Source organism: Brevibacterium sp. Marseille-P9724 (genome assembly GCF_902500275.1).
GTDB lineage: Bacteria > Actinomycetota > Actinomycetes > Actinomycetales > Brevibacteriaceae > Brevibacterium.
Genome location: NZ_LR722996.1, coordinates 56,520 through 112,162, shown reverse-complemented (window position 1 = coordinate 112,162; position 55,643 = coordinate 56,520). Strand labels below are relative to the sequence as shown.

The window sequence follows — 55,643 nt, the reverse complement described above, 5'->3', positions numbered from 1 at the left end:
CGGGGCGACCGCCAGGGCGGGGTCGGCGTAGTTCTGCTCTTTCAGAAGAGCGTATTCGCGGCCGATGCCGCGCATCGACATCTGATATCCGCGGTCGGGCGTGATGTTGACGTCGAGGACTTCGTGGTTCAGACCCAGCAGTTCCGCGGCGTCTTGGCCTGCGGTCAGATCGGCAAAGCCGAACTCGGTGAGCACGATGATGCCGTCGTGATCATCACCCAAGCCCAGTTCGCGCGCCGAGCAGATCATGCCGTCAGAGATGTGGCCGTAGGTTTTGCGTGCCGCAATCGCGAAATCACCGGGCAGAACAGCACCGGGCAGCGCTGCGACAACGTAGTCGCCGACGCCGAAGTTGTGTGCACCGCACACAATGCCCTGCGGTTCTTCGCGGCCGACGTCGACGGTGCACCAGTTGATGGTTTTGCCGTTGGAGTGCTTTTCGGGTTCGCAGGTCAGGACTCGGCCGACCACCAGCGGGCCGGTGACTGCCGGACCGATGTAGTCCTCTTCTTCCAAGCCGATGCCAGCAAGTTCAGCAGCGAGTTCGTGAGCGTCGAGGTTCTTAGGCAGGTCGACGTATTCGGCCAGCCATTCCAAGGGTACGAGCATCAGTTCATCACTCCGAAAGCCTTCGAGAAGCGGATATCGCCTTCCACCATGTCGTGCATGTCGTTGATTCCCTCACCCAGCATGAGCGTGCGTTCGATGCCCATGCCGAAGGCAAAGCCCTGGTAGACATCCGGGTCAATGCCGGATGCGCGCAGCACGTTGGGGTGGACCATGCCGCAGCCACCCCATTCGATCCAGCCGGGGCCGCCTTTCTTCTGGGGGAACCAGAAGTCGATTTCGGCACTCGGCTCGGTGAACGGGAAGAAGCTGGGGCGCAGGCGCGTGTATGCTTCCGGACCGAACATGGCGCAGGCAAAAGCATCGAGCGTGCCCTTCAGGTGTGCCATTGTCAGGCCCTTGTCAATGGCGATGCCCTCAACCTGATGGAACACCGGGGTGTGCGTGGCATCGAGTTCGTCAGTGCGGAAGGTCTTGCCGGGGCAGACCACGTAGAGAGGAACACCGCGGTTCAGCAGCGAACGCGACTGCACCGGCGAAGTGTGGGTGCGCATGACCAGGTGGGCCGATGCGGGCTCGACGAAGAACGTGTCCTGCATCTGGCGGGCCGGATGGTCGGGACCGAAGTTGAGCGAATCGAAGTTGAGCCATTCGTGTTCGACTTCGGGGCCTTCCGCAACTTCCCAGCCGTGGCCGACGAAGTGGTCGGCAATCTTCTCCTGCAGCAGCTGCAGCGGGTGGCGGGCGCCGACCGGCCGACGGGTGGAGGGTCCGGTGACGTCAATGGCCTCGGCGACGAGCACGCGGGCGTCGCGTTCGGCTTCGAGTTCTTCCTGGCGGGCTTTAAAGGCCTGGGCGATCCGTCCGCGTGATGTGCCCACAAGCTTTCCGGCCTGGGCCTTCTGGGATTTGTCGAGCTTTCCGATTTCGCGGTTGGCAAGGGCCAGCGGGGCTTTATCACCCATGTGCGCAATGCGAACCGTCTTGAGTTCGTCGAGGTCGTCGGCTGCGGCAAAAGCCGTCAGCGCTTCCTCCATTGCAGCGGTGACGGCAGCCTCGTCAAGCGGGTCAATGACGGACATCTGCCTTCTTTCTCAGATGGTTGGACAACGTTCTGCAGTCTAGCGAACCGTCAGATCATGCGGACGTGCTTGGCGGATTCATAGACGGCAATCGAGGCGGCGGTGGCCAGATTGAGGCTTTCTGCTTTTCCGTAGATGGGGATGGCCACGGCGGCGTCGGCCTGCGCTCGATCAGCTTCTGGAAGTCCCCAGGCTTCGTTGCCGAACACCCACGCGGTTGGACGGGCGAGGTCAAGGCCGGTATCCCACGGAACGTGAAGGTCGTGAGCCGGCGGATGGCCGTCAGCGGCGAGGATCTGCAGGCCGCGGGCGCGCGCCAGTTCGGTGACTTCTGGAAGGCCGACCCCGGTCACCACCGGCAGGTGAAAGATCGATCCGGCGGTCGATCGCACGGCCTTCGGGTTGTAGACGTCAACACTCGAGGAGGTGATGATGACACCGTCGGCACCGGCGGCATCCGCTGCGCGCAGGACGGTTCCGGCGTTGCCGGGATCCCGCACTTGGCTGAGCACGACAAGGAGCTTTGCCTCCTTGGTCACCACCGAGGTCAAGTCAGCGTGAAGCTGTTCGACGACGGCGATCATTCCCTGGCTGTTGACAGTCTCAGCCACCGAAGCCAGCGCTTCCGGAGCCGTCTGCTTGATTTTAATGCCGGCTTTGCGTGCGGCCTCGATGATGTCGGGGTTGCGCTCGGCCGCTTCGACGGTCGCCCACACATCGAGGACGGCCCCTGTCCCCCGCGGTGCCGCCTGACCGGGCTCAACGTGCAGCGTCACGGCCTTGGGGCGGTTTTCGGCCTGGTGGCGTAAGGCCTCGCGGATGCCCTGCGGACCTTCTACGAGGAATCTTCCCGACTTGGCCCGACCCTGTTTGCGGTCGAGCTTCGCGGCTTCGCGCAGTCGGCGGGATTTCGGGGACGTCACTTCCGGCCCGTGCAGACCGGGATGGATGTCGCTTTCCATAACCTCACTCAGTTCTTCTGGACGGTATGCGCAGCCTCAGCTGTCGGGAAACGAAAACGCGGGGGCCAAACAGCCCCCGCGTTTTCACAGCTGCACTCAGGCAGCAGGCGTCTTCGGCGCGTTCACGTCTGACGGAAGTGCGTTCTTGGCGACTTCCACAAGCTTGGTGAACACGGCTGCGTCGTTGACGGCCAGTTCGGCGAGCATACGACGGTCGACTTCAACACCAGCGGCTTTGAGACCCTGGATGAAGCGGTTGTAGGTCATGCCGTTGGCGCGGGCGCCAGCGTTGATGCGCTGGATCCAGAGGCGACGGAAATCGCCCTTGCGCTTGCGGCGGTCGCGGTAGTTGTAGACCAGCGAGTGGATGACCTGTTCTTTGGCCTTGCGGTACAGGCGCGAACGCTGTCCGCGGTAGCCGCTCGCCCGGTCGAGGATGACCCGGCGCTTTTTGTGGGCATTGAGAGCCCTCTTGACACGTGCCACGTGTACTCCTTCAGATGAATGTCACAGCGGTAGGGCTGTGGTGCGCTTTGGTCAGGCCTTGCCCAGCAGCTTGCGGGCCTTGGCGGCGTCGCCGCCGGTCATGACTTTGTCGGTGCCGCTGATGCGGCGCTTACGGCGCGAGCTCTTGACTTCTGCGAGGTGGCGGTTGCCGACACCTTCGCGCATGAGCTTGCCGCTGCCGGTGACGCGGATGCGCTTCTTCGTACCGCTGTGGGTCTTCTGCTTCGGCATTGTGCCGTTCTCCTTCAGTCGGCCCTCGGAAACCCGTCCCGAGGGTAGTGGCTCTGGGGCGCTGGGCGCTCCTGAACCGATGTCAGTTCTGGTTTCGCTGCTCGGCCTTGGCCTGAGCAGCGCGGTCGCGACGCGACTTGACTTCGGTGTATGTGCCCTTGGCACCCGCGGTCTCCCTGCGCGATTCTGCGCGGGCGTCTGACTTCGAACGCGTCGGTGCGAGCACCATGACCATGTTGCGTCCATCAAGCCGAGGTGAGGATTCAACGGTGCCGTATTCGGCAACCTCCTCGGCCAGCTTCTCAAGCAGCCGCATGCCCATTTCCGGGCGGGACTGTTCGCGTCCGCGGAACATGATCATGACCTTGACCTTGTCTCCGCCGTTGAGGAAGCGGACGACGTGGCCCTTCTTGGTTTCGTAGTCGTGGTCGTCGATCTTGAGTCGGAACCGGATTTCCTTCAGGGCCGTGTTGGCCTGATTCTTCCGTGCTTCGCGTGCCTTCTGGGCAGTTTCGTACTTGAACTTGCCGTAGTCCATGAGTTTGACCACCGGAGGCTTCGCCTTGGGCGCAACCTCGACGAGGTCAAGATCGGCTTCGCGTGCCAGGTCGAGTGCCTTGCGGATGGCGACGATCCCGACCTGCTCTCCGTTGGGCCCGACCAGACGGACCTCAGGTACTCGAATCCGATCGTTGATGCGCGGCTCGCTGATGTGCATGCTCCTTAACTCAGATGGTGATCACGGTGTTCAAGGGAACAGAAAAGCTCCCTTTGAACACGCAAAGGGAGCTTGAAACGCTGCCGGTGAACATTCTTCACCTCAGTGCCCAACAGCCGGAAAGCAGATCCTGAAGCCCGCTTGTGCCAGCTGTTTTCGCTGACCCGATTGCCCTTGGCAATCCAGGTGGGAGTCAATCTCCACTTTGCACGCCCTCCAGCTTACACGACACTCAGGCGTTTTTCACACTCGGATGTGGGAAGCTTGGGGACATGACAGAAAACCGCCACACTTTTTCCGATGATCACACTGCCGCCGACCACGCGCGCGCAGAGCAGCAGGCGCTGCGAGATATTGCCGACGTACCTGCTGTCGAGGTCATTTCATCTGCGGCCATCCACCTGATGAGTGCCGCTGCCGTGAAGTGCGGACTGGCCGAAGACACTGAAGAGTCCAATGGCAAAGACCTACAGGACCTCGATGAGGCGCGCAAGCTCATCAACGCACTGGCGGGTCTTGTCACCTCGTCCGCAGTCGACCTCGGCGACCAGCACGCCCGGCCCCTGCGAGACGGCCTGCGCAGCCTGCAGCTGGCCTTCCGCGAAGCCTCCCCCTTCCCCGACGTTCCCGGTTCAGGCCCGGGCGAAAAGTACACCGGCCCCGTTTCCTGAGCTCCCCCGCACGGCCCGACACTTCCAAACGAAGCACGCATTCCCAGCCGGCACCTCGTGGTGCCGAGCGGCCTTTTGGCGAGTTAGGCTCCCCTTTCTTGGACTCATTCCAGAAAACGCCTACGGTTGAGTTGTGACCACGAGTGCTGCCGACACGATCAGAGCCGCCGGACTGCGCGTGACTGCGCCCCGTCTGGCGGTCTATGACGTGTTGGAACACGACCACACCCACGCAGACGCCGACAAGGTCTTCCGCGCAGTGCGCGAAAAACTCGGCACGGTGTCAGTGCAGACGGTGTACGACGTGCTCAGCGCGTTCGCGCGCACACAGCTTGTCAGGGTCATCGATCCGGCCGGCTTCGCGTCGGCCAGATACGAAATCAACCGCAACGACAATCACCATCACCTCGTGTGCCGAACATGCGGTGACATCCGCGATGTCGCCTGCGCACCCGGCAGTGCTCCGTGCCTGAGCCCCGCCGAGGACTTCGGCTTCACAATCGACGAAGCCGAAGTCGTCTACTGGGGGCAGTGCCCCCAGTGCGAGCTCAGGAACTCTCTGTAACTCCGACAACCCAGGAGGACTCATGGCAACCAACCGCACAACCGACAACTTCGGCATCCCAGTCGGCAGCGACGTTCACTCGCTGACGCTCGGCGCTGACGGCCCCACGCTTCTGCAGGACTACTACCTGGTTGAGAAGCTCGCACAGTTTGACCGCGAACGCGTTCCCGAGCGCGTCGTCCACGCCAAGGGCGGCGGAGCTTTCGGCACGTTCACCGTCACCGGCGATGTTTCCAAGTACACCAAGGCCAAGGTCTTCCAGCCCGGTGCCGAAACCGAAATGCTCGCCCGCTTCTCGACCGTCGCCGGCGAACAGGGCTCGCCCGACACCTGGCGCGACCCCCGCGGCTTCGCACTGAAGTTCTACACCGAAGAGGGCAACCTCGACATCGTGGGCAATAACACCCCGATCTTCTTCATCCGCGACGCCATCCAGTTCCCCGACTTCATCCACTCGCAGAAGCGCAGCTCGCAGACCGGCCTGCGCGATCACAACATGCAGTGGGACTTCTGGGTCAACGAACCCGCATCGGCCCACCAGGTCACCTACCTCATGGGCGACCGCGGCATCCCGCGCTCGTGGCGTGAAATGAACGGCTACGCATCCCACACCTTCCAGTGGATCAACGAAGCCGGCGAACGCTTCTGGGTCAAGTACCACTTCCACTCGGACCAGAAGCAGGAATTCATCGACAAGTACGGCCACGAAGGCTTCTCCGCTGATGACGCCGACGAAATGGCCGGCATCGACGCTGACTTCCACCGCCGCGACCTGTTCGAAGCCATCAAGGAAGGCAACTTCCCCACGTGGACCCTGTCCGTTCAGGTCATCCCCTACGAAGAGGGCTTCACCTACGGCACCAACATCTTCGACGTCACCAAGACGGTGTCCCACAAGGACTACCCACTGATCGAGGTCGGCAAGATGGAGCTCAACCGCAACCCGGAAGACTTCTTCGCACAGATCGAGCAGGCCGCATTCAACCCGGCTTCGCTCGTTCCGGGCACCGGACTGTCGCCTGACAAGATGCTCATGGGCCGCCTGTTCTCCTACCCGGACACCCACCGTCACCGCATCGGGCCGAACTACGCCCAGCTGCCGGTGAACCGTCCGAAGTCGCCCAAGCACAACTACAGCCGCGACGGCCAGATGCGGTACGAACTGTACCCGGCCGACCAGCCTGAGTACGCACCGAACTCGTACGACGGCCCGCATGCGGATGAGTCCGCCGCTACCGACGTCAACCTGGTTGACGTTCCGCAGTCGGACGTCGTTCGCTCCGCTCAGACGCTGCGCGAAAACGACGGTGATTTCAACCAGGCCGGCGAGCTTGTGCGCAACGTGCTCGACGACGCTGCTCGCGACCGCCTGGTTCACAACATCTCCGGTCACGTCATGGGCGTATGGGACAAGGAGCTGTTGCCCAAGGTCTTCCAGTACTGGAAGAACGTCGACGAAGAGCTCGGCAACCGCATCGAAACTGTTGTCACCGAAGCTAAGAAGAAGCAGGAACAGGCCTGATCTTCTTCAGCTGCGTTAGCTGCGCTGCGCGTTATGCGTTAGCTTGGCGCGGCTTTGGCTGAAAACACGGGCGCCCCGGCAGATTCTCTGTCGGGGCGTTCGTGTTTTTGCGTTTGGGTGTTGTTTTGGTGGGCGGGGGCGTTGCAGCGCTTGCGGTTTCTCGCACATGCCCTTCTGGCGAGTTCAGACCGTACGGAAGCACCCCTTAGCCGGAATCTACGCTTTAGCCGCACACAAACTCCCCTTAGCTGCGGATCCACCCGAAAACAGCAACTGCTAACGGGAGTTTCTGTTGCTAAAGCGTGGGCGCAGGTGGAGCCTGGGTGCCCAAGTCAAGCTGGGTGCCGAGGTGGAGGGCGGTTGTGCGGCACCCGCGGCTATCCGCCTGTACTGCTTATGGCCCTTCAGGTCAGGTGCGCGTGCGGCTTAAAGCCTTTGGAGTCAGGTGCGGCTTGCAGCCCCGGGGTTCGGACGTGGCTAATGGCCTTGGGGCAAAGGGTGTGGGCTATGGCCTTTGAGCTCAGCGGACGGTGATGGTCAGAGAATCGACGCGGTCGACGATGACGGGGTGCTCTGCCAGGCGGGCATGGAAGGCACTGAAATCTGGTTCACCCTCCAGTGTGAGGATGATTGCCAGTTCGGGACCTCCCGTCACTATCCTTCTGCTGCCTGGTCCTGCGCCGACCGATGCGATCCATGGAAACTGCGCCGCGGCTTCTCCAATGGCCTGCGCGACTTCCCGGTCGGCCCACGATGGCGTCCAGGCGTGCCCTTGCACAAAAGCCCACAGTGCCGGCCTGCGCAGCAGAAATGCGTGATCACTGCCAGGGTCGATGATGACCAGTTGGGAGCCTTCGTCAACTGCACCCAGGCCCAGGCGCTCGGCCTCGATCGGCACGGGCCTGGCCTGAGTCCCCCACTGGGTGAGAAGCGGAATGGCGGTGAAGCACGGTGTGGCCTCGCGCCCGTCTTCGGATGACAGACGCACCATGGCCATATCCGAGCTGTTGTCGACCATGAGCCCGTGTTCCCCCACGGACTTGCTGAGCGCTTCCGGAAGAATGGGGGCGTAAACACGCGAGTCTTTGAGCGCCTCGACTACGCCGATGTGGGCCGTCGGGTCAAAAGGATTTGCCGTTGCATTGTTGAGGGCCGCGGTCACCTGCGGGTCGGCTTCGCCGGTGTCACCGGCGAAGGGATTCGGCTTGAGTTCACGACCCTTCCACGCGGTACCCGCGGAGTCAGCCTGATGGCCCTTGCCCGCAGAGTCAAAGTCAGTCTGACCGTCAGGCGATGCAAAACCATCTGACCTCACGGCACCTCCGAACACAGCTTTCAGGTGTTCGGGCAGCTGAGGCTCGTCTGGCGTGCTGTCTGTCATGGACGCCCGGCGACTTCGAGTGCTTCGCTCATGGTGAATCGACCGGCGTAGAGAGCCTTGCCGATGATTGCGGAGTCCACGCCCGCTGGAACGAGCTTGCGCAGGGCAGCAAGGTCATCGAGTGACGAGATGCCGCCGGATGCGGTGATCGGCGTGCCCGTGGTGGTTGCGATCTTCTGCAGAAGCTCCGTGTTGGGGCCGTTGAGGGTGCCGTCAGTGTTGATGTCGGTGACGACGTAGCGCGAACAGCCCGCGGCTTCGAGTTCTTCGAGGACGTCCCACAGGCTTCGGCCTTCTTTCGTCCAGCCGCGGCCGGCGAGCACATCACCGCGCACGTCGAGTCCAACCGCAACGGCGTCGCCATGTTGGCGGATGACGTCGGCAGTCCATGTGGGGTTTTCAATTGCGGCGGTGCCGATGTTGACGCGAGCTGCACCGATTTCCAGAGCGGCTTCGAGTGCCGCTGAATCGCGAATTCCGCCGGAGAGTTCGACCTTGAGATCAACCGAGGCGATGAGCTCCTTGATGAGCTCGCGGTTGTCACCGCGACCGAAAGCAGCGTCGAGGTCGACCAGATGGAGCCATTCCGCTCCGGCCTCCTGAAACTTCACAGCGTTTTCCAACGGCTGCCCGTAGTCGGTTTCGGTGCCGGCCTCGCCCTGGTGCAGGCGAACGGCCTTGCCGCCGACAATGTCGACTGCGGGAAAGAGCACAAGGCGGTCTGCTTCGGTCACTGTTTCTCCTAGGTGTGGGAATCGTCGAGGCTGGCGATCCAGTTGGCAAGAAGCTTCAGCCCTGCCGAACCAGATTTTTCCGGATGGAACTGCACAGCGCTCAGAGGGCCGTCCTCAACCGCGGCAATGAACTTTTCGCCGTGCTCTGCGTACGTTGCCTCCCCTGTGCTGGGCGCGGTGTGCGCGGCGTAGGAATGGACGAAGTAGAAGTGTTCGTCGGTGATTCCGTTGAACAGCAGCGAACCTTGCGGTGGCCGCACCGTGGTCCAGCCCATGTGAGGCACAACGCGGGCTGAAAGCTTTGTCACAGACCCATTCCACAAGCCGAGCCCTTCGGCAGTCAGACCGTGTTCGGTGCCCTGCTCGAACATGACCTGCAGGCCCACGCAGATGCCCAAGACCGGCATCCCGCGTTCAGTCCTTTCGCGGATAATGGCGGGCGCGCCAACGGCTCGCAGTTCGTTCATGACGGATGCGAAGGCCCCGACGCCCGGCACTACGAGCCCGTCGGCCGCCAGCAGGTACTGCGGCTGGGCGGTCAGCTGGACCTCGGCGCCGGCGGCTTCAAGCGCCCGCACGGCAGAGCGCACATTGCCCGACCCGGCATCGAGAACCGCCACCGTAGTCATTGTCTGCGCCCCAGCAGCTTGTTGATGCGGAAGAGGCTGAATCCGAACACACCCGCGGCCAGTGCCGTGGCAATCCACATGTACCAGGGGCCGCTGAGGGCGACAACGGCGCCGATGACCAGCGCGATGAACGCAGCCGCGGCCACGATCATCCAGACGATTGCGGTGCGCGCAATTGCAGCGCGGGCACCTGTCATGGTCAGTGCGCTTGCCTGCATTTTGCTGATGTCGGCTGTGTGCTGGGCACCTTCGATGTCGGCAGGCTCAGCTTGTCCCAGCAGCAGGCGTTCAACGTCCTCGGGCAGATTCTGCAGGGCCAGACCCGCGGGAACTTCCGATTGCCGTTTGCCTGCGCGGTAATGCCCGGACGCTATGGCGTCGTCTTCGCGGACGAGCAGCAGGACTTCGTAGCGGCCTGCCATTTTCGACAGCTTCTGGGTGACTTCCGTGGCGTGTTCGCGGCTGGCGTTGTCAAGAACAATGGCCGAGAAGCCGCCGACGGGCACGACGGAGCCGCGAATGTCGCTGAGCACGCAAGCCGCAGCGAGCTGCTTGGGATCGCCGAAGGGTGTGACTACGAGCGCCGTGTTCACAGGGCCCCCTTAGTGGAGGGGATGGCCCCACCGGTGCGCGGGTCGGCTTCAAGTGCCATGCGAAGGGCACGAGCGAAGGCTTTGAATTCTGCTTCCGCTATGTGGTGGGGGTCCCGGCCTGCGACGAGCGCGAGGTGGACGGTCAGGCCCGCGTTGATGGACAGAGATTCCAGAGCGTGGCTGACCATAGAGCCGGTGAAGTGACCGCCGATCATGGCGTACTGGAAGCCCTCGGGTTCACCGGTGTGGACGAAATACGGGCGGCCGCTGATGTCGACAACGGCCTGTGCGAGGGCTTCGTCAAGGGGAACGGCGGCGTCGCCGTAGCGTCGAATGCCCGCTTTGTCTCCGACCGCGTCTTTCAGCGCCCAACCGATGGTGATGGCGCTGTCTTCGACAGTGTGGTGGACGTCGATATCGATGTCGCCTTCGGCCTTGACCGTCAGGTCGCACAGAGAGTGGCGGGCCAGAGCGTCAAGCATGTGGTCGTAGAAAGGCACGCCCGTGGAGATCTCGGACTTCCCTGTTCCGTCAAGATCAATTGTGACATCGACCTTTGATTCGCTGGTATGACGTGACGCCGTCCCGATCCTCTGGGGCATCAATCCTCGTTTCCGTTCGGCTGCGACCGACCGCGCGGCGCGGTCGCCCCAATCCTATCGGGAGGGCACGAGAATACGCTGACCAGGGTGAACCGTCGATGAGTCAAGCCCGTTCATGTCGACGATGACGGTAAGGACGTCGCGAACATCTTCCGAGCCGGCTGCTTCGCGGGCGATTTCCCACAGTGATTGGCCCTCTTCTACGACGACCACCCGGGTGTCATCAGCAAAAGCCGGTTCCGCATTCGAGGCCGAAGCCTCCGGCCGGATGAGGAGGACAGCACACAGAGCAACCACTGCAATGACGGCGAGAGCCACCATGCGGCGCACCCAAAAGATCCGGCCTTCCCTTACCGAACGGTGCGATGCGCGAGCGAGCGTGTGCATTCTTCCTCCTAACACAGCCGAAGCCTTCGACCCCGACAATGCGATGGCGCGGACGGCCGCTTGCCCCACGGCCATTCGCATTATTCGAACTGATGTTCTAAGACACACATTAGAACAGAATCCGCTGTTTGTCGAACATCTATGTGAAAATAGATTCGAACACTGCATCCGATTCCCACGCTTCAGAGCCTCCCACGAGGCACTGACATAACCTGCTCCACACTTCTGACCGGCAGAAACGTCAGGGTTTGGGCTGAGAGGACAGAGTCATGACTCAGTCGCGTCGAACTCGCGGCCGCCCGCGCGACACCGATGTGGCCAAGGAGGTCAGCACGTTCCGCAGGCACCGTGACAGCGAGTCTTCCCTGCCGGTCGCTTCAGCTGCCGCGGACGACCGTTCACTGTCTGCCCGTCAGCGGCAGGTGCTGGAGACCATTGAAGCGTCAGTGCACAGCAACGGCTATCCGCCGAGCATGCGCGAGATCGGAAAGTCGGTGGGGCTGGCCTCACTGTCGTCTGTTGCACACCAGCTCAATCAGCTCGAGAAGCTCGGCTATCTGCGGCGCGACCCCAAGCGTCCGCGGGCGATCGAGGTTGTCAACCCCGCTGAGGTCGCCGAAGCCCCAGCGGTGGAGAGCTCCTCGAACGCGGCCGCCGTACCAGTGGTCGGCCGCATTGCCGCCGGCGGTCCCATTACGGCAGAGCAGAACGTGGACGACGTGTTCGTGCTGCCGCGCCAGCTAGTCGGCGCCGGGGACAATCTGTTCCTGCTCAACGTCGTCGGAGACTCGATGATCGATGCGGCCATCTGCCACGGCGACTGGGTTGTGGTGCGCAGCCAGCCGACCGCCGAGAACGGTGAAATAGTCGCCGCCCTTCTGGATGACGAAGCCACGGTCAAGACGCTCAAGCGCAAGGACGGCAAACAATGGCTGCTGCCGCAGAACCCTGACTACGCCCCCATTGACGGCACCTTTGCCACCATCATGGGTGTTGTGACCGCGGTCATCCGGCGCATCTAGTCTTCCGGTTTGAGCCTTTCGAGAGCCCCGCGGACCACCGCGGGGCTCTCTGTTCTCCACATGGGCGGCAGTGTTGCCATGAGGAAGTTCGCGTAGCGAGCCGTTCGCAAGCGCGAATCAAGCACCGCGACGACACCCCGATCCGATGTTGAGCGGATGAGTCTGCCGGCCCCCTGTGCCAGCTTGAGAGCAGCGTGAGTTGCAGAGACGGCCATGAAGCCGTTGGCACCTCGGCGGGTGGCAGCTTCCGTGCGGGCGGTGGAGAGAGGATCGTCCGGGCGGGGAAAGGGAATCCGGTCGATCAGGACCAGGCGGCAGACATCACCGGGAACGTCGACTCCCTGCCACAGGGAGATGGTGCCGAACAGGCTGGAGTCGGCATCGGAGCTGAAGGACCGCACCAGGCTGCCCAGGCCGTCTTCGCCCTGCAGCAGAATCGGCAGATCGGTGTGCTCGCGCATGTATTCGGCTGCCTGCTCGGCCGCGGCTTTCGATGAGAACAGTCCCAGCGCTCCCCCGCGGGAGGATTCTATGAGTTCGCGCAGCTCTTCGAGCTGTTCGACGTTGAGGCCTCCGCGGCCGGGTTTGGGCAGATGGCCGGCAACGTAGAGGATGCCCTGTTTGGGGTAGTCAAACGGTGAGCCCACGTCGAGGCTGTCATAGCGCGGACTGTCAGGGCCCTCCAGACCGAGTGACGCTGCGACCGGTTCGAATCGGCCGCCCAGCGCCAGGGTTGCAGATGTTGCGACAACGGTTGCTTCTTCAAACAGGCCGCGGCGCATGGTGCCGGCAACCGACAGCGGAGCGATCACGAGGCTGACGGTCTCCGTACCCCGAAACGAACTGCGGCTGACCCAGACGACGTCGTTGGCGCTGCCGTCGGTCATTCTCTCCGCAAGATCGAAGACCTCCTGAATGCGAGCGCGCGCAACCGTCAAGCCCGAATCGGCCTCTTTGCCCCGCTCGGCCTCACCGCAGGCGCTCAGCAGTGTGCGAGCACTGTCACGCAGAGCCACGACCGCGTCCTGCAGGGGCTCGGGCCACATCCGCAGCAGACCCGCTTCCGCCTGCGCCAGCGCATCAGACAGCGACGTGCGGGCAGTGTCGAAATCGCTGAGCGCCGCCGGTGTTGCCCCCGAGTGCTTCCTTGCCGCCGAGTGGGCCGCTGAGAGCATCGTGTCGGTCAGACTGCCGGTGAGGGCCGATGTCACGCGGTCGCGCAGTTCGTGGGCTTCGTCAATAATGACTGCCGAATGGGACGGCAGCACTGAATTTTCGCCGAAGGCATCAATTGCCAGCAGGGCGTGATTGGTGACTACGACGTCAGCACCAGAGGCTTTTGTGCGTGCAAGTTCAGCCCAGCATTCTTCGACCATGGGACACTTTTGGCCCAGGCAGTCGTAGGCGTTGACGGACACATGGGACCACGTGCGGTCGGAGACTCCGGGCGCCAAATCGTCGCGGTCGCCCGTATCTGTGGACTGTTCCCACGAGCGGATGCGGGCGATCTCAGATTCCAGGGCGCTCATGGATCCGCCCCGGTGTGCCGCATCGTCAGCTCCCGTGTCGAACAGGAGCCCCGCCTCGTCATCCGGGTATCCGCCGGCGAGTTTGTGTTTGCACAGGTAATTGCGGCGTCCCTTGAGTACGGCCGCACTCGGTCGGCGTCCGAGGTCGTCGCGCAGGGCTTTTGCCAGCCGCGGGATGTCCCGGTCGACGATCTGTGCCTGCAGCGCCAGCGTTGCGGTGGAGACGATCACCCGCTCGCCGGAGCCGACGGCATAGCGCACCGCGGGCACGAGGTAGCCCAAGGACTTTCCCGTGCCTGTCCCGGCCTGCACCAGCAGGTGCGTTTCGGTTTCGAGCGCCGAGTTCACAGCCTCGGCCATCTGCTGTTGGCCTTCGCGGGGACTGCCGTGCAGTGCGGCGACGGCTTTCTCCAGCAGCTCGGCAGCGTCCTTCACGCGCGCTCCCCCGCGGGTTCATCATGCGAGGTGGGATCGGGTGTGACGGGCTCGGGCGAGGTAGGCGCGGCTGTGGGAATCGGCAGCTCGTGCGAGCTGGGGTCAGATGAAGCGCCCGCGAACATGTCGGGCCGCCGGAAAGGTTCGAGCTGGGCGGCGAGTTCGCCGTTGACGAATGCGTGAACGACAGTGCCTTCGTCAATGTGCTCGATCCGCTCGATTTCGCCGTCTTCGTGAACTGCGGACAGCAGATCGCCGCGATTGTAGGGAATGAGGGCGGTGAGCTCGCATTCGGGGTGCGGCAGCGCATCGGCGATTGTCGTGCGCAGAATGTCCAGGCCCTCACCGGTGTGCGCGGAGACCGCCACGGCCCCTGGGTGGCGGCGCATAAGCCGTGCAACCGCATCGGGCTTGGCGATATCGGCCTTGTTGATGACAATGAGTTCCGGCACGGAAGGCTCGACGACATCGGCGAGGACATCGTGGACGGCCGCGATCTGTCCCTCCGGGTCGGGGTGCGAACCGTCGACCACGTGGAGAAGCACATCCGCCTGCCCGGCCTCTTCCAGGCTGGAGCGGAACGCTTCGACCAGCTGGTGGGGCAGATTGCGCACGAAGCCGACCGTGTCGGTCAGCGTGTAGGTGCGTCCGTCTTCCGCCTCGGCTGCCCGGACGGTGGGGTCGAGGGTGGCGAACAGGACGTTCTGCACCATGACCCCGGCATCGGTCAGCCGGTTGAGCAGGCTCGACTTGCCCGCGTTGGTGTAGCCGACGATCGCGACCGACGGGATGCGATTGCGTTTGCGCGAAGACCGTTTGACTTCGCGGGCAGGCGTCATTTTGGCAATATCGCGGCGCAGTTTGGCCATCCGCTTGCGGATGCGCCGCCGGTCGAGTTCGATCTGGGTCTCACCGGGACCGCGCGAACCGATTCCCGCGCCGCCGGCCACCTGTCCACCGGCCTGCCGCGACATGGATTCACCCCAGCCGCGCAGACGCGGCAGCAGGTACTCCAGCTGTGCGAGTTCGACCTGTGCCTTGCCTTCGCGGCTCTTGGCGTGCTGGGCGAAGATGTCGAGGATGAGCGCCACACGGTCGACGACTTTGACCTTGACGACGTCTTCGAGGGCACGACGCTGGGAAGGGGCGAGTTCGGAGTCGAAGATGACGGTGTCAGCACCCACGGCACCTACGATTTCAGCAAGTTCACTGGCTTTGCCGCGGCCCAAGTAGGTGGCCGGGTCCGGAGTGTCGCGCCGCTGAATCACACCGTCGAGGACAGTCGATCCAGCTGTTTCGGCAAGGGCGGCAAGTTCCCGCAGGGAGTCTTCAGCAGCTTCGGCCGTACCGTCGGTGTACACGCCTGCGAGCACCACGTTTTCCAGGCGGACGTCACGGTATTCGACTTCCGTGACATCTTCGAGTTCCGTCGACAGCCCGGCCACACGGCGCAGTGCGGCACGCTCCTGGACATCGAAGTTGGTGTCGTCGTCAGCGGCGAGCTCCGCTGCGGTCAGCGATGAGTCCGCCCGCGACAGTACACGGTTGATGATGTCGTCTTCGCGGCTGGACTCGCCTGTTGAGGTGCCGGAGCGGGTTTCGTCGGGGGCTTCACCCGAGCTGCCGGGGGTGCTGTCTTCAGCACTCGAGGCACCGGGGGCTGAAAGTTTGTCTTCTTCTCGCATTGCGGCCCATTGTCCCACAGGGCGCGGTTGTCGGTGCCGCGAGCGCGTAGGCTTGAGGGCTGTGAGCGAGCACTATTTTTCTTCCACCCCGAACGCACAGTCACGACCACGGTCGCTGCAGGTGTGCCTGGCCGGTCACGACCTGACAGTCACGACTGACTCCGGCGTGTTCTCCCCCGGCCGCGTTGACAAAGGCACCGCCGTTCTGCTCGACCACCTGCCCGAGGTTCCCTGCGGCAATGTGCTGGACCTTGGGTGCGGTTGGGGCCCGATAGCGCTGCACGCCGGTCTCAGCGCCCGCGATGCCGGGACGTCCACGCGCGTCTGGGCACTCGATGTCAACGAACGCTCACTTCAGCTGACAAAGAAGAATGCCGCCGAGGCGGGACTTAACTCAATCCGCCCCGTCACCGCCGAACAGATTCCAGACGATGTGCGCTTTGACGCGATCTGGTCCAACCCGCCGATCCGCGTGGGCAAAGACGTGCTGCACGAACTTCTGCTGACCTGGCTGCCCCGACTGAAGCCCGGCGGGCAAGCACTCCTCGCAGTAGCCAAAAACCTCGGTTCAGACTCGCTGCAGATATGGATGCAGGAAAACCTGCCGGAAGGCTTCACCGTTTCCCGCGCCGCATCGTCCAAGGGGTTTCGGGTCCTTTCAGCTGTCGCGCCGAAGTGACGACCGCCTATACCGGCAGCGTGACAGCGCCACGGCGGCGGCGCTCATAGAAGGGCCGCTTCTGCTGTAAGAACAGCGGGACCGGACAGAATCGCGACATCATCTTCCACCTCGACGAGCACTGTTCCGCCCGGCTGGGTAACGAACCATTCTCGAGGTGCCGCCTTCCCGGCCCAGTGGCTGGCGGCCAGCGCCGCCGCGCACGCCCCGGTGCCGCACGCGCGGGTCTCCCCGACACCTCGTTCGTATACGCGCATGCTCAAACGCCCTGCGTTCTGCAGACGGGGGTTGGTGACTTCGGGCAGCGGGCCCTGTTCGATGACGATGAACTCGACGTTCGTGCCGTCTGGCGGTACGGGCTGGACTTCGGGTGGTTTGCGCAGGTCGAGCGCTTCGAGTTCAGCTGCTTGGGCCACAGCGACGACGGTGTGGGGATTCTCCATGTCGACGCTCGCTGCGGGTCTGGGCGGGCGGAGGTTTGCAACAGCGGCGAAGGCGTCATCGGCTATCGGCTTGGGCCCGCGCGGCAGGCGAACGCGGTACCACGTGGCTGAGTCGGCGTTGTGAGCAGAGCCTGCAGCGTTGGCGAAGGGGCTCGTGGTCGTTTCCACCGTTACGGGCCCGACAGCTGTTCCGATGATGAGCTTTTCGGTCATCTGCAGCCCGGTTTCGCGTAGGAAATGAGTGAAGACCCTCACCCCGTTTCCGCACATTTCCGCTGGTGAGCCGTCTGCGTTGCGGTAGTCCATGTACCACTGGGCGCCGGCTTCCTCGGCAACGCGGGCTGTTGGTGCATCAACTGAGCCGATGGTCGCCGCACGGATAACGCCGTCGGCGCCGATGCCTGTGCGCCGGTCGCAGATCGCGGCGATCGCGTGCGAGTCGAGCCTTACAGTGTCGTCGGCGTACAGGAGGAAGTCGTTTTCAGTTCCGTGGCCCTTGGTGAGTTTCATGCGGTCTCCTGCCTGTCGATGATGGCCAGCGCCTGGTCGAAGAGCTCAGGGCCGTCTGCAGGCAGCCAATGAATGCGCGGGTCGCGTTTGAACCAGGTTTCCTGCCGCTTGGCGAACTGGCCCGTGCGGATGATGGTCTGTTCGATGGCCTCTTCGAGTGTCATGGTGCCGCGCACATAGGCGATCAGCTGTCGATAGCCGATTGCGGCAGAAGCGGTTGTCGATTCTTCTATGCCCGCGGCGATGAGCGCACGAACCTCGTCAACCCAGCCGTTTTCAATCATGCAGTGGACGCGGGTGCTGATGCGCTCACGCAGGTCATCGCGATTCATGCGCAGGCCGATCTGCACGGTCGGCATGACGTAGGTGTATTCGGGAAGGTGCGATGTGAAGGTCTCACCAGTAAGCGCTATGACTTCCACGGCACGCACGATGCGCCGGGTGTCTTCGATCTTGATCTTCGCGCCGGCTTCCGGGTCGAGTTCCGTCAGCAGCCCGTGGAGGTCGTGTGTGCCGCCAAGCTGCGCTATTCGCTCCAGGCGTGAGCGCAGGTGCGGGTCGGTTCCCGGAAAGTTCATGACATCTGTTGCCGCCCGCACGTAGAGGCCAGACCCGCCCACCAGGATGGGCTGCACGCCTCGGGCTCGCATATCGGCGATGAGAGCGCGGGCTTGCTGTTGGAACTCGCTGACGCTTGCGTCTTGGGTCACGTCGAGAACGTCGAGCAGGTGGTGCGGCACTCCCCTGGTTTCGGCCTGCGTGATCTTTGCCGTGCCGATGTTCATTCCCCGATAGAACTGCATGGCGTCGGCGTTGATGATTTCGCCGCCATAGTGTTCGGCTAGGCGGACTGCGAGGTCGGATTTGCCGGTTGCCGTTGCTCCGACGATGTTGATGACCGGACGGGTGTGCGCTGTCACGGAAACTCCATCCGCAGCACAGCGGTGCGGGTGCTGAGAGTTTCTGCGTCATAGTCAACGTGGACGTCGGGCTGGCGGTGTGCGCTGAGCAGCCGCTGCAGCGACTCGGTGTTCGACGCAAAGGTGCGGGAATCCTGCGCTGCTTGTGCCAGGGCTTGAACTTGACCGGCTTTGATGGCTTCCATGAGGGCCCGGTCGTGTTCTGCCGCGCCGTCGACGGGGGCCAGGGGCCCATCGGGGGTCGAGGTGGCAGAGAAGTCGAAGGTGATGAGTGCGGCTTGTGCGCGGTCCAGTGGGACCGGGGTCAGCCCCGCCTCGACCGCCAGCAGGGCGGCCGATCCAGCGCGGGCGCACGCGTCCTGAACAGCCTGACGGGCGGCCTCATCGGGCAGTTCAGCGACCGCGGCCTGCCATGCGCTACCGGTGAGGAGCTCGCCCGTGTGCATGTCGACGCCTCGGTCGATGCCGTACGCGCCGAGACCGACGATCGGGGTGTCAGCGTCAATGCCGATTTCTGTGCTGCCGCCCGCGGCCCACGCGATCGCGGTGAGCATGGACTGGCGCAGCGTGTCTTCCGCTGGTGTCCGGGTGCGTGTCACGCCGGCCGTGTACACCGGCGCGGCTGGGACAACGGCGGCGCGGAAGGTCATCGCGTGCGGATGGTCGGCATGCCCAGGACAGTGGGACCAGCAGGACCTGCTGAGCCGGAGCCTGCACCACAGCTGTCTGCCTGTGCGAGGTCCCACGCGTCACCGGCTGGGGATGTGCGCAGTGTGTATGGGGCATCCGCGATGAGGAAGTAGGGCTTGGCCTCCGTCAGCGTGGTGGTCACGAAGTCGCCCGGGCGGACGGGAGTGTCCGGGTCGGCATTGACATGAACCAGCCGGTTGTCCCGGGCGCGGCCTGAGAACCGGCCGTGCAGTGCATCGGGAAGTCCGGTCACGAGGATTTCGGCTTCAGAGCCGAGCAGCGCCTCGTTCTCTTCCAAGGAGATCCGGTCTTGCAGAGCGGTCAGGCGCTCGAAACGCTCCTGGACGACGTCCTTGGGGATCTGGTTGTCCATGTCTGCCGCCGGGGTGCCCGGGCGGATGGAGTACTGGAACGTGAAGGCTTGGGCGAAGCGGGCCTGTTCGACGATATCCATCGTGTCTTGGAAGTCTTCTTCGGTTTCTCCGGGGAAGCCGACGATGATGTCGGTGGTGATGGCGGCACCCGGAATGCGTTCGCGCACTTTGTCGAGGATGCCCATGAACCGTTTGGTGCGATAGGAGCGCCGCATGTCTTTGAGCACTTTGTCCGATCCGGACTGCAGCGGCATGTGCAGCTGCGGCATGACGGTGGGGGTTTCGGCCATAGCGTCGATGACATCGTCGGAGAATGCCGCCGGGTGCGGACTGGTGAAGCGCACGCGCTCAATGCGCGGTACCTGGCCGACAGCGCGCAGCAGTTTTGCGAATGCGCCCCTGTCGCGGAATTCGGTGCCGTAGGAATTGACGTTCTGACCCAACAGGGTCACTTCGACAACGCCTTCGGCTGCGAGTGCTTCGACTTCGGCGAGGATGTCGCCGGGGCGACGGTCTTTTTCTTTGCCGCGCAGAGCCGGGACGATGCAGAACGTGCACGTGTTGTTGCAGCCCACAGAAATCGACACCCACCCGGAGTGGGTGGATTCGCGGCGGGTGGGCAGGGTCGAGGGGAAGACGTCGAGGCTTTCTTTGATCTCGACTTGGGCTTCCTGGTTGTGGCGTGCGCGTTCGAGCAGCACAGGCAGTGATCCCATGTTGTGGGTGCCGAAGACCACGTCGACCCATGGGGCGCGTTTGACGATGGTATCGCGGTCTTTTTGGGCCATACAGCCGCCGACGGCAATCTGCATGCCGGGGCGCTGTTCTTTGACCTCGGCTAAGCGGCCCAGATTTCCGTACAGGCGGTTGTCGGCGTTTTCGCGTACCGCGCAGGTGTTGAAGACGACGATGTCTGCCTGTTCGCCGGTCTGCGCTGGGGAGTATCCGGCGTCGTCAAGAAGCCCCGAGAGTCTTTCGGAGTCGTGCACGTTCATCTGGCACCCGTAGGTTTTGACCTCGTAGGTGCGAGGGCGTGCTGTGGTTGTGTCAGTCATCGTCGTTGCCTCAGTCATCAGGCGTCATTCTAGCCGTTGGGTTTGCGGGTTCTGCAGTGTCGTGTGGCCGGTGGTGCTGTTGTCGCTGTGGAATACTGCGCACCATGAGCGACCCACATCCTGACGTTGTTGTCATCGGTTCGGGCCCGAATGGTTTGGCGGCTGGTGTGACGGCTGCTCGGGCGGGTCTGCGGGTTGTCGTGTACGAGGCTCAGCCAACGCTGGGCGGTGGGGCGCGCACTGCGGACCTGGGTTTGGCTGACGGGATTGTGCACGATCTGTGTTCGGCTGTTCATCCCCTTGCTGTTGCTTCGCCTTTCTTTTCTGCTTTTGATCTCCCTTCCCGAGGTGTCGACCTGCTTCTGCCAGAAGCCTCCTACGCGCACCCTCTTGAGGATGAGCCTTCCGCGGTTGCGTGGCACAGCCTGGATCGGACAGCTGCCGAACTGGGTGTCGACGGTTCGCGTTGGCGTGATCTGTTCTTGCCTTTGCTTGAGGCTCCCGAGGCGGTGGTCGCGCTGGGTCTGGGGTCGAAGCGGAGCGTGCCGCGTGAGGTTCTGAAGGCCCGAGGTGCCGCCGCGGCTGCACGTTTTGTTGGTTCGGTGGTCAAGGTCGCGCGGGCCGGTGGTGCGGGGTTGTTTTCTAAGGCTCGGGCGCGTGCGCTGTTGGGTGGGGTTGCAGCTCACTCCCCTGGTCGTCTGGGAACGCTGTCGTCTGCGGGCGTGGGACTCATGCTCGCGATGACGGGTCACCGGGATGGTTGGCCCATTCCGCGAGGTGGGTCTCAGACGATTGTGGATGCTCTTGTGACGGACATTGAGGCCCATGGCGGGTCATTTGTCACCGGTGCTCATATTTCCGATTCTTCCCAGTTGCCGCCTGCGCGAGCGTATCTGTGCGATACGACGGCGGAAGCTGCGGCAGGAATCTTTGCCGAGCACTTACCCGGCTCAGTGACGAGGAGCTTGCGCTCTCTTGGGCATCACAGTGGTGTTGCCAAGGTTGACCTTGTTCTGTCAGGCCCTGTTCCGTGGCGCGATCCGAATGTAGGCCTGGCCGGCACGGTTCACCTGGGCGGCACGTGGTCGGAAATCGCTGCATCACAGCATGCGGTCTCCCAAGGTGTGATGCCGCCGTTGCCGCTGGTTCTCGCGAGTGATCCGACGGTTGCTGATCCATCACGTGAGACGAGCGGTTTGCGCCCGCTGTGGACCTATGCACACGTTCCCTTGGGGTGTTCCGTTGACGTTACGGAGCATGTGGTCCGGCAGATTGAGCGATTTGCTCCTGGCTTCCGCGATGTTGTTGTTGCCTCGCGCTGTGTTCCTGCGTCAAGGATGAGTGAGCACAACGCGAACTATGTTGGCGGTGACATTGCGGCTGGCAGTGTTAACGCGTATCGCCTTGTGGCCCGGCCTCGGCCTGCGTGGGATCCCTATTCTTTTGGTTTGGTTCGCACTGTCGATGGGACTACGGCACGGGTTGCTCTGTGTTCAGCGGCTGCCGTGCCGGGCCCCGGTGTGCATGGTGTTTGCGGTTATGAGGCTATGCGCACGGTGTTGCGCAAGACCTTCGGCATAAACGAGCCCGTCAGCTTGAGTCCGCGGTCCGGCGGCTGACAGCTGGGGACTAACCCGAGCGCCCGCCCAGCCGCTGAGGTCAGACTTCGTCGAGTGCTCGGCGTGTGACGTCGAGGCAGATGCCCGTGGGGAATCCGCGACGAGCGAGCATGCCGAGGATTCTGCGTTCGCGGACTTCTCGAGGAAGCCCGCGGGTGCTGTGTGCCTTTTTCATTGCCACAGAGAACGCGAGTTCGTGTTCGTCTTCCGCATGGACGTCTTCGAGTGCTTCTGCCACCGCACCGTCAGGTAGGCCCTTTTTGCGCATCTGCATGCGCAGAGCTTTCTTCGACAGGCTGCGGCTCTGTCTTTGGGCGCGCACATAGCCGTGAGCGTAGGCCCTGTCATCAAGCAGGTTTGCGTTGGTGAGTTTGTCGATCAGGGTCTCAACGACGTCTTCGGGGTGTTCTTTCTTCAGCAGTTTGTCGCGCAGTTCAGCTGAGGAATGGTCGCGGGCACTGAGGATGTTGAGTGCCCGCTTTTTCGCCCGCTTGTACTCAGGGTCGTCTGAGGGGATGCGGTAATCGTCGCGTCTCTCCGCGGAATGTTCCGCGGAGATCGCGTCGATTTGTTCCTGCAGCTGACGCACCGTGCCAGCTGTGTCAGGCATTGGCCGGAGTCTCCTCCTGTTCTTCTGCTGATTCGTCAGCGCCGACAATGCCCAGCTTGGTCAGGATCTTCAGTTCGATTTCGTCACGCAGCTGAGGATTGTCCGCTAGGAAGCGGCGCACGTTCTCTTTGCCCTGGCCCAGTTGATCACCGTCATAGGTGAACCAGGAACCGGATTTGCGGATGATGCCGTTGTCTACGCCCATGTCGATGATGCTGCCCTCGCGGGAAATTCCCTTGCCGTAGATGATGTCGAATTCAGCCTGCTTGAAGGGCGGAGCCACCTTGTTCTTGACCACTTTGGCGCGGGTCTTGTTGCCGACGGCGTCTGCGCCTTCTTTGAGTGTTTCAATGCGGCGAACATCAATGCGCACGGAGGCGTAGAACTTCAGTGCTTTACCACCGGAGGTGACTTCGGGTGAGCCGAAGAAGACGCCGACCTTTTCACGCAGCTGGTTGATGAAGATGGCGGTGGTCTTGGAGTTGGCCAGCGCACCGGTGATCTTGCGAAGCGCCTGCGACATCAGCCGCGCCTGCAGACCCACGTGGGAGTCGCCCATTTCGCCTTCGATTTCAGCCTTGGGCACGAGAGCTGCGACGGAGTCGATGACGATGATGTCGAGAGCGCCGGAGCGAATCAGCATGTCGGCAATTTCCAGAGCCTGTTCACCGGTGTCCGGCTGCGACACGAGAAGGTTGTCGGTGTCGACGCCGAGCGCTTTGGCGTACACCGGGTCAAGTGCGTGTTCGGCGTCAATGAACGCTGCTAGACCGCCGGCCTGCTGAGCGCTGGCGACAGCATGCAGCGCAACGGTGGTTTTACCGGATGATTCCGGGCCGTAGACTTCAATGACGCGACCGCGCGGCAGACCGCCGACGCCTAGTGCTACGTCCAGCGCGAGCGAACCAGTGGGAATTGCTTCAATGGGCGGGCGCTCTTCGTCACCCAAACGCATAACGGCGCCTTTGCCGAACTGCCGGTCAATCTGCCCCAGCGCTGAGTCAAGAGCTTTGGTCTTCTGTTCCGCTGCCCGTTCTTCAGCGGTGCGCGATGCTGGCTTGCTTGCCATGGATCCTCCTCATTGGACGTTGTGCTCTGACTGTAGACCGAGGCACTGACATAGAGAACGCCAATTCAAAAGCTGTGGATAACTTTTTCGCTGGCAGGACAACAATACACGCACCCGAACACGTGTTCTATATTGCTTCCGGTGTGTCTGCTCGACTGGTCGCAGCGAAACTTCTTGCTGCTCCACAGCCTGCCTGGGAGGCCTCCATGGCGCGCTGCAGCAGCCGCCTGTGCGAGTGGTGGAATTCAGCGGTTGGCCCGATTTTCCTCTAGGCAATTGCGGCGCTTGCAGTGCTCACTGACCACATACTTCTCATACCGATAGACAGTGACATCCCGCGGTGGGCTTGTCTTCTCAGCTGTCCCATCAATATCCGTCCACGGACCGTCACCCACACGGTATCGGCCCTCATACCTGACCGTGACAGTCACCTTTACGCGCTCAGCCTTGCTGTACACATGATAGAAACCAGCGCGCTCCAAGCTCACCGGCTTGCGCCACGGTGAATGCGTCCACTTCACCGTTCCGTCACCAAAATCCCACCGCCACGACACCGGGACGGCCTCGACGGTGACCTGCTGGCCCAACATCGTCAGCGTCTTCGTCTGGGTGGTGTCCTCGGTCCAAAACGCGGTCCGCTTCCCAGCTACACCCCAGCCGTTCGGCCACACGTGAACCACCCCTGCGGACAGAGGAACAGACTGAAAATCCCTCTGCGTAACAACAGGAACCGCGGGAAGCGCAGGCGCTTCTTGAACCGGGGCCTGCCCGCGGGAGGGAGGACTCGGGGCGGCTGGCTGCCGGGGCTGCTCATGCCGCACCCAGCAATGACCGCCATCAACAGCAATCGGCCTCGCACCACACTTGTTGTGCCACCGAACAACCGGAGGAGGAGGCTCAGCCGAACCAGCGCCCGACTTATTGCCCGCGGGCCTGCTCGGACGCTTTTTTGTGTATCCCGACCCTGACTTGGAACGTGTCGGTTTGCGAGAAACTTTGCTTTTCTTCGTCAACGAGTTGGAACAACTGATTGTCCTGTCGAAGAGACCGCAGTTCGCGCTTGCCACAGCATGTTGTGGCCACATCACCAGAGATATCGCCGCAAACAATGCAGCGATTAGCACGGCTTGTGTCAGTCGATATTGCATGACGGACTCTCTATGTACATCTCAGCTGCTTTCCAAACGCCGTTATCTTTCCGCAGATAGAAACCCATTGCAGGCAAGTCGCGTTCACCCTCTGGACGAAACGCCCCCTCATTCGATACCCGCTCCCAATTCCTGAGATCCAAACATGCGGCTACGATGACAGCGTCCTCATCAGCCCCAAAATCTAGGATTTTTGGGGTTTGATGCTTTAGGTCGTTCACGGCCCTGTAACCCTTAGTGTCCTGGTCCTCCCGGGTCTGTTCATTTGCCTTTTTAAGATCCTCGGCAGACATGTCGATGTACTTGTCCCAGTAGACACCGCCGTCTTTGTAAGCTCGGTTCGCTGCGGCCATGTACTCCGTGAAGAAGACAACCGCTTCGTCGGCTAGCCGTTTGTCATCAGCTGACAGCACAAGTCCGTCTTCGACCTTGTACTCAGGAACAGTCGGGGTCGAGTCCTCCGGAGCCGCGAACGGCGAACCAGATTCAGACCCGTCCGCGCCTTGGCCTTCGGGCTTTCCGCCCGAACACCCCGATAAAGCCAAACACCCAACAAGCGCCGCAGCCACTCCACGACGCACTTTTCGCATGCACGAGCCGCCACTACGAGAATGTCCAGACAGAGAGAACATGATCAATTCCTGTTCGCCACACCTTTGTGAACTGTCTCCAGGCTATTGATTCGAGACCCGCATTACCAGACCTCACCGAGAATCTGTGGATAAAACCCGCTGAGGCTTCGATCAGTGCGCAGATGAGGGCACAAACAGAGGCGATCCGTGTATTTTCGCCTCGGTTTGTGCCCTCATCTGCAGAATGTTCCTCCGGTGCAAACCATGCTCCGCCAGAACCCGACGCGATTCAGAACGGTGTCGACAGTGGTTTGTCTTTGCCCAAACGGCGTTCAAATGGAACCCCTGTGCTGTCACAGACGGCTTCCCAGATTTCGCGTGGTTCAAAACCGGCATCGAAAGCTTCGGCCGGCGTGCGGGAGTCAAGCGAACTCAGTGCGAGGTCGGTATGCAGCGAACGGGCGCGCATCGCACCGAATTCGTCTTCCATGAGCTCCCAGTAGACCGTGTGCTGCATCAGCTGCCAATCATCGCTGGGGCGCCAGGGCGTCCCCACCCAAGTAGCTTTCAGACATTTCAGCTGGCACGGTGTCCGGAATTTCGACGCTTTCAGCCAGAGCGATGCGGTCGCTGACTTCCCGCAGAACAGCGGACAGCGGGACGTCGAGAGCAGAGCAGATAGAAGCCAGAAGCTCCGACGAGGCTTCCTTCTGCCCGCGTTCAATTTCGCTGAGGTAGCCGAGTGACACGCGCGCACCGGTAGAAACGTCCCGCAGGGTGCGGTTCTGACGGCGTCGCGCCGAGCGCAGGGTGTCGCCGATTTCCGTGCGGACGAGAGTCATAGGTGGCCTCCCTCTAGGCGACTCGTAAACAGTTGATCATTCATTCTTAACAGACAACCACGACTGGCAAAGATTTGTTCCCAAGACTACAGGCAGGCTCAGACACAAGCACAGATGAACCATTCAGCTTGCCCGGCTCCCATCTGCCGGCACCCCAGTGTGCTCAGCCGAGAGCGCGAGCCAGCAGGTCCAAACCAGCGTCGACAACCTGACTGCGAATCTGTGCTCGACTGCCCGAAAAGTCGTACCGCTGAACGTGTCCGCACCCTTCGGCGTCGGCTCCACTGTCCCCAGGTCGACCGGCCCCACCGGTTTGCCACAGCCCGATGTACACCCGTCCCACGGGTTTGCCGTCCTGCGGATCCGGTCCGGCAACCCCCGTACAGGAGATCCCGAGCTCGGCACCGCAGACTTGGGCGGCGCCTCGGGCCATTGACAGTGCAACATCAGGATCAACCGCACCGCGCTGCGCAAGAAGATCGGCGTCAACCCCGGCCAGCGTGTGCTTGAGTTCGGTGGCATAAGTGACCAATCCGCCGCGCAGAACGGCCGAAGCGCCAGGCACATCGGCCAGCGAAGCCGCAAGCAGGCCCGCGGTCAGCGATTCGCAGGCTGCGATTGTAAGACCCCGCTGTGATGCCGCCGCAATCACTTCGCGGGCACCGGGCCGCGGATCAGCAGACCGCGGCTCCACTGGCCCCGGCTCAGCAGACGACAGCTCAGCAGACTGCGGCCCGCCGCCTTCGACGGTATCGACCGCGCCCGGTCCACTCATGGCTGTCAGCCCGCCTGCTTCAGCGCTTTGCCGACATCGACCACGTACTGCATACCCGACCACAGGGTCTGCACAATCGCGGCGACGAGAATCACCCACGCCACAACGAGCAGTCCCACGGTCAGTCCGGAAATGCCCAAATGCCCAACTGGAACCACCAGGAGCAGCAGGCCCACGGCCACAGTCTGCAGAACAGTCTTGATCTTGCCGCCCTTCGAAGCCGGCAGCACGATCTTCTTGACCACAATCAGGCGCATTGCGGTAATGCCGTATTCGCGCACAAGGATGATGACCGGCACCCACCACGGCAGACCGCCGGGCCCGCCGATGATCGCCAGGCCGATGAACGCCGCAGACATGAGCGCCTTGTCGGCAATCGGGTCGGCGATCTTTCCGAAGTCGGTGATCAGCCCGTACTTGCGGGCAATAGTCCCGTCAATCCAATCCGTGATCATCGCCAGGCAGAAAATGCCGAAAGCCCACAGTCGTAAGACCGGGTCCTGCCCGCCCTGGGCCAGCAGAAGCCACAAGAACAGCGGAACCATGAGGATCCGCAGGACCGTCAAAGCGTTGGGCACATTCCACGAACTGGGTGCCTGAGTCGAAGTTTCCATCATGCTCACTGTACCGCTCAGCGGCCGGTGAGGTCCCAGGCGTCCTCCCCGCCGGCTTCAACGACCTCGAGCCCGGTTTCGGCGTCGTAGGTCCGCCCGCTCGCATCCGTGTAGTCGGAATGGCTGAGCGGATCTGACGAGGTGGAGCTCACCTGCGGTCCGCTGGCTGCAGCAGCGCTGGATGCGGCTGGGTCGGCCGCCGCTGCGCTGCCGGTGTCAGATTCTTCTGCCGGCGGTGTTTCACCCTTGATGTAGGCGAGTGTGGACGGAAGGTCTTCCGGTTTGACCAACACGTCGCGGGCTTTCGAGCCTTCGGAGGGACCGACGATTCCGCGGGACTCCATAAGGTCCATGAGCCGTCCCGCACGCGCGAATCCCACGCGCAGCTTGCGCTGCAGCATTGAGGTCGAACCGAACTGGGTTGTGACAACGAGTTCGACCGCCTGCAGCAGGTCGTCCATGTCGTCGCCGATCTCTTCGTCGATCTGCTTCTGCGGGCTGGCCTGCTGGACGTCTTCGCGGTAATTCGGCGAAAGCTGCCCCTTGACGTGTTCAACGACCTTTTCGATTTCAGATTCGTTGATCCACGCCCCCTGCACGCGCATGGGCCGCGATGCTCCCATCGGCAGGAACAGCGCGTCACCCTGGCCGATGAGCTTTTCAGCACCCGGCTGGTCGAGGACCACGCGGGAGTCAGCAAGCGACGAGGTCGCAAATGCCAGGCGGGAGGGCACGTTTGCCTTGATCAGGCCGGTAACAACATCCACCGAGGGCCGCTGGGTTGCCAGGACCAGGTGGATGCCGGCTGCGCGGGCCAGCTGGGTGATGCGCTGAATGGAGGCTTCAACGTCTCGCGGAGCGACCATCATGAGGTCGGCGAGTTCGTCTACGACCACCAGCAGGTAGGGGTACGGCTGGAGTTTGCGCTCTGAACCGGCCGGGGGTGTGAGCTTGCCTTCGCGGACGGCTTTGTTGAACTCGCGCACGTGTTTGAATCCGAAGTGTGCAAGGTCGTCATAGCGGGCGTCCATTTCCTTCACGACCCATTCGAGGGCTTCTGCAGCCTTCTTCGGATTGGTGATGATGGGCGTGATGAGGTGCGGGATGCCGTCGTAGATCGTCAGTTCAACGCGCTTGGGGTCGACGAGGATCATGCGCACATCGTCCGGGGTCGCCCGCATCATGATCGAGGTGATCATGGAGTTGATGAAGCTTGACTTACCGGAGCCCGTGGCACCTGCTACGAGCATGTGGGGCATCTTCGACAGGTCGGCAACGACAAAGCCGCCTTCGACGTCCTTGCCGACTCCGACGACCATCGGGTGTTCAGTTTGACGGGCAGCTCCGGAGCGCAGAACATCGCCGAGGACCACGGTTTCGCGGTCGCTGTTGGGAATTTCGATGCCGATGGCGGACTTGCCGGGAATCGGCGAAAGGATGCGCACTTCTGCACTGGCCACCGCGTAGGCGATGTTCTTCGACAGGTTGGTGATCTTCTCAACCTTTGTGCCCGGCCCCAGTTCAACCTCGTAGCGGGTGACCGTTGGTCCGCGGCTGAAGCCGGTCACTTCGGCATTGATCTTGAATTCGTGGAAGACATCGCGCAGCGCCGCGACCACGCGGTCGTTGGCTTCGGAGCGCTCTTTAGCCGGCGGTCCGGCCGTCAGCAGGTCGGTGCTCGGCAGTGTGTAGGTGACATCCCCGTCAAGCGACAGCTGAGTGACCCGCTCAGGAAGTTCGCCCGTCGGGTGCGGGGCCGGTGTGGAAACAGCGGGAACAACATCTCCGGCTTTGGCCGCGCCGACAGCCCCCGCCCCACCCGGGGCTCCCGCGTCAGCCGAATCGTCCATGCCCAGGCTCTTCTTAAGCTCAGCACGTTCTTTTTCGGCTTTCGTCTTACGGCGCTGACCCGGTTTGGGTGCGTCCACATCAAAGACTTCTGTCGCGGCATCGTCGGCGTTCCCGGCTGTCGGAGCACCGGCTGTGGGCATAACGGTGGTCTGCTGCTGCGACGGCGGAAGTTCAGACTCTTCGATCACCGCCTTGTCATAGGCCCGCGATTTTTCGGCGTCGTCATCATCCTGCTTCTTCCGACTCCGGCGCTTGGCTCCCATCGGCTTCAAAGTCGACGTGCGCCGACCCTCGGCAACCAGATCCACATTGCCGTGCTCATCGTCTTCTGAGTGCGACGACCGACCCCCGGTCAGTCGGTCGTAGGCGCCCATGAGGCGCGACGGTATTTCCTGAACCGGGGTTGCGGTGATGACGAGCACTGAGAACAGACCCAGCAGGATCAGCAGCGGAACTGCGACGAATTCGGTGACAGCAGCCACGAGAGGGGTCGCCAAGAGGAAGCCGATGGCGCCTCCCCCGTTGGCCATCGCCTCGTGCGAATTGGCGAACGTGGGCACCCCGGCGTAGATGTGCGCAAGACCAGCTGCCGCGGCGATGAAGCCGATGATGCCGAACAGAATGCGGTTGTTGCCGCGTGTGTCCGCCCCGCGCATGAACAGGCGCACGGCGTAGCCCACGCAGATGACCGGCAGGGCAAGAGCGACACGGCCGGCGGTGCCTTCGACGACAGCTCGCACAGCTCCGCCGATGGCGCCGGGAATGTTCCACCATTCAAAGGCCGCAATGACGAGGGCCAATCCGATGAGGAAGAACCCGGTGCCGTCACGGCGGGTTGGCGATGGGTCGTCGTTGGGTTCTTCTGAGAACACCTTGCGGGTTCGATCGCCTGCCATGCGGGAAACTCCCATCCATGCCCCGGTCACCGGGTTTGCTTTCTTGGGCCCCGCTTCGGGTTCGGCAGGTGCTCTGCTCGCGCGCTTTCTGCGCTTACCAGCAGCGGGGGAAGTCGTACTGGTCGCCATGGAACCATATTAGGTCCGCTGGCGGCCCGTGCCGCGTATTCTGTGGTCTGCGGCGTGTAGCGCGTCAATTGGCCAACACGAGGAGAATCATGAACCGCATCTGGTCGCTGCGCTCCTGTTCATCACGGTGCTCTTCCGCGGCATCTACCACCTCATGCGGGCCATCGCGAAGATCCGTGGTGCGAGCCATGAATCGGCCAGCTCTGCATCGACCCCGGCAATAGATTTACACTAAGGATATGGCTTTGAGCTTCCATCGAATTGCGCTTGCAGTGAGCATCTTGATCAGTGCCGCAGCCTGCTTTTGCTTTTATTCTAATTTTCCGTTCGGACCCTATGGCCCACGCGAATATAATCAATATTACGTAGGGGTCACAACTGTTCCTGCTATCGTCGCCGCCGGTTTTATTATTGCGACGAGGGCCATGCGGACAATGTGGGCTGTGATTCTATCACTGCTCTTGTTCACTGTGCTCTGCACGCTGGCTGGAATGGCTCTTTATCCTTCTGGCCCGAAATGGTCAATAGAGAGCGTCTTTCTTACTCTTCTTTATGTCGCTTTGCCCACCACAGCATCCACCACACTCATTTACGCTATTGCGGCTGCAGCCAGATGGCTGTACGTCGAAATCCGCGGCAGCGGGTCGAGGTCATAAGGCTGCTCATAGACTGAAGACATGACTTTCACAAAGCAGCGCAACGGTACACCTGCCGGTTTCTTCGAAGCCGAGGCCGCCGGTCTGCGGTGGCTTGCTGAACCGGGAGTCATTCCGGTGGTTCGCGTACTCGGCGTGGCAGATGACCGGCTGGAGCTTCAACGACTGGAGCCTGCCCCATCGACTCCCGAGGCGGCGCGCACCTTTGGTGCGCAGCTGGCCCTCCTGCACAACAGCGGAGCATCCGGGTTCGGCTGGGCGCCCCACTCCCCCGCCTACTTCGGTCCCCTGAGTCAGCCGTTCGAGGTGCCGACGGCACCTCGTGAATCCTTTGGTGAGTTCTGGGCGGAAGATCGTCTGCGCCCGCTGTTGGAACGGACCCGTGGGCAGCTGGGCGACCGGGGCGCAAGCACGGTTGAAGACGCTGTCAACCTCATCGCTGATGGGGCCTACGACGGGATAGCCGGTGGGCCCGCCGAAGATCCGGCACGCGTCCACGGGGATCTGTGGAGCGGGAACCTCATGTGGACGGTCGACGGTGCGGTGCTCATCGACCCGGCGGCCCACGGCGGCCACCGATTAGAGGATTTGGCGATGCTCGCCATGTTCGGTGCGCCTCACCTCGATGAGATCTATGCCGGCTATGAGTCCGAGCACGCCATGCCGAAGAAGTGGCGGAACGACATTCCCGCCCACCAGCTTTTCGGCCTTCTGGCCCACGTTCACCTGTTCGGGTCGATGTACACCCCGGACACGGTTTCTGCCGCGGCAGAGGTTCTGCGCGGCAAGTAGCTGCCACCTGGCAACTGCTCTCCGGCAGAAGCCAGAACACACTGTGGCCCCCGCGAATACTTCGCGAGGGCCACAGTGTGCGAGCGTCAGGCGGAAGGCCTTCAGCTCAGGGCTCCATCAGCCCAGCAGTTCATAGGCGGGAAGGGTGAGAAAGTCGTGGTATTCCTCATCCAGCGCCATTTCGGTGAAGAGCTTGGTTGCCTGCTCGAGGTTGTCACCCGAGAGCTTGGCAGTCTCTTCGTCGATGAGCTTCTGGACGAAGTCCTTCGTGATCTGCTCGCCGGAGTCGTCGAGCTTCACGCCTTCCTTCACCCACTGCCACACCTGGCTGCGCGAGATTTCTGCGGTCGCGGCGTCCTCCATCAGACCGTTGATGGCGGCTGCGCCGTTGCCGTTGAGCCACGACTGGACGTACTGGATGCCCACCGAGATGTTGGTGCGCAGCCCGCCTTCAGTGATCTGGCCGGGAGTGTCCTTCACACTGAGCAGGTCAGTCGCGGAAACGCTGACGTCTTCGCGCTTCTTGTCGATCTGGTTGGGGCGCTCGCCCAGAACCTTGGTGAAGGCTTCCTTACAGGTTTCCACCATTCCGGGGTGGGCAACCCACGAACCGTCGAAGCCGTCGCCGGCCTCACGCGACTTGTCGTTCGTGACCTGGTCGTAGGCCTTCTTGTTGGCTTCTTCATCCTTCGAGGGAATGAAGGCCGACATACCGCCGATGGCGTGCGCGCCGCGCTTGTGGCAGGTGCGCACCAGAAGTTCGGTGTAGGCGCGCATGAACGGAACGGTCATGGTGACCTGGGCGCGGTCCGGGGTGATCCAGTCTTCGCCCTTATTCCTGTGGGTCTTGATGACCGAGAAGATGTAGTCCCAGCGACCGGCGTTCAGACCCGAGGAGTGTTCGCGCAGTTCGTAGAGGATCTCCTCCATTTCGAATGCCGCCGGGTAGGTCTCGATGAGGCAGGTGGCGCGGATGGTGCCGCGCGGAACACCGAGAGCTTCCTGGGCATCAACGAAGATGTTGTTCCACAGGCGCGCTTCCAGGTGCGATTCCATCTTCGGCAGATAGAAGTACGGGCCGCGGCCCTTTTCGATCTGCTTGCGGCCTGCACTTGCGAAGTACAGAACGAAGTCGACGATCGAACCGGAGACGGGGTTGCCGTCCACGAGGATGTGCTTTTCGGTCATGTGCCAGCCGCGGGGGCGGACGATGATGGTGGGCAGCTCTTCATCTGGACGCAGCTTGTATTCCTTGCCGGTCTCTTCGGCAACGAAGTCGATTTCACGGTTGGTCGCGTCAAGCAGGTTGATCTGCCCGCCGATGACGGAATCCCAGGCGGGGGTGTTGGCGTCTTCCTGGTCGGCCAGCCACGCCTTGGCGCCGGAGTTCAGCGCGTTGATCGTCATCTTGCGGTAGGTGGGGCCGGTGACCTCAACACGGCGGTCCTCCAGACCGGGGGCCGGAGGTGCCACCTGCCACGAATCGTCTTCGCGAATGGCCTTGGTCTCTTCAAGGAAGTCGAGCTCGCCGCCTTCGTCCAAGAACTTCTGACGCTCGATGCGCGCCGCCAGGCGCTCCTGGCGTTCGCCTTCGTACTTGCGGTGGAGGTCGGCGATGAGCTGCAGGGCCTCAGCGGTGAGGACCTTGGAGTATTCGGGTTTGAGCTCAGCGGTGATTTCCATGCCTTCAGGAAGCTGCAGATCGGCAGTGGTCATTGTCTGTCTCCTATTCGTGTGATTCCACATTGTGAAATCTTTGATTCACACATTGAAAGATTAGGCGGAAGGTCCCGTTGGAGTCAACAGCCGCCCCAACAGGCCTCCGCATAGCCAGAATCAGGCGTTGGGCTTAGCGTGCGGTCCTACGACAACCATCGTCCCGGGATTGAGAATGCCCTGGGGATCCAGTGCCTTTTTGATGCGCTCGTTGAGTTCGTACACATCGTCGCCCAGGTAGTCCTTCAGCCACGGCTGCTTGAGCTTGCCGACGCCGTGCTCACCCGTGATGGTTCCGCCCAGGTTGATGGCCAGGCTCATAACCTCACCGTAGGCCTTGTTGGCCCGCTCCTCTTCGCCTTCAACAGTGGGGTCGAAGACGACGAGCGGGTGGGTGTTGCCGTCACCGGCGTGGGCCATAACGGGAATGCGCACACCATTGCGCTCTGCGATCTCGGCAATGCCCACAACGAGGTCACCCAGCTTGGGAATGGGGACGCCGACGTCCTCCAGAAGGATGGAGCCGGTCTTCTCAATGGCCGGAATTGCATGACGGCGAGCAAAGGCGAACTGCTCACCTTCATCCGGGTCGGTTGTCGACAGACACTCGGTGGCCCCGGCCGCGTTGCAGATGTCTTCCATCCGCTGCATTTCGAATGCGGCAAACTCGGCAGGCTCGTCCGACTGGATGATGAGCATGGCAGCCGCAGCGCGATCCAACCCCATGCGCAGGTCATCTTCAACCGCGTTGATGGTCGCATTGTCCATGAATTCGAGCATGGACGGCTGCATGCCGCGGGTGATGTCGAGCACCGCCTTCGAGGAGCACTCGAGACTGGGGAAGACAGCCACGAGGGTCGAGGGGGTGCGCTGCTTGGGAACCAGCCGCAGGGTGATCTCCACGACGATGCCGAGCGCACCTTCGGAGCCGATGAACAGCTTGGTCAGCGAAAAGCCCGCCACGTCCTTCACGCGCGGACCGCCCAGGGTGATGAGCTTGCCGTCGGCCAGCACCACCTTCAGCCCCAGAACGTAGTCCGTTGTGACACCGTACTTCACGCAGCACAGACCGCCGGCGTTGGTCGAAATATTGCCGCCGATCGAACAGAACTCGCGCGAAGCAGGGTCCGGCGGGTACCACAGCCCCTCTGCCTGCGCCGCCGCATTGACCTCCCCGTTGTACGCGCCGGGCTGCACGACGGCCGTGCGGGTTGCAACGTCGATGGTGATGTCGCGCATCTTGTCCAGGGAGATGACGATGGCGCCGTCCTGCGCGGTCGAACCGCCGGACAGACCGGAACCGGCACCACGGGGAATGACGGGAACGTCATGCTCGGCAGCCCAGCGAACTGCAGTCTGCACGTGTTCGGCACTGCGAGCCCGCACAACGGCCAGCGGCATTCCGGCATTGGGATCGTTCGCGCGGTCGCGACGGTACGCCTCCATCTGGTCTGGATTGACGGTGACAACACCGTCGGGCAGGGAGGAGATCAGTTCTTCGAGCATCGGCCCACCTTTTGAGTATCAGCGGCATTTTGCGTATAGGCAGCAGAGTCTGAAAATGAATTTACATTTCCACCTAGCGAAATCAATATACTACCCTAGATGTGTTCTACATCGCACCGGTTTGTGCGTGCAGTCAGGAGGCACAATGGCACCGACGTCGCGAGTCCAATCGGTTGACCGCACCCTCGACGTACTCGAAGCGCTCGGCTCCATGGGCGGAGCCGCCCGCTCGATCGACCTTGCAGAACAGCTGAACCTGCCCGCCCCGACAGTTCACCGAATCCTGGCGACCCTGTCAGCCCGAGGCTATGTGGGCCAGCTGCCCGACAAGCGCTATTCCCTGGGAGCCGCCCTCATTCGACTGGGAGCGCAGGCAGCGTCCCAGGTCGGCTATGACCTCCAGCCGATCCTCGACCGCCTGGCAGAAGAACTCGGAGAGACCGTCAACCTCGCTTTTATGCAGGGCACGACCATGACCTACGTCGCCCAAGCCGCGTCCCGCCGATCCATGCGAATGTTCACAGAAGTCGGCGCCCGAGTTCCCATGCACAGTTCGGGCGTGGGCAAAGCGACACTGGCCCACCTGCAACCCGGTGAAGTCGACGCGATACTCGCCTCCGCCTCGGCTGCCGATGACCAGGCGCTGCGCGCGGAACTGGCCTTGAGCCGAGAACGCGGGTTCGCCCTTGACGACGAAGAACAGGAAGTGGGCGTTCGCTGCCTGGCAGTTCATGTGCCCGGCGCACCGGTGCCGGCAGCGCTGTCGACATCATCGCCGACTTCCCGTCTGGCAGAAGACGTCTACGAATCGGTCGCCCAGGCGCTGCACACCGCCGCGGCAAGGCTGACCGCAGTGTGGGCTTCTCGGCACTGAAGCACGCTCCAACATGCCTCATATAAACAGGCTGGGCGAGGGTGTGCCCCTCGCCCAGCCAGCAGGTCTCGCAGCTTCGGCAATCAGTCTTCGCCGCCGACAAGCACCACCATCGGCACGATCATGGGACCGCGGCGCAGCTTGGTCGACAGCCAGCGGCCAATGGTGCGGCGGATGATCTGCTGCAGACGGTGCTGATTCTTCACTCCGTCGTCCAGAGCGTCCTCCACCGCCTTGGCGATCTTCGGCTTGATGGTGTCGAACACGCGGTCGTGCTCAGCGACACCCCGCGTGTGGATTTCCGGTCCGGCAACGATTTCGCGGTTCTTCACATCGATCGTCATGAAGATCGACACAAAGCCCTCGCCGGCAAGCACGCGGCGGTCGCGCAGATCGTCTTCCGTGACATAGCCGACCGATTTGCCGTCAACGAAGACGTACTCACACGGCACGGCCCCGACAATTGAGGCCTGCCCGTTCTTGAGGTCGACAACCCAGCCGTCATCAGCCACGACGACCTTCTCCTTGGGCACCCCGGTGTCCATCGCCAGTTTGGCGTTGGCCAGCATGTGGCGCCATTCGCCGTGCACCGGCATAACGCCTCTGGGTTTGACGATGTTATAGGCGTACAGGAGCTCACCTGCCGAAGCGTGGCCGGAGACGTGAACCGCGGCGTTGCCCTTGTGGATGACGGTTGCGCCCAAGCGCATCAGACCGTTGATCACGCGGGACACTGAGTTTTCGTTCCCGGGGATAAGCGAACTTGCCAAGATGACGGTGTCGTCTTCGTTGAGGTCGATCTGGTGGGTGCCGTTGGCCATGCGCGACAGTGCGGCCATGGGCTCGCCCTGAGAACCGGTGCACATGAGCACAACCTGGTCTTCGGGAAGATCGTCAACCTGTTTGAGATCGATGATGGAGCCCGCGGGCGCTTTGAGATAGCCGAGCTCCTGGGCGATCTTCATATTCCGCACCATGGAGCGGCCGACAAAGGCCACTTTGCGACCGTGGGCGACTGCGGCTTCGAGAACCTGCTGCACGCGGTGGACGTGCGATGCAAAGGACGCCACGATCACCCGGCGCGATGCGTGGCTGAACTGCTGTTCGAGGACCCGCCCGATATTGCGCTCATGAGCGGTGAAGCCGGGAACTTCCGCATTCGTGGAATCAGTGAGGAAAAGGTCAACACCTTCTTCTCCGACCCTGGCGAAAGAGCGCAGGTCTGTTATCCGCCCATCCAGCGGCAGCTGGTCCATTTTGAAGTCGCCGGTGTGCAGGATGGTTCCCGCGTCTGTGCGCAGGAAAACGGCAAGAGCATCAGGAATCGAATGGTTGACGGCAATGAATTCAAGGTCGAACGGACCGAGCTTTTCGCGGTCGCCTTCGGACACGACTTTCGTTCTGGCCCTCACACGGTGCTCTTTGAGCTTCGGCTCCACGAGAGCCAGTGTCAGAGTCGAGCCGAGGATCGGGACGTCGCGGCCCAGCTTGCGCAGCAAATACGGCACAGCACCGATGTGATCTTCGTGGCCGTGGGTCAGCGCAATGCCGACAACGTCTTTTTCCCGCCCGTCGAGGTACGAGAAGTCCGGCAGGATGAGATCGACTCCCGGCTGTTCTTCTTCGGGAAAGAGCACACCGGCATCGATGATGAGGAGCTTGCCGCCGGTCTCGAAGACCGTCATGTTGCGCCCAACCTCACCGAGACCGCCGAGAGCTACGATCCGCAGGGCGTTGGTGTCGACCTTCGGGGGTGTTCCGAGGTCGGTTGGCAGTTCAATCACTGAAGAAAACCGTGTCCTTCCAATGTTCGGCGCAGGAAGTCGACCTGTTCTGGCGTGGCCGGCAGAAGAGGCATGCGCACTGCGCGGGAGGGAATCACGCCCATGAGTTCAAGACAGGCCTTAGCGGAAACCACCCCGGGCATGTGATTCATGATTGCGTCGACCACAGAAACAAGGTCCAGGGCCAGGCGGCGAGCCGAGGCGATGTCATTCGCAGCGACCAGATCCACCATTTCAGACAGAGGACGGGCGACTACGTGCCCGGCGACCGACACTACGCCGACGGCGCCGGCGGCAAGCAGCGGCAGGTTGAGGGCGTCTTCGCCCGAGTAGTAGACGAGGTCGGTTTTCGCCATGACCTCGATCGACGATGCGATATCGCCCTTGGCATCTTTGACCGCCAGGATTGTAGGACAATCGGCAAGCTCGATCAGCGTTTCGGCTTCAATGGGAACACCCGAACGGCCTGGAATGTCATAGAGCATCAGCGGCAGGTCCGAAGCCCCGGCGACTGCCCGCATGTGCGCAGCGATCGCCGCCTGCGATGGCTTGGAGTAGTACGGGGTGACGGCCAGAAGTCCGTGGGCTCCGGCTTCGACGGCCTGTTCGACATTGGCGATACTGCTGCGCGTGTCGTTTGTGCCGATGCCCGCGACAATGCGCACGTGCTCGGGAACAGCTTCTTTCACCGCGCGCAGCAGGTCGCCCTTTTCGTCAAATGACGTTGTTGGAGATTCGCCAGTGGTGCCGGAGACGACCAGCATGTCGTTGCCCGTGTTCACCAGGTGTTCGGCCACCGCCTGCGCCGCATCGAAGTCGACGTCTTCGCCCTTGAAGGGCGTCAGCATAGCCGTACCAACGCGACCGAAAGCGGCGGTCGCCTGCGCTGCTTGTGAATCTCCCTGTGTAGCCATGCCTCCTACTGTACCGTCAGCGGCTGGGGCTGTGCTTCCTCACTCGGCGGCGGACCGTGGCACAATCACAAGCATGAACCCGATTGACAGGGTCTTTCCGCAGGGGCGTCTGCTCTGGATTGATGCGGCCCGCGGCTCAGCTCTCTTCGGCATGGTCGTCACCCATGTCTACCGTCTCAATACTGACGACTTCGAACCGACCTGGGCCGTGATGTTCGCCGGTCGTTCAAGCGCCCTGTTTGCTGTTCTGGCCGGGTTTTCGCTCGTTCTGGCCTCACAGTCACGATCACTGTCCACCCCGGGCAAAGCCATCGCAGCCGCGGTTGTTCGCGGGGTCATCATCTTCACGGTAGGTCTGTTGCTCGGCACCATCAGCACTCGCCTGGCAATCATTCTGACCGTCTACGGTTTCCTGTTCATCGCAGCCTCTGTCCTGCTGCCCCTGCGCGGGCGCACGCTGGCAGCACTGGCTGCCGTGTGGCTTGTGGCTTCCCCCTTCGCCTCCCACGCCATCCGTGCGCATTGGCAGCTCGAACAGGACCTCGCGGTCCCAAGCCTCTATTCGCTTTTCGATCCGGTGGGCCTTCTGCAGTCAATTGTCCTCACCGGCTACTATCCGGCGCTGCAGTGGATGAGCTACATCCTCGTGGGCATGGCCTTAGCGCACGTCCGCTGGTCACGGCAGTCCGCGATAACAGCGACAGCCGCGGGCTTGGGAGCAGCCGTCATGGCTCCAGCCGTCTCGAGCCTGCTGATGGTGTGGCACGGCTGGGAGGTGCTTTCGGCTTCGGCAGCCGAGAAACCGGGCCTTCTCGAACAGGCCACGCTCTACGGCAACTGGGGAACCGTCCCCACCGACACCCCGTGGTGGCTAGCAGTAAGCGGACCGCACACCGGCACTCCCCTGGACCTCATCGGCACAGCGGGGGCAGCGGCGGCGGCCATCGGCGTGTTCTGCCTGCTGTTCATCAGCTTCCCCGTGGCCGCCGCGCGGCTGCTGCTGCCGCTGCACGCACCGGGCTCAATGACACTCACCGTATATTCGCTGCACGTCGTTCTGCTTGAACTGACGAAGGGCATGGACCCCACCGCGGAGTACGCCGTCCACGCGGTCGTGCTCATCGGCATTGCCGTGGTGTGGAAGGCTGTCATCTCACGGCGCGGACCGCTGGAGGCAGCTGCATCCGCGGCTGTGCGTCTGACGGTGCGCTGAAGTCGAATAATGCGGGACCGCCTGAGCTGAGACTGGCTGCGGTCAGATTTCAGGCAGCCGCCGTAGTCAGCCGCGGGTGGTTCGCTCCATGCTGATGGCTTTGCGCATGGTGCTGCGGGCGCGCCGACGATCCCCCGCCGCGTCATAGGCCATCGACAGGCGGAACCACGAGCGCCAGTCGTCGGGGGCTTCTTCTGCTTCGCGGGCGAAGAGTTCAAACTGCTCGTCAGCGGCTTCGCGAACAATCCGCCCGCCCGGGGTGCGGGGAAGATCGTCGGGCGGCAGACCGCCTTCCGCGGCAAGCTGCCTGCCCAGGCGCTCAATGCGAGCACCGAAGAGGAGCTCGACGATGAGTGCCCACGCGCCGATGATCGGCAGCGCGAGCAGTGCCACGGCAAGCACCTTCGCGACGATGCTGGGTTCACGCAGCATGATGGCGCCTCGCTGCACCATGAAGATGAGGTAGAGGGCCAGCAGCGCCGAAATGACTGTCGCCCCGATCTTCGCCTTGGACATCAGAGGTACTTTTCGAGCCCCACCGTCAGACCGGGGTGCTGCTCAACCTTTCTGACAGCCGTGATGATTCCCGGCATAAAGGCCTCGGTCGAGTGCGAATCGGTGCGGATGGTCAGCGCTTCATGTGCCGAGCCGAAGTGGATCTCCTCTGAGGCGTTCATCCCCAGCTGGCGGACGGCGTGAACATGAATGCCGTCGACCACGGCCCCACGGGCACCGTGAGGGTCTTCTTCGGTTGCATCGGGAACGTCCGGCAGGCCTGCATCGCTGCGCACCGCGGCAATCCGCTGGGCTGTTGAGACTGCTGTGCCGGAGGGGGCATCGAGTTTCCGCGTGTGGTGTATTTCGATGACCTCCGCGGATTCGAAATAGGGCGCGGCAAGTTCAGCGAACTGCATGGCCAAGACCGCACCGATTGAAAAGTTCGGGGCGATGAGAACACCGACGTCCGGATGCTGCTGCGCAAGCTCTGCCAGGCGCTGCAGACGTTCCTCACTCCACCCGGTCGTGCCGACAACACAGTGAATGCCGCGGCTGACCAGAAAGTGAACATTGTCCTCCGTTGATTTGGGCACGGTGAGTTCAACAGCGACTTCAGCCCCGGCTTCCACGACGGACGAAAGATCGTCTTCACGGCCGATCGTCGCCACCAACTCCATGCCGTCGGCTGCCTTCACTGCTTCGACGGCGTGCGAGCCCATACGTCCTGACGCTCCGATGACTGCGACTTTGACTGCCACGTGATTCCTTTCTGTTGGTCAGACCCATTTTGTCATCCCACCGCGGTGTTAATATCAAAGACCATGCAGGCTCCCCTCGGATTCGACAGCGCAGAATACATCCGCCAACAGTCAGCACACATTGCCCAGCGACGCCGGGACATCGGCGGCAAGCTCTACCTCGAAATGGGCGGCAAGCTCTTCGACGACCATCACGCCTCACGGGTTCTGCCGGGCTTCACCCCGAACAACAAACTGGCCATGCTTGCCGAACTGAAAGACGAACTCGAAATCCTCGTCTGTGTCAGCGCCCGCGATCTGGACCGCCACAAAATGCGCGCTGATTTGGGAATCAGCTACGAGGACGACGTTCTCCGCCTGATCGACGCCTTCCGCGAAGAGGGCTTCACCGTGGACAACATCGTCATGACGCAGCTGGACGAAGGCAACCTCAAAGCCCGCGAATTCATCACCAAGCTCGAACGGCTGGGGCTCACCGTTGCCCGACACGTGACCATTCCCGGATACCCGAGCAACACCTCGCTCATCATGAGCGAAGACGGCTTCGGCCAAAACGACTGGGTCGAAACCACCCGGGACCTCATCGTCGTCACCGGCCCCGGCCCGGGATCGGGCAAGCTCGCCACGTGCCTGTCGCAGCTCTACCTCGACAGCCGCCGCGGCATCACCTCCGGCTACGCGAAGTTCGAAACTTTTCCCATCTGGAACCTTCCCCTGGACCACCCGGTCAATCTCGCCTACGAGGCCGCGACGGCTGATCTCGACGACATCAACGTCATCGATGCCTACCACCTGCGCGCCCACGGCAGGGAAGCTACGAGCTACAACCGCGATATTGAAGTGTTCCCGCTGCTGAAAGCCACCCTCGAAGAGCTCTACGGGGAATCTCCCTACCAGTCCCCCACCGACATGGGCGTCAACATGGCGGGCATGTGCATCAGCGATGACGACATCGTCCGCCAGGCCGCCGAGCAGGAGATCATCCGCCGCTACTTCACCGCACTCGCCGACGAGCGCCGAGAAAACCTCGACGACACCGTTTCTGAGCGGATTGCCGTGATCATGCGCAAAGCACACATCACTGAGGCGGACCGGCCGATCATCGGCATTGCCCAGAACCTCGAAGCATCAACCGGTCAGCCCGCATCGGCCATGCAGCTGCACGACGGCACGATCATCACCGGCAAAACCTCCGAACTGCTGGGGTGTTCCGCGGCGATGCTGCTCAACGCTCTGAAGCACCTGGCGGGCATCGACGCGGACGTCCACCTGCTGCAGCCGGAGAACATTGAGCCCATACAGACGCTCAAGACCCAGCATTTGGGCAGCCGCAACCCCCGTCTGCACATGGACGAAGTCCTCATTGCGCTGTCTGCCTCGGCAACGGCTGACCACCACGCCGCCGCTGCGCTGGATAGGCTCAAAGAGCTGCGCAGCTGCGATGTGCACACAACAACTCTGCTCGGCTCGGTCGACCAAGAGGTGTTCCGCAATCTGCAGATGCGCGTGACCTCAGACCCCAAATACCAGCGAAAGTCCCTCTACCACAAGCGCTGAATCTGAGCGGGCTGGCGCAGCGGCAGTGCAGCCGCCGTGCCCAGCACACGAGACGGACAGACACAGAAAAGGCGGGGAACAGTGAGACTGTTCCCCGCCTTCTGTGCGTGGAGCTATCAGCCCAGCAGGAGGCCTTCGCCCTGCTTGCGTGCGCGCTCGAAGCGAGCCTGTACGTCTTCCCAGTTCACAACGTTCCACCAGGCCTTGACGTAGTCGGCCTTGACATTCTTGTAGTCGAGGTAGAAAGCGTGCTCCCACATGTCCAGCTGCAGCAGCGGGACGTAGCCCATCTGCACATTGCCCTGCTGGTCATACAGCTGCTCGATGGTGAGAGCCTGGCCCAGCAGGTCCCAACCGAGAACAGCCCAGCCGGAGCCCTGGATGCTGGTGGCAACAGCTTCGAAGTGACCGCGGAACTTGTCGAAATCGCCGAAGGCGTCATCGAGAGCCGAAGCGAGTTCGCCGGTCGGCTTGTCGCCGCCGTCCGGGGACATGTTGTTCCAGAAGATGGAGTGGTTGACGTGGCCGCCGAGGTTGAAGGAGAGGTCCTTCGATGCCTTGGCAGCGGCTGCGAAGTCGCCCTTGTCGCGTGCTTCGGCCTGCTTCTCAAGTGCAGTGTTCGCACCGTTGACGTAGGTCTGGTGGTGCTTGCTGTGGTGCAGCTCCATGATCTGTGCCGAAATGTGCGGCTCCAGAGCTGCGTAGTCGTAGGAAAGATCGGGAAGTTCGTACTTGACGGTCATGTCTTCCTCCTAAGAAGTCAACGAGCGACGTCTGTCGCTATCGCTTTCGAGCCTATCGAAGCTCGTCACCTGCTACAACGGCGCCTGTCCGGCCCGTTATTCCATATGCACCGGACGCGCCGACGGTTTTGACTTGCCGAACTGCGGATTGTTGACCAGATACTCGGCTGTGGGCGAATGTTCGTCCATGACGAACAGGCGGGGTGCTTGTGCTTCGCGCGCCTCGGCCAAACCTGCCGCCAACTGCGAGGCGTCGGTGACTTTCTGCGCTTGCATACCCAGCGCGTTCGCCAGGGCAACGAAGTCCGGCCTGCCCAGCGCAACGGCTGTCGGCGCATCACCGCGTTCGAGCATTTCGCGGGCGATTTCGCCATAGCCGCCATTGTCGATGATGATGAACGACACTGCCAGCCGGTGCTCCACCGCTGCCATGAGCTCCTGGATTGTGAACATCGCCCCGCCGTCGCCTGCAACCGCGATGACCTCGTCACTCGGACGGCCGAACTTGGCGCCGATGCCGGCCGGCAGGCTATAGCCCAGAGTTCCGCCGCCGGCCGGGTACAGATAGCGGTCACCTTCACGCAGTCGGACACCCAGCTGCAGGCCGTAATAGCAGGACATCGACGAATCACCCACCAAAGTCAGCGAACCGTCAATCGCCTGCCGGTGAATGTTGAGTGCTTCAGTCAGGGCCTTAAACGGCTTGTGCCACTCAGAGCGTTCAGCTTCGATTTCCTGTGCCAGCGGTTGCGACCACAGCTCGCCTTCCGCACGCTGTCCGGTGAGCCTGTCGACAAGACCGGCCACAGCATCCTCGGCACGGGCCAGAAGCTGATGTGACGGCGCGGCGTTGGTGATCATGGCGCGCTGGTCGATGTCGATGCGCACAACGGTTGCCGGCAGCCGCATGCCGGGGTCCCAGAATTCACTCGGAGCGAGCTCCGTGCCCACCGCGATGAGCGCATCCGCTTCTCCCAGCAACGTGTGGAAGGCTGCCAGGCCGCCGACGGCGCCGATCCGGTTGGGCGATTCGAGAACTCCCATGCCCGCGGTAGTCTCCACAATTGGAGCGCCCAGCGCTTCCGCCAGCTGCGCGGTTGCCCGACCGGCACCTCGTGAACCTCCCCCTGCGATCAGCAGCGGCTTCTTTGCGGCTTCAAGTGACGCGGCAGCAGAGTCCAGGGCAGCTTCGTCCAGCGGCAGCCGCACATCTGCGGACACCGGCTGCACGGGTGTGTGCGGCCCGTCCTCCTCGATGACATCCAGTGGGATTTCCAAGTAGACGGGCTTGTTCCGGCCCGTGGTCATCGTCGCAAACGCATAAGCGACCGCCTGTGGGATTTCGCCGGGCGATGTCACACGCACCGACGATTCCACAATCGAATCGAAAACACCCGACTGCGAGCGGACCTCGTGCAGCAGGCCATTGCCCAGACCGGGGTGGCGCACGGGAACACCCGGGCTGATCAACAGCACCGGAACCGAATCCGAGTGCGCCTGCAGCATGGCTGCCGCAGCGTTGAGCGCAGCTGGTCCGGTGGTTGTGATGAGCACAGACGGCTTGCCTGAAACCCGTGCCGAACCATCGGCCGCATAGCCGCCGCCCTGTTCGTGCCGAGGCGTGATGACGCGTATTCCCTCACTGTGCAGGCCCGCGAAGATCTCAAGGTTGTGCGTGCCGGGAATGCCGTATACCTGTTCAATGCCGTGTGCTTTGAGGGCCGCGGCAAGCTGGCGTCCGCCGGTGGTGTTCATCGTCGTCCTTTCGCTCAGTGGCATCGAGTGCGCAGAAGCTGTTGATGGGGAAGGGTGTTCGAAGTATCAGAAGTCGAGGTCGTCACGCGGACCGACCGTCGCCAGGGCCCACTCGCTGCTGAAAAGACGCGCGGCGAGTTCCCGCACGTCCTCCGGGGTCACCGAGCGGGTCCGCCCGACGATTTCGTCAGTCGTCAGCAGCGGCTGTCCGGTCAGCTCACTGCGGCCCAAACGGTTCATCCGAACCGCCGAACTCTCCATGGCGAGCACAGCCGAAGCCGCGCTGGCAGAGGCGGTGTCTGCCACCTCGGCAGGGGTCGGCCCGTTTTCGGCCAGTTCGGCGCATTCCGCTCGGATCAGCCGCAGGACCTCTGGGGCATCTTCCGGGGCACAGCCGGCGTAGATGCCGAAGTCACCGATATCGCTGAACTGGGAGCCCGCGCAGTGCACCGAATAGGCAAGGCCGCGCTCTTCGCGGATGCTCTGAAACAGCCGCGAGGACATTCCCCCTCCCAAAAGCATCTGCAGAACCGCAAGAGTGAAGCGGTCCGGGTGGCCCAGGTGCAGGCCCTCAACCCCTGCCAGCAGCACCTGCTGTTCGGTCGGCTTGACCAAGGCGCTGCGATCGGCGTGGAAGACAGGTGCCGGTTCGCCTGCGTGCACAGCTGCCGAGGTGCCGCCCACCGGGGCGGGCAGATGCTCCGCTGCCCGCCGGCACGCCTGCACAACTGCTTCGTGTTCTGCTCCTCCGGCGGCGGCAATGACAATGCGCGGACCGGTGTAGGCGTGCGCGTAGTGTTCGACGAGTTCGCGTTGGTCCAGCTGTTCGATCCGCTGTTTCGTGGCTCCCACGGGCCGGCCGAGGCCGGAACCGCGGTAGATGATCGAATCGTAGTGTTCGTAGAGCACATCGACCGGATCATCAGCCGCCATTGCCAGTTCATCGATGATGACTTTGCGCTCGCGTTCGAACTCCACTGGGTCCAGAAGCGAATTGAACACCATGTCGCAGAGCACTTCAGCTGCACGGTCGAGGTCGTCGATGAGACAGCGAGAATAGTAGGCGGTGTACTCCTTTGCGGTCACCGCATTGGCTTCCCCGCCGAGCCTGTCGAATTCCCGCGCTATGTCCCTTGCCGTGCGCTGTCGGGTTCCCTTGAACAGCATGTGCTCGAGGAAGTGAGTGGAACCGGCAGTACGTTCTGTTTCGCTGCGCGAACCCGAACCGACCCAGATGCCGATGGTCTCCGAGCCCAGGCCCGGCATCGTCTCCGTAATGACGCGAATACCAGACGGGAGGGCAGTGCGGGCAACCGCACTGTCCTCCCGGTGAAGAGGTTCAGTCAAGACCGGAGTCAGTCTTCGTCGGAGGACTGTTCTTCGTCGATGACCGGTACCAGCGACAGCTTGCCGCGGTCGTCGATCTTCGAGATCTCAACCTGGATGGGCTGGCCGACGCCGATGACGTCTTCGACATCGTCAACGCGCTTGCCGCCGTTGAGCTTACGCAGCTCAGAGATGTGCAGCAGACCGTCCTTGCCGGGGCTCAGCGACACAAAAGCACCGAAGCTCATGAGCTTCACAACGGTGCCCAGGTAGCGTTCGCCGACTTCCGGAACCTGCGGGTTGGCGATCGCGTTGATGGCATCGCGAGCAGCTTCGGCCGACGGGCCGTCGGTCGAGCCGATCAGGACGGTGCCGTCGTCTTCGACCGAGATCTCCGCGCCGGTGTCTTCCTGAATCTGGTTGATCATCTTGCCCTTGGGGCCGATGACCTCGCCGATCTTGTCAACAGGGATGACAACCGAGAGGATGCGCGGAGCAGTGGGCGCCATTTCCGCGGCGGGACCGTCGATGGCCTCGTGCATGACTTCGAGGATGGCGTGGCGGGCTTCCTTTGCCTGCTTCAGGGCGGCACCCAGCACGGAGGCCGGCAGGCCGTCGAGCTTGGTGTCCAGCTGGATTGCAGTGATGAAGTCTTCCGTTCCCGCGACCTTGAAGTCCATGTCGCCGAAAGCGTCTTCGGCACCGAGGATGTCGGTCAGCGCAGCGTAGGCGCGCTGCGGTCCGGATTCGGTTTCGATGATGTCCGAGACAAGGCCCATGGCGATGCCCGCTACGGGTGCGCGCAGCGGCACACCGGCGGCCTGCAGCGACAGGGTCGAAGCACACACGGACCCCATCGAAGTCGAACCGTTCGAACCGAGGGCCTCCGACACCTGGCGGATGGCATACGGGAACTCTTCACGGCTGGGCAGAACGGGAACGAGGGCACGCTCAGCGAGAGCACCGTGGCCGATTTCGCGGCGCTTGGGACTTCCCACACGACCGGTTTCACCCGTCGAGTAGGGCGGGAAGTTGTAGTGGTGCATGTAGCGCTTGGAGGTTTCCGGCGCCAGCGAATCGATCTGCTGCTCCATCTTGAGCATGTTGAGGGTCGAAACGCCGAGAATCTGGGTTTCGCCGCGCTCAAACAGGGCCGAGCCGTGAACGCGGGGCAGAACGTCGACATTGGCCGACAGCGGACGGATGTCCTTCAGGCCGCGTCCGTCGATGCGCACCTGTTCGGTGAGGATGCGCTGGCGGATGATGTCCTTCGTGATGGCGTTGAGGGCACCGGCGATTTCAGCTTCGCGGCCTTCGAACTTCTCACCCAGCTGCTCGTAGAGTTCGTCCAGCAGAGCGTCAGCGGCGGCTTCGCGCTCCTGCTTGTCGCCGATCTGGAAGTTCTTTGCCTGCTTGTCGTAGGCGGCTTCTTTCACGGCTTCGTAGACATCGTCTTCATAGGATTTGAAGATGGGGAACTCAGCGACCGGCTTGGCAGCCTTCTCGGCGAGTTCTTCCTGTGCGCGAACCAGTTCGCGGATGAAGGGCTTAGCGGCTTCCAGGCCGCCGGCTACGACTTCTTCCGTGGGCTTCTGGCCGCCTGCCTTGATGAGGTCCCACGCCTGGTCGCCGGCTTCGGCTTCGACCATCATGATGGCCACGTCGCCGTCGACGACCCGACCGGCAACCGCCATGTTGAAGACAGCGTCTTTCAGCTGGGAGTGGTTGGGGAATGCAACCCACTGGTCTTCGATGAGTGCGATGCGCACACCGCCGATGGGGCCGGAGAACGGCAGTCCGCCCAGCTGGGTGGACATCGAGGCGGCGTTGATGGCCAGCGTGTCGTAGATGTGGTCGGGGTTGATCGACATGACCGTGACGACCACCTGGACTTCATTGCGCAGGCCCTTGACGAAGGACGGGCGCAGCGGACGGTCGATCAGGCGGCACGTGAGGATCGCGTCGGTGGTGGGGCGTCCTTCGCGGCGGAAGAACGAACCGGGGATCTTGCCGGCTGCGTACTGGCGCTCTTCGACGTCGACGGTCAGCGGGAAGAAGTCAAAGCCTTCGCGCGGGTTCTTGCTGGCGGTCGTGGTCGACAGCAGCATGGTGTCGTCGTCGAGGTAGGCAACGGCCGAACCGTTGGCCTGCTGGGCCAGGCGACCCGTTTCGAAGCGCACGGTGTGCGATCCGAAGCGCCCGTTGTCAATGTGGGCAACTGAAGAATAAGGGTGAATACCCAAAAGAGTCTCCGTTCATAGGGGATGACTTGAAGTGTCCCCGCACCCGGTGCTCGATCGAAGCCCACGCACACTCTCAGTTGCGGAGGCCACTGTCGATCACCGGCAGCATGCGGGCTTGGACACTGTTTAGTGTATCAAGCACACCAGCCCGCCTGCGGGATGCAGGCGGGCTGGCGGTTGAAGATCAGATGATCAGCGGCGAAGACCGAGCTTCGCGATGAGCGTACGGTAGCGCTCGATGTCGGTTTCAGCGAGGTACTTGAGCATACGACGGCGCTGACCGACCAGCAGGAGCAGACCGCGACGCGAGTGGTGGTCGTGCTTGTGCTCCTTGAAGTGTTCGGTGAGGTCTTTGATGCGGCGGCTCATGACGGCGATCTGAACTTCCGGGGAACCGGTGTCGCCTTCGTGGGTCGCGTATTCCTTGATGATTTCCTGCTTAACGGACTTGTCAAGTGCCATGCGGTTCTCCTTCAGAAATCGCTGCGCGGCGCACTCGCCTGGTGCGAATGCCCTATCAGACCGCGGCCGGCAAAACGGCGGAGTCCACCTTAACACGTTCGCTCCCCTCTGCGATAATCGAGCCATGGACACCACGAACGTAGAATCCTTCAGCCTCGATCACACCGCCGTCGCCGCACCTTATGTGCGCGTTGCCGACCGCTCGGAGTTTCCCGGCGGAGTCGAACTCATCAAATACGACGTCCGATTCTGCCAGCCCAACAGGGAACACCTGGACATGGCGACGATTCACTCGATTGAGCACATGACGGCCCACCACATGCGCAATCACACCGACGCGCTCGTTGACTTCTCCCCCATGGGCTGCCAGACCGGCTTCTACGCGCTGACCAACGGCCTCGAACCGGATGCGTTCCTTCCCATCCTCGAAAAGGCGTTCGACGACCTCCTCGAAGCCGATTCGGTGCCGGCTGCAAATGAAAAGCAGTGCGGTTGGGCAGCCAGCCATTCTCTTGACGGCGCTAAGACCGCAGTGCGGGACTTCCTCGCCAAGCGCAGCGATTGGGACCGGGTGTTTGCCTGATGATCTCACGCCAGTCGCCGAACGATGCTTTTGTCATTCAGGTGGCCATGGACCAAGAGGCCGCACCTTTTTTGGCTGCGGCAGAATCCCACGAGCATCTGCGCACGCAGGGCCCAGCAGATTTTCAGCTGCTGGGCTTTGACTTCGGAACGGCCGTGCTCGTTCGCAGCGGCATCGGCCTTGCAAATGCGGCGACCGCGACGACCCAGGCCGCCATGCTCTACCGACCCAGCGCTGTTCTTTCAGCCGGTTCGGCAGGCGGGGTCGGAGAAGACACTTCTGTGGGCGATGTCGTGGTGGCCGACAGCGTTCGCTTCCACGATTCTGATGCGACGGCTTTCGGCTACGCACCCGGCCAGGTGCCGAATATGCCGACCGACTATCCGGCAGATGCCCGCCTGCTGACCGCGGCTCGGCAGTGGGCTGACGGCAAAGGCCATGTGAAATTCGGCGAAGCCCTATCCGGCGCGTCGTTCATCACGGAAGCCAATATCGGCCATATGCGCACCACGTTCCCCGCAGCACTGAGCACGGACATGGAAACAGCTGCCATAGCGCAGACGGCCCACACCTTCGGCATTCCCTTTGCCGGGGTGCGGGCGGTTTCTGATCTGTGCGGACCCAAGGCCGGCCAGGACTTTTCTCTCAGCCTCGACGAGGCTGCCCGCATATCAGCCCAAGCGACTCTCGGCCTGCTGCGGGCATTCAATTCCCAGCGCTGTACAGATATCGCGGACGTCTAGGGCAATCTGCTCGATCAGCTGATCCAGACCGCTGAAGACAACCTGGCCGCGAATGCGATGGGTGAATTCGACTTCGGCCTCTTCGCCGTAGACATCCAAGTCTGCGAAGTCCACGCCGATAATGTGCGCTTCTACCCGCCGGTCATCACCGTAGAACGTGGGGTTCGATCCCACAGATATTGCCGTGGGCATGCGCTCGCCGCCGTTGAAGCGAGTCCAGCCCGCATAGACCCCGTCTGCGGGAATCATGCCGTCGACCAAACCCAGGTTGGCCGTGGGAAAGCCGAGTTCGCGCCCGCGGGCATTGCCGTGGACGACCGTTCCCGTCACCGAATGCGGCTCACCCAGGATGCCGGCTGCAGCTTCGACATCGCCTGCGTCGATGAGCGCGCGGATCTCCGTCGAGGAGTACCGCCCACCGTCATCGCCGAGGTCGTCAAGGCCGATGACGGTGTCGATTCCGCACTGTCTTCCGTAGGTGCGCAGTGTTTCGAGGTCGCCCGAGTTTCCTTGGCCGAAGCGCACGTCGCTGCCGACGACAACAGCGCTGGCGTGCAGCTGCCCGACCAGATAGTCGCGGATGAACTCCTCTGGGCTCGCCTGCGCGAAGTCGAGCGTATAGTGCTGGACGAGAACCGCATCAACGCCGGTTTCGGCAATCTTCTCAAGCTTCTCGTGCAGTCCCATAATGAGCTTCGGAGCGTGTTCGGGACTGTGCACGGCCGCTGGGTGCGGATCGAAAGTCAGCACGACGGAGGGAACGTCAAGTCGTTCAGCCGCGGCGGCCAGTTCGCCCAGCACCAACCGGTGGCCTCGGTGAACACCGTCGAAATTGCCGATCGTCACGGCATTAGCCGTCTGCAGGCGCTTGGGCCCGGCAGCAAATTCTGCTGTCGACCGGAAAATCTCCACGACGCTCCTTTCTTTGGGACGGGCTAAGCCTAGCGCACGAGAAAGCGGGCTGTTTCACCCAGCACACCGGCCACCGCCAGCGATGCCAGGCTGCCGATGATGAACCGCTCCCCGGCGGCGCGGGATGCACGCAGTTCGGGAAAGCGCCCGAGCCCCTTGAGCGCGACGATAACGGCGAGAATCTCGGGCTGGCCCAGCGCAATGGCGACTGCCGCAGTGAACCTTTCAAGCAGGCCAATCCACAGTCCCCCTCGCAGCAGGCCCGGAGAGTCAATAGCCGGTGTGTCCTGCAGTGTCGGCTCTTCCCTGATGTCCAGGCCCGGCTGCTCCCGCCTGCTTGCTGCAGCCCGCAGAATGAGCGATGTCACCGGCCAGCCGATAAGCGACGCGGCAACACCCGCAGCCAAAGCGGCGAGCAGTTCACACATCACAGCGTCCGTCCTCTCGATCGAGAAGCACCTCCAGCTGCGTCATCCCCTCGTCGATCGCCGCAGCCTTTGAAGCTCGCAGAGAGTCGGATACAGCCTGCTGCGAAATCTGCAGCTGTGCGGCGACTTGCCTCTGAGTGTGGTTTCGAGCCAAGCGCAGAACAGACCACTGCCTTTCACTGGCCCTCTCGATCCAATGGCCGGTCAAGCAGGCAAGCGTCTGCGCCGGCTCCACAGTGCCATTCGGTGAGCACACGGCGATTTCCTGCCAGCGGTTCTTAGCGATTTCAACTGCATCACGTGCAGCGATGAAAGCGCTGCCCCTGGAAGCTGAAGGTCGATCAGCAAGCTGCGCGGCGCCGATGCCGATCCCGACAGACCAGCGACCGCTGCGAAGAATGATCTCCAAGGCGGCCAGTACGTCCGCTCCACTGGCGAACACACCCTGGACCTCGTCGCCCACTGTCCGCTCAAAGGGCAAAGCAGCCGCACAGTCCGCAGCGGCCGTAAGCAGCTGCGGAACACGGTCTGCTTCAGTGCGAGAGCTGCGCTGGTCGGCGTTGATGACGAACATACCTACAGTATTGCAATAGGGAGCTGAACGCACAAGCGAAATAACTTGTTTATGTATTTACAAGCTGTTAGCGCTTGTACTCATCGAGAGATGCTGTGCCCACCGCAATCTTCCAGAGGCCCTGCCGAGGCTCGACAATTCCCACAAGTCTCCCGTCAGCGACCGCCGCGCACCTCTCCACAGACGAATCAGCCCCCGCAATCGGCAGAAAGCGCCCCTGCAGCAGGCCCCGGGCCGCTGCCGCATCAATCGTCACCGCGGGCATAAGTGCAGACGCACCCGAACCGAGGTCAATCAGCTGCGGCGGAGGCACCTCGTCAACCCGGTCGCGGTCCGGCAGGCGATGAGCGTCCTCAACAGAGAAAGGGCCGATCCGCGTCCGGCGCAACGCTGTCAGGTGACCGTAGACGCCAAGGTCCTCGCCGATATCGCGGGCCAAAGCGCGAACATAGGTTCCCGTGGAGCAGTCCACGGAAACATCAACGTCAATGTGCGACTCACTTCGCCGGACATCGTGAATATCAAAGCGCGAAACCGTCACAGAGCGGGCTTTGAGTTCGACCTCTTCGCCGGCTCGCACAAGCTCATAGGCTTTCCTGCCCGCAATCTTCACAGCCGAAACGGCCGACGGCACCTGCTGAACAGACCCGGTCTGCCTGGCAACTGCTTCCTTGACGTCTGCCTCAGTCACTGCAGCCAGAACTGCGGGGTCCGCGAAGCGGTCGGGTGAAGAATCGGCATCGTCGCTGGGCGTCGAAGAGCCCAAGCGCACAGTCGCGGTATACGCTTTGTCAGCCCCGACAACATAGGTCAGCAGTTTGGTCCCCTGCCCCAAGCCCAGCACGAGAAGGCCCGTGGCCATCGGATCAAGAGTTCCGGCGTGGCCTACCTTGCGGGTGCCATACCAGCGACGAGTGCGCGCAACCGCGTCGTGGCTGGTGATCCCTCCGGGCTTGTCAATCAGCAGAAGGCCGGTGGGACCAGAAGCGGGTTTCGTCACTTCACCGAAACGTGAACGTGGTCGAAGTGGTTCGCGGTCGCTCCGCCCCGGTCTTCCATCTGCTTCCAGCCGCGGCCGGGCATCCAGATGCGCTGCTCCCAGATGATGTACTTGACGTTGAGCTTTGAGGAGTTCTTGATGAGGTAGTCGGAAATGGCGTCACCGGTCGAACCGGTGATCATAATGTCAACGGCGTTACCGGAGTTGTGGTCCGAACCGGGGTCATTGCGGCGACCGCCGTAGGACTTCACCTGCGGGAACTCGGCGCAGACAGCACGGTAGACGGAAATCGCGTTGGGAGTGAGTCCACCCTCAATCGACGAGGACACGGAGCACTTCTCGCCGGACACGCTGCCCGAAGCCGCAGCGGAACCACCGGATGAGGCTTTGCCGGAGGAACCCTTGCTGCCGGAGGATGCACTGCTCGAGGTTTCGCGGTTGGAGCCCGCGGGCTCGTCAGAACTCTCCTGGACCGGTTCGGCAATGGAGACCGCGCCGGGCCCTACGTCCTTGTCGGCGTCCTTGGGAGCCTCGGCAGAAACGGTCTCGGCTTCCGGCGCTAGCTTCGACGCAAACGCGGCCGGATTGTCTTCGCCGGAGCCCTTGGAAGTCATAACGGCCGCGGATGTTGCAATTGCGGCGCTGGCTGCAACAGGGACGGCGATGGCCGAGAGCACTGGCCGGCGGTTGATCTTGCTGAGAATTCCGGCGGACGTCAGGGGCTCTGCGTCATGACGGGCCGATCGACGGCCGGGCTTGGAGGGGCGAAGCGCTCCGAAAAGATCAGCGACGTCAGCGAAAGCGCTCTTCTTAGGTGCCGAGTGTTTACCCACTGATGTTTCCAATCCTTTATCAACGTTACCGAAGCTTTATAAAAGCATAGGGGGCGGCTTTGCACAATGCAAAGCCGCCCCCTACGAGTTTCGTCACACTCGGTCAGCCGTCGAAATCGAATTCGTCTTTCGGCTGGCGTTCCCTGGGCTTGCGGTAGGGGTCTTCGTCTCCCGCCGGAACAGCGCCCTTCGATGCGGCAGCGATTTCAGCATCGCGAGCCTGGGCTTTCGCCAGGAGATTTTCAATGTCCTCGGCGGCCTGCGGAACCGCGTCGGCAGTGAACTCGAGAGTCGGGGTCAGGCGAATGCCCAGCCCCTTGCCCACTGCCGAGCGGATAAGACCGCGTGCTGATTCCAGCGCCGCCTGCGTTGATGCCAGCTGCTCGTCGTCCCCGAAGACGGTGTAGAACACGGTTGCATTCTGCAGGTCACCGGTTACGCGGACGTCCGTAATCGTGATGAAGCCCAACCGCGGATCCTTCACCCGGGTTTCGAGAGTTTCAGCCACGATGACTTTGATCCGGTCGGCAATCTTGCGGGCGCGTGTGGGATCACTCATGTCAGAGGCTCCTTATTCCAGTCTCAGTCGCGGGGCTTTTCCTGCATCTCGAAGGCTTCGAGGATGTCACCTTCGCGGATGTCATTGAACTTGCCCAAACCGATACCGCATTCGTAGCCCTCGCGGACTTCCGTGACGTCATCCTTGAAGCGGCGCAGCGATTCGACGGAGAGGTTGTCGCCGATGACGACACCGTCGCGGGTCAGACGAACCTTTGCGTTGCGCTTGATGGAGCCGTCGCGAATGATCGAACCGGCGATGTTGCCGAACTTCGAGGAGCGGAACACTTCGCGGATCTCGGCAGAACCGATGTGCACCTCTTCGTATTCCGGCTTGAGCATGCCCTTGAGTGCTGCTTCGATGTCATCGATCGCGTCGTAGATCACCGAGTAGTAGCGAACGTCAACGCCTTCGGCATCTGCGAGGTCGCGAGCGTTGGCTTCGGGGCGGACATTGAAGCCGATGACGATTGCGTTGTCGACCGTTGCGAGGTTGATGTCGTTTTCGGTGATTGCACCGACACCGCGGTGGATGATTCGCAGGCCGACTTCATCGCCGTCGCCGACCTCGATGTTCATCAGCGAGTCTTCGAGAGC

General features: G+C 62.4%; 59 protein-coding genes (2 of these 59 cut by a window edge). 13 read left to right on the top strand and 46 right to left on the bottom strand.

The genetic code is table 11. From position 1 onward, the window contains the following. From pheT to infC, 6 genes are all read right to left on the bottom strand, one after another. Positions 1–609, bottom strand: the start of a protein-coding gene (gene pheT, locus GC119_RS08825) for a phenylalanine--tRNA ligase subunit beta (protein ID WP_070777163.1). 1,920 nt of this gene lie to the left of the window's left edge; the window shows 609 of its 2,529 coding nt (coding positions 1–609); the start codon lies at positions 607–609; its stop codon lies beyond the left edge, outside the window. Continuing rightward, positions 609–1,649 carry a phenylalanine--tRNA ligase subunit alpha gene (gene pheS, locus GC119_RS08820; RefSeq protein WP_151952928.1) on the bottom strand — a complete coding sequence of 347 codons (1,041 nt, stop codon included), beginning with the start codon at positions 1,647–1,649 and terminating at the stop codon, positions 609–611. The genes pheT and pheS overlap by 1 nt, the downstream gene beginning before the upstream one ends. A 50-nt stretch (positions 1,650–1,699) precedes the next feature. Continuing rightward, positions 1,700–2,611: a TrmH family RNA methyltransferase gene (locus GC119_RS08815; protein WP_070574387.1), complete on the bottom strand. Its 912-nt coding sequence runs from the start codon at positions 2,609–2,611 to the stop codon at positions 1,700–1,702. A gap of 96 nt (positions 2,612–2,707) precedes the next feature. Next, positions 2,708–3,097: a 50S ribosomal protein L20 gene (gene rplT / locus GC119_RS08810; RefSeq protein ID WP_070574386.1), complete on the bottom strand. Its 390-nt coding sequence runs from the start codon at positions 3,095–3,097 to the stop codon at positions 2,708–2,710. 51 nt (positions 3,098–3,148) lie between these two features. Beyond that, a complete protein-coding gene (gene rpmI / locus GC119_RS08805; RefSeq protein WP_019174918.1) occupies positions 3,149–3,349 on the bottom strand; it encodes a 50S ribosomal protein L35 in 201 nt (66 codons plus the stop codon). A gap of 82 nt (positions 3,350–3,431) precedes the next feature. Continuing rightward, a complete protein-coding gene (gene infC / locus GC119_RS08800) occupies positions 3,432–4,067 on the bottom strand; it encodes a translation initiation factor IF-3 (protein ID WP_070574385.1) in 636 nt (211 codons plus the stop codon). Positions 4,068–4,339: 272 nt separating this feature from the next. Between infC and GC119_RS08795 the strand changes: the two genes are divergently transcribed. The 3 genes from GC119_RS08795 (at position 4,340) to GC119_RS08785 (ending at position 6,825) form a co-directional block, all read left to right on the top strand. Beyond that, on the top strand, positions 4,340–4,738 hold the full coding sequence (locus GC119_RS08795) for a DUF1844 domain-containing protein (RefSeq protein ID WP_070574383.1): 399 nt from the start codon (positions 4,340–4,342) through the stop codon (positions 4,736–4,738). Between the two features lie 133 nt (positions 4,739–4,871). Then, positions 4,872–5,303, top strand: coding sequence for a Fur family transcriptional regulator (locus GC119_RS08790; protein WP_070574381.1), 432 nt, complete (start codon positions 4,872–4,874; stop codon positions 5,301–5,303). Positions 5,304–5,325: 22 nt separating this feature from the next. Next, the gene (locus GC119_RS08785; RefSeq protein WP_151952927.1) at positions 5,326–6,825 is read left to right on the top strand and encodes a catalase; all 1,500 of its coding nucleotides are present in this window, start codon (positions 5,326–5,328) and stop codon (positions 6,823–6,825) included. Between the two features lie 520 nt (positions 6,826–7,345). Here the strand turns inward: GC119_RS08785 and GC119_RS08780 are convergent. From GC119_RS08780 to GC119_RS08755, 6 genes are read right to left on the bottom strand one after another with little or no spacing between them, the layout of a single operon-like run. Further along, a complete protein-coding gene (locus tag GC119_RS08780; protein WP_151952926.1) occupies positions 7,346–8,206 on the bottom strand; it encodes an SseB family protein in 861 nt (286 codons plus the stop codon). Next, the gene (gene priA / locus GC119_RS08775; protein WP_151952925.1) at positions 8,203–8,940 is read right to left on the bottom strand and encodes a bifunctional 1-(5-phosphoribosyl)-5-((5-phosphoribosylamino)methylideneamino)imidazole-4-carboxamide isomerase/phosphoribosylanthranilate isomerase PriA; all 738 of its coding nucleotides are present in this window, start codon (positions 8,938–8,940) and stop codon (positions 8,203–8,205) included. The genes GC119_RS08780 and priA overlap by 4 nt, the downstream gene beginning before the upstream one ends. A gap of 8 nt (positions 8,941–8,948) precedes the next feature. Further along, a complete protein-coding gene (gene hisH, locus GC119_RS08770) occupies positions 8,949–9,569 on the bottom strand; it encodes an imidazole glycerol phosphate synthase subunit HisH (protein ID WP_151952924.1) in 621 nt (206 codons plus the stop codon). Continuing rightward, the gene (locus GC119_RS08765; protein WP_070574371.1) at positions 9,566–10,162 is read right to left on the bottom strand and encodes a hypothetical protein; all 597 of its coding nucleotides are present in this window, start codon (positions 10,160–10,162) and stop codon (positions 9,566–9,568) included. Before GC119_RS08765 ends, hisH begins: the two co-directional genes overlap by 4 nt. After that, positions 10,159–10,764: an imidazoleglycerol-phosphate dehydratase HisB gene (gene hisB / locus GC119_RS08760; RefSeq protein ID WP_151952923.1), complete on the bottom strand. Its 606-nt coding sequence runs from the start codon at positions 10,762–10,764 to the stop codon at positions 10,159–10,161. The genes GC119_RS08765 and hisB overlap by 4 nt, the downstream gene beginning before the upstream one ends. Positions 10,765–10,818: 54 nt before the next feature. Continuing rightward, positions 10,819–11,151, bottom strand: coding sequence for a LysM peptidoglycan-binding domain-containing protein (locus tag GC119_RS08755; RefSeq protein WP_070574367.1), 333 nt, complete (start codon positions 11,149–11,151; stop codon positions 10,819–10,821). Positions 11,152–11,420: 269 nt separating this feature from the next. On the opposite strand from GC119_RS08755, the gene lexA reads away from it, so the two are divergent. Beyond that, the gene (gene lexA / locus GC119_RS08750) at positions 11,421–12,173 is read left to right on the top strand and encodes a transcriptional repressor LexA (RefSeq protein ID WP_070574365.1); all 753 of its coding nucleotides are present in this window, start codon (positions 11,421–11,423) and stop codon (positions 12,171–12,173) included. Here lexA and GC119_RS08745 read toward each other — a convergent pair. Together GC119_RS08745 and hflX are read right to left on the bottom strand one after the other, a co-directional pair. Next, the gene (locus GC119_RS08745; RefSeq protein WP_151952921.1) at positions 12,170–14,137 is read right to left on the bottom strand and encodes an ATP-dependent DNA helicase; all 1,968 of its coding nucleotides are present in this window, start codon (positions 14,135–14,137) and stop codon (positions 12,170–12,172) included. The two genes, lexA and GC119_RS08745, sit on opposite strands and share 4 nt — an antisense overlap. Next, a complete protein-coding gene (gene hflX / locus GC119_RS08740) occupies positions 14,134–15,822 on the bottom strand; it encodes a GTPase HflX (protein WP_151952920.1) in 1,689 nt (562 codons plus the stop codon). The genes GC119_RS08745 and hflX overlap by 4 nt, the downstream gene beginning before the upstream one ends. Before the next feature lie 61 nt (positions 15,823–15,883). Here hflX and GC119_RS08735 point away from each other — a divergent pair, with 61 nt between their 5' ends. After that, positions 15,884–16,501: a class I SAM-dependent methyltransferase gene (locus tag GC119_RS08735; protein WP_070574358.1), complete on the top strand. Its 618-nt coding sequence runs from the start codon at positions 15,884–15,886 to the stop codon at positions 16,499–16,501. Positions 16,502–16,545: 44 nt separating this feature from the next. Here the strand turns inward: GC119_RS08735 and dapF are convergent, their stop codons facing one another. From dapF to miaB, 4 genes are read right to left on the bottom strand one after another with little or no spacing between them, the layout of a single operon-like run. Beyond that, positions 16,546–17,454: a diaminopimelate epimerase gene (gene dapF / locus GC119_RS08730; RefSeq protein ID WP_070777160.1), complete on the bottom strand. Its 909-nt coding sequence runs from the start codon at positions 17,452–17,454 to the stop codon at positions 16,546–16,548. After that, entirely contained in the window at positions 17,451–18,374 is a 924-nt protein-coding gene (gene miaA / locus GC119_RS08725) for a tRNA (adenosine(37)-N6)-dimethylallyltransferase MiaA (protein WP_070777159.1), read from the bottom strand. The genes dapF and miaA overlap by 4 nt, the downstream gene beginning before the upstream one ends. Beyond that, positions 18,371–18,973 carry a hypothetical protein gene (locus GC119_RS08720; protein ID WP_141759551.1) on the bottom strand — a complete coding sequence of 201 codons (603 nt, stop codon included), beginning with the start codon at positions 18,971–18,973 and terminating at the stop codon, positions 18,371–18,373. Before GC119_RS08720 ends, miaA begins: the two co-directional genes overlap by 4 nt. Positions 18,974–19,020: 47 nt before the next feature. After that, positions 19,021–20,511 (bottom strand): tRNA (N6-isopentenyl adenosine(37)-C2)-methylthiotransferase MiaB, encoded by a 1,491-nt coding sequence (miaB, locus tag GC119_RS08715; RefSeq protein ID WP_070777157.1) that lies wholly within the window; start codon positions 20,509–20,511, stop codon positions 19,021–19,023. A gap of 86 nt (positions 20,512–20,597) precedes the next feature. Between miaB and GC119_RS08710 the strand changes: the two genes are divergently transcribed. Further along, positions 20,598–22,112 (top strand): phytoene desaturase family protein, encoded by a 1,515-nt coding sequence (locus GC119_RS08710; protein ID WP_083318921.1) that lies wholly within the window; start codon positions 20,598–20,600, stop codon positions 22,110–22,112. 40 nt (positions 22,113–22,152) lie between these two features. Here GC119_RS08710 and GC119_RS08705 read toward each other — a convergent pair whose 3' ends face one another. The 10 genes from GC119_RS08705 to GC119_RS11195 form a co-directional block, all read right to left on the bottom strand. Then, positions 22,153–22,722: a regulatory protein RecX gene (locus GC119_RS08705; RefSeq protein WP_070777155.1), complete on the bottom strand. Its 570-nt coding sequence runs from the start codon at positions 22,720–22,722 to the stop codon at positions 22,153–22,155. Next, a complete protein-coding gene (gene recA / locus GC119_RS08700; RefSeq protein WP_070777154.1) occupies positions 22,715–23,791 on the bottom strand; it encodes a recombinase RecA in 1,077 nt (358 codons plus the stop codon). The genes GC119_RS08705 and recA overlap by 8 nt, the downstream gene beginning before the upstream one ends. A gap of 245 nt (positions 23,792–24,036) precedes the next feature. Continuing rightward, positions 24,037–24,462 (bottom strand): PKD domain-containing protein, encoded by a 426-nt coding sequence (locus tag GC119_RS08695; RefSeq protein WP_070574344.1) that lies wholly within the window; start codon positions 24,460–24,462, stop codon positions 24,037–24,039. 461 nt (positions 24,463–24,923) lie between these two features. Continuing rightward, positions 24,924–25,508 carry a hypothetical protein gene (locus tag GC119_RS08690; protein WP_141759550.1) on the bottom strand — a complete coding sequence of 195 codons (585 nt, stop codon included), beginning with the start codon at positions 25,506–25,508 and terminating at the stop codon, positions 24,924–24,926. 292 nt (positions 25,509–25,800) lie between these two features. Beyond that, positions 25,801–26,028, bottom strand: coding sequence for a DUF3046 domain-containing protein (locus GC119_RS08685; protein ID WP_070574339.1), 228 nt, complete (start codon positions 26,026–26,028; stop codon positions 25,801–25,803). Positions 26,029–26,038: 10 nt separating this feature from the next. Next, positions 26,039–26,353, bottom strand: coding sequence for a helix-turn-helix domain-containing protein (locus tag GC119_RS08680; RefSeq protein ID WP_070574337.1), 315 nt, complete (start codon positions 26,351–26,353; stop codon positions 26,039–26,041). A 163-nt stretch (positions 26,354–26,516) separates the two neighbouring features. After that, entirely contained in the window at positions 26,517–27,128 is a 612-nt protein-coding gene (locus GC119_RS08675) for a CinA family protein (RefSeq protein WP_083304140.1), read from the bottom strand. Positions 27,129–27,133: 5 nt separating this feature from the next. Next, on the bottom strand, positions 27,134–27,742 hold the full coding sequence (gene pgsA, locus GC119_RS08670; RefSeq protein WP_070574458.1) for a CDP-diacylglycerol--glycerol-3-phosphate 3-phosphatidyltransferase: 609 nt from the start codon (positions 27,740–27,742) through the stop codon (positions 27,134–27,136). Positions 27,743–27,759: 17 nt separating this feature from the next. Further along, entirely contained in the window at positions 27,760–30,489 is a 2,730-nt protein-coding gene (locus tag GC119_RS08665; RefSeq protein WP_070574454.1) for an FtsK/SpoIIIE family DNA translocase, read from the bottom strand. Positions 30,490–30,682: 193 nt separating this feature from the next. Next, a complete protein-coding gene (locus tag GC119_RS11195; RefSeq protein ID WP_256278278.1) occupies positions 30,683–30,808 on the bottom strand; it encodes a hypothetical protein in 126 nt (41 codons plus the stop codon). 49 nt (positions 30,809–30,857) lie between these two features. Here GC119_RS11195 and GC119_RS08655 point away from each other — a divergent pair, with 49 nt between their 5' ends. Together GC119_RS08655 and GC119_RS08650 are read left to right on the top strand one after the other, a co-directional pair. Next, positions 30,858–31,274, top strand: coding sequence for a hypothetical protein (locus GC119_RS08655; RefSeq protein ID WP_070574335.1), 417 nt, complete (start codon positions 30,858–30,860; stop codon positions 31,272–31,274). Positions 31,275–31,295: 21 nt separating this feature from the next. Beyond that, on the top strand, positions 31,296–32,066 hold the full coding sequence (locus GC119_RS08650; protein ID WP_070574333.1) for a fructosamine kinase family protein: 771 nt from the start codon (positions 31,296–31,298) through the stop codon (positions 32,064–32,066). A 117-nt stretch (positions 32,067–32,183) separates the two neighbouring features. Here GC119_RS08650 and aceB read toward each other — a convergent pair whose 3' ends face one another. Together aceB and GC119_RS08640 are read right to left on the bottom strand one after the other, a co-directional pair. Then, positions 32,184–33,782: a malate synthase A gene (gene aceB, locus GC119_RS08645; protein WP_070574331.1), complete on the bottom strand. Its 1,599-nt coding sequence runs from the start codon at positions 33,780–33,782 to the stop codon at positions 32,184–32,186. 120 nt (positions 33,783–33,902) lie between these two features. Further along, positions 33,903–35,288 carry an FAD-binding oxidoreductase gene (locus GC119_RS08640; protein ID WP_070574330.1) on the bottom strand — a complete coding sequence of 462 codons (1,386 nt, stop codon included), beginning with the start codon at positions 35,286–35,288 and terminating at the stop codon, positions 33,903–33,905. Positions 35,289–35,433: 145 nt separating this feature from the next. Here GC119_RS08640 and GC119_RS08635 point away from each other — a divergent pair, with 145 nt between their 5' ends. Continuing rightward, entirely contained in the window at positions 35,434–36,162 is a 729-nt protein-coding gene (locus GC119_RS08635) for an IclR family transcriptional regulator (RefSeq protein ID WP_070574328.1), read from the top strand. An 83-nt stretch (positions 36,163–36,245) separates the two neighbouring features. On the opposite strand, the gene GC119_RS08630 is transcribed toward GC119_RS08635, so the two are convergent. Continuing rightward, positions 36,246–37,946: a ribonuclease J gene (locus GC119_RS08630; RefSeq protein ID WP_070574326.1), complete on the bottom strand. Its 1,701-nt coding sequence runs from the start codon at positions 37,944–37,946 to the stop codon at positions 36,246–36,248. After that, a complete protein-coding gene (dapA, locus tag GC119_RS08625) occupies positions 37,943–38,860 on the bottom strand; it encodes a 4-hydroxy-tetrahydrodipicolinate synthase (protein WP_151952919.1) in 918 nt (305 codons plus the stop codon). Before dapA ends, GC119_RS08630 begins: the two co-directional genes overlap by 4 nt. Before the next feature lie 73 nt (positions 38,861–38,933). Between dapA and GC119_RS08620 the strand changes: the two genes are divergently transcribed. Continuing rightward, complete coding sequence (locus GC119_RS08620; protein WP_070777172.1) at positions 38,934–40,073, top strand: heparan-alpha-glucosaminide N-acetyltransferase domain-containing protein; 1,140 nt, start codon at positions 38,934–38,936, stop codon at positions 40,071–40,073. 66 nt (positions 40,074–40,139) lie between these two features. Here the strand turns inward: GC119_RS08620 and GC119_RS08615 are convergent, their stop codons facing one another. Beyond that, positions 40,140–40,589 carry a hypothetical protein gene (locus GC119_RS08615; protein WP_151952918.1) on the bottom strand — a complete coding sequence of 150 codons (450 nt, stop codon included), beginning with the start codon at positions 40,587–40,589 and terminating at the stop codon, positions 40,140–40,142. Next, the gene (dapB, locus tag GC119_RS08610; RefSeq protein WP_151952917.1) at positions 40,589–41,329 is read right to left on the bottom strand and encodes a 4-hydroxy-tetrahydrodipicolinate reductase; all 741 of its coding nucleotides are present in this window, start codon (positions 41,327–41,329) and stop codon (positions 40,589–40,591) included. Before dapB ends, GC119_RS08615 begins: the two co-directional genes overlap by 1 nt. A gap of 63 nt (positions 41,330–41,392) precedes the next feature. Between dapB and GC119_RS08605 the strand changes: the two genes are divergently transcribed. Further along, on the top strand, positions 41,393–42,886 hold the full coding sequence (locus tag GC119_RS08605) for a DUF1846 domain-containing protein (RefSeq protein ID WP_070574320.1): 1,494 nt from the start codon (positions 41,393–41,395) through the stop codon (positions 42,884–42,886). 116 nt (positions 42,887–43,002) lie between these two features. Here GC119_RS08605 and GC119_RS08600 read toward each other — a convergent pair whose 3' ends face one another. The 5 genes from GC119_RS08600 to rpsO form a co-directional block, all read right to left on the bottom strand. Beyond that, the gene (locus GC119_RS08600) at positions 43,003–43,629 is read right to left on the bottom strand and encodes a superoxide dismutase (RefSeq protein ID WP_070574318.1); all 627 of its coding nucleotides are present in this window, start codon (positions 43,627–43,629) and stop codon (positions 43,003–43,005) included. Between the two features lie 96 nt (positions 43,630–43,725). Further along, a complete protein-coding gene (locus tag GC119_RS08595; RefSeq protein ID WP_193215643.1) occupies positions 43,726–45,384 on the bottom strand; it encodes a thiamine pyrophosphate-binding protein in 1,659 nt (552 codons plus the stop codon). A 66-nt stretch (positions 45,385–45,450) separates the two neighbouring features. Beyond that, positions 45,451–46,731: a M16 family metallopeptidase gene (locus GC119_RS08590; protein WP_151952915.1), complete on the bottom strand. Its 1,281-nt coding sequence runs from the start codon at positions 46,729–46,731 to the stop codon at positions 45,451–45,453. Between the two features lie 8 nt (positions 46,732–46,739). Beyond that, a complete protein-coding gene (locus GC119_RS08585) occupies positions 46,740–48,953 on the bottom strand; it encodes a polyribonucleotide nucleotidyltransferase (RefSeq protein ID WP_151952914.1) in 2,214 nt (737 codons plus the stop codon). Positions 48,954–49,145: 192 nt separating this feature from the next. Then, a complete protein-coding gene (rpsO, locus tag GC119_RS08580; RefSeq protein ID WP_070777147.1) occupies positions 49,146–49,415 on the bottom strand; it encodes a 30S ribosomal protein S15 in 270 nt (89 codons plus the stop codon). A 124-nt stretch (positions 49,416–49,539) separates the two neighbouring features. Here rpsO and GC119_RS08575 point away from each other — a divergent pair, with 124 nt between their 5' ends. Beyond that, positions 49,540–49,998 (top strand): S-ribosylhomocysteine lyase, encoded by a 459-nt coding sequence (locus GC119_RS08575; RefSeq protein WP_070574308.1) that lies wholly within the window; start codon positions 49,540–49,542, stop codon positions 49,996–49,998. Continuing rightward, positions 49,998–50,741: a 5'-methylthioadenosine/S-adenosylhomocysteine nucleosidase gene (mtnN, locus tag GC119_RS08570; protein WP_070574306.1), complete on the top strand. Its 744-nt coding sequence runs from the start codon at positions 49,998–50,000 to the stop codon at positions 50,739–50,741. Before GC119_RS08575 ends, mtnN begins: the two co-directional genes overlap by 1 nt. On the opposite strand, the gene GC119_RS08565 is transcribed toward mtnN, so the two are convergent. From GC119_RS08565 to infB, 7 genes are all read right to left on the bottom strand, one after another. Further along, positions 50,670–51,653, bottom strand: a complete 984-nt coding sequence (locus GC119_RS08565) for a bifunctional riboflavin kinase/FAD synthetase (RefSeq protein WP_370919388.1) — start codon at positions 51,651–51,653, stop codon at positions 50,670–50,672. The two genes, mtnN and GC119_RS08565, sit on opposite strands and share 72 nt — an antisense overlap. A gap of 29 nt (positions 51,654–51,682) precedes the next feature. Then, positions 51,683–52,081, bottom strand: coding sequence for a hypothetical protein (locus tag GC119_RS08560; protein WP_151952913.1), 399 nt, complete (start codon positions 52,079–52,081; stop codon positions 51,683–51,685). Further along, a complete protein-coding gene (locus GC119_RS08555; RefSeq protein WP_070574303.1) occupies positions 52,074–52,655 on the bottom strand; it encodes a hypothetical protein in 582 nt (193 codons plus the stop codon). The genes GC119_RS08560 and GC119_RS08555 overlap by 8 nt, the downstream gene beginning before the upstream one ends. A gap of 67 nt (positions 52,656–52,722) precedes the next feature. Beyond that, positions 52,723–53,655 carry a tRNA pseudouridine(55) synthase TruB gene (gene truB / locus GC119_RS08550; protein ID WP_151952912.1) on the bottom strand — a complete coding sequence of 311 codons (933 nt, stop codon included), beginning with the start codon at positions 53,653–53,655 and terminating at the stop codon, positions 52,723–52,725. Then, positions 53,652–54,488 carry a ligand-binding protein SH3 gene (locus tag GC119_RS08545; RefSeq protein ID WP_151952911.1) on the bottom strand — a complete coding sequence of 279 codons (837 nt, stop codon included), beginning with the start codon at positions 54,486–54,488 and terminating at the stop codon, positions 53,652–53,654. Before GC119_RS08545 ends, truB begins: the two co-directional genes overlap by 4 nt. Positions 54,489–54,591: 103 nt before the next feature. Then, positions 54,592–55,047 carry a 30S ribosome-binding factor RbfA gene (rbfA, locus tag GC119_RS08540; RefSeq protein WP_070574297.1) on the bottom strand — a complete coding sequence of 152 codons (456 nt, stop codon included), beginning with the start codon at positions 55,045–55,047 and terminating at the stop codon, positions 54,592–54,594. A 23-nt stretch (positions 55,048–55,070) separates the two neighbouring features. Continuing rightward, positions 55,071–55,643, bottom strand: partial view of a translation initiation factor IF-2 gene (infB, locus tag GC119_RS08535; RefSeq protein ID WP_151952910.1) — the end only. Its footprint extends 2,319 nt past the window's final position; the window shows 573 of its 2,892 coding nt (coding positions 2,320–2,892); its start codon lies off the right edge, out of view; it ends in the stop codon at positions 55,071–55,073.

What these genes read in the sequence shown, in the direction of transcription:
- pheS (WP_151952928.1), bottom strand. Translation starts at nt 1,649, where the DNA reads ATGTCCGTCATTGACCCGCTTGACGAGGCTGCCGTCACCGCTGCAATG.
- GC119_RS08815 (WP_070574387.1), bottom strand. Translation starts at nt 2,611, where the DNA reads ATGGAAAGCGACATCCATCCCGGTCTGCACGGGCCGGAAGTGACGTCC.
- rpmI (WP_019174918.1), bottom strand. Translation starts at nt 3,349, where the DNA reads ATGCCGAAGCAGAAGACCCACAGCGGTACGAAGAAGCGCATCCGCGTC.
- infC (WP_070574385.1), bottom strand. Translation starts at nt 4,067, where the DNA reads ATGCACATCAGCGAGCCGCGCATCAACGATCGGATTCGAGTACCTGAG.
- GC119_RS08795 (WP_070574383.1), top strand. Translation starts at nt 4,340, where the DNA reads ATGACAGAAAACCGCCACACTTTTTCCGATGATCACACTGCCGCCGAC.
- GC119_RS08785 (WP_151952927.1), top strand. Translation starts at nt 5,326, where the DNA reads ATGGCAACCAACCGCACAACCGACAACTTCGGCATCCCAGTCGGCAGC.
- GC119_RS08780 (WP_151952926.1), bottom strand. Translation starts at nt 8,206, where the DNA reads ATGACAGACAGCACGCCAGACGAGCCTCAGCTGCCCGAACACCTGAAA.
- hisH (WP_151952924.1), bottom strand. Translation starts at nt 9,569, where the DNA reads ATGACTACGGTGGCGGTTCTCGATGCCGGGTCGGGCAATGTGCGCTCT.
- hisB (WP_151952923.1), bottom strand. Translation starts at nt 10,764, where the DNA reads ATGCCCCAGAGGATCGGGACGGCGTCACGTCATACCAGCGAATCAAAG.
- GC119_RS08755 (WP_070574367.1), bottom strand. Translation starts at nt 11,151, where the DNA reads ATGCACACGCTCGCTCGCGCATCGCACCGTTCGGTAAGGGAAGGCCGG.
- lexA (WP_070574365.1), top strand. Translation starts at nt 11,421, where the DNA reads ATGACTCAGTCGCGTCGAACTCGCGGCCGCCCGCGCGACACCGATGTG.
- hflX (WP_151952920.1), bottom strand. Translation starts at nt 15,822, where the DNA reads ATGCGAGAAGAAGACAAACTTTCAGCCCCCGGTGCCTCGAGTGCTGAA.
- dapF (WP_070777160.1), bottom strand. Translation starts at nt 17,454, where the DNA reads ATGAAACTCACCAAGGGCCACGGAACTGAAAACGACTTCCTCCTGTAC.
- miaB (WP_070777157.1), bottom strand. Translation starts at nt 20,511, where the DNA reads ATGACTGAGGCAACGACGATGACTGACACAACCACAGCACGCCCTCGC.
- GC119_RS08710 (WP_083318921.1), top strand. Translation starts at nt 20,598, where the DNA reads ATGAGCGACCCACATCCTGACGTTGTTGTCATCGGTTCGGGCCCGAAT.
- GC119_RS08705 (WP_070777155.1), bottom strand. Translation starts at nt 22,722, where the DNA reads ATGCCTGACACAGCTGGCACGGTGCGTCAGCTGCAGGAACAAATCGAC.
- recA (WP_070777154.1), bottom strand. Translation starts at nt 23,791, where the DNA reads ATGGCAAGCAAGCCAGCATCGCGCACCGCTGAAGAACGGGCAGCGGAA.
- GC119_RS08685 (WP_070574339.1), bottom strand. Translation starts at nt 26,028, where the DNA reads ATGCAGCACACGGTCTACTGGGAGCTCATGGAAGACGAATTCGGTGCG.
- GC119_RS08680 (WP_070574337.1), bottom strand. Translation starts at nt 26,353, where the DNA reads ATGACTCTCGTCCGCACGGAAATCGGCGACACCCTGCGCTCGGCGCGA.
- GC119_RS08675 (WP_083304140.1), bottom strand. Translation starts at nt 27,128, where the DNA reads ATGAGTGGACCGGGCGCGGTCGATACCGTCGAAGGCGGCGGGCCGCAG.
- pgsA (WP_070574458.1), bottom strand. Translation starts at nt 27,742, where the DNA reads ATGGAAACTTCGACTCAGGCACCCAGTTCGTGGAATGTGCCCAACGCT.
- GC119_RS08665 (WP_070574454.1), bottom strand. Translation starts at nt 30,489, where the DNA reads ATGGCAGGCGATCGAACCCGCAAGGTGTTCTCAGAAGAACCCAACGAC.
- GC119_RS11195 (WP_256278278.1), bottom strand. Translation starts at nt 30,808, where the DNA reads ATGGCTCGCACCACGGATCTTCGCGATGGCCCGCATGAGGTGGTAGAT.
- GC119_RS08655 (WP_070574335.1), top strand. Translation starts at nt 30,858, where the DNA reads ATGGCTTTGAGCTTCCATCGAATTGCGCTTGCAGTGAGCATCTTGATC.
- GC119_RS08650 (WP_070574333.1), top strand. Translation starts at nt 31,296, where the DNA reads ATGACTTTCACAAAGCAGCGCAACGGTACACCTGCCGGTTTCTTCGAA.
- aceB (WP_070574331.1), bottom strand. Translation starts at nt 33,782, where the DNA reads ATGACCACTGCCGATCTGCAGCTTCCTGAAGGCATGGAAATCACCGCT.
- GC119_RS08640 (WP_070574330.1), bottom strand. Translation starts at nt 35,288, where the DNA reads ATGCTCGAAGAACTGATCTCCTCCCTGCCCGACGGTGTTGTCACCGTC.
- GC119_RS08635 (WP_070574328.1), top strand. Translation starts at nt 35,434, where the DNA reads ATGGCACCGACGTCGCGAGTCCAATCGGTTGACCGCACCCTCGACGTA.
- dapA (WP_151952919.1), bottom strand. Translation starts at nt 38,860, where the DNA reads ATGGCTACACAGGGAGATTCACAAGCAGCGCAGGCGACCGCCGCTTTC.
- GC119_RS08620 (WP_070777172.1), top strand. Translation starts at nt 38,934, where the DNA reads ATGAACCCGATTGACAGGGTCTTTCCGCAGGGGCGTCTGCTCTGGATT.
- GC119_RS08615 (WP_151952918.1), bottom strand. Translation starts at nt 40,589, where the DNA reads ATGTCCAAGGCGAAGATCGGGGCGACAGTCATTTCGGCGCTGCTGGCC.
- GC119_RS08605 (WP_070574320.1), top strand. Translation starts at nt 41,393, where the DNA reads ATGCAGGCTCCCCTCGGATTCGACAGCGCAGAATACATCCGCCAACAG.
- GC119_RS08600 (WP_070574318.1), bottom strand. Translation starts at nt 43,629, where the DNA reads ATGACCGTCAAGTACGAACTTCCCGATCTTTCCTACGACTACGCAGCT.
- GC119_RS08595 (WP_193215643.1), bottom strand. Translation starts at nt 45,384, where the DNA reads ATGAACACCACCGGCGGACGCCAGCTTGCCGCGGCCCTCAAAGCACAC.
- rpsO (WP_070777147.1), bottom strand. Translation starts at nt 49,415, where the DNA reads ATGGCACTTGACAAGTCCGTTAAGCAGGAAATCATCAAGGAATACGCG.
- GC119_RS08575 (WP_070574308.1), top strand. Translation starts at nt 49,540, where the DNA reads ATGGACACCACGAACGTAGAATCCTTCAGCCTCGATCACACCGCCGTC.
- mtnN (WP_070574306.1), top strand. Translation starts at nt 49,998, where the DNA reads ATGATCTCACGCCAGTCGCCGAACGATGCTTTTGTCATTCAGGTGGCC.
- GC119_RS08560 (WP_151952913.1), bottom strand. Translation starts at nt 52,081, where the DNA reads ATGTGTGAACTGCTCGCCGCTTTGGCTGCGGGTGTTGCCGCGTCGCTT.
- GC119_RS08555 (WP_070574303.1), bottom strand. Translation starts at nt 52,655, where the DNA reads ATGTTCGTCATCAACGCCGACCAGCGCAGCTCTCGCACTGAAGCAGAC.
- rbfA (WP_070574297.1), bottom strand. Translation starts at nt 55,047, where the DNA reads ATGAGTGATCCCACACGCGCCCGCAAGATTGCCGACCGGATCAAAGTC.